This window comes from Parashewanella hymeniacidonis, from assembly GCF_016900895.1.
In the GTDB taxonomy this organism is placed as follows: Bacteria; Pseudomonadota; Gammaproteobacteria; order Enterobacterales; family Shewanellaceae; genus Parashewanella; species Parashewanella hymeniacidonis.
In genome coordinates, this window is the sequence record NZ_JAFEUN010000018.1 from 1 (window position 1) to 49,050 (window position 49,050).

The following is a 49,050-nucleotide window of genomic DNA, read 5'->3' on the forward strand; positions in this document are numbered from 1 at the left end:
ATCAATCGTTTGCATGGCATCTAAGGCATAAGCTGTGTTGGCTTCAATATCTACGATACTAATGAGAGAAAGTTCAAGCCCGTTTTCTGCTTTTCCTATGGCACCATGAAAAAATTTGCCCAGTCCTTCGGTGTGTTTACCACTTTTTCGCATAAAGCTGGCATCCATTGCGGCAATGCATTTTGACTTTTGTGGCAGTTGCTGAAAAATCAATATTTCGTTAAAGCTTAGGAAATCAAACGCCTTGTGATACCAGCGACTAAACCGTTTTTCGCTCGAGTTACAATATCGACTCATATTTCTAAAATTAGCCTTACCTTGAACAATAATGAGCATTGAAAGTAGTAAGGCGATAAACGATTTTTGTGGTTTTTTAAGGCTGGACATTTGGCTTAAAACCGAATTTACTAGAGTAATCATGAGCGGTGGTTTCAGGGTCTTTTTTACAAACTATATTCTCGCAAACCCTGCTCATGATTTCGAATAATTAAGCTCAGTTCATAAAACTGTCCGAACTATTGTAACCTAAAGCTTGAATTTATCACCGGTTTGGATAATTTGCAGACTGTTGAAAGTGATGTAAATATTTAAAGTAACAATGAATTATCAGATATTCTTAGTTTAAATAATCTGCATAGTATTTCAGGTAACCTCAACATTAAAAACAATCAAATGTTGATGTATTTAGAGGCATTCCAACATTTAACGGAAATAAAAAAGAGTTTGAGCGTTACAGGTGATAGCAGTTTAAGAACCTTAGAAGGCTTAGATTCACTCACTCAGGTCGCTGATTCATTATCGATAGAAAACGATAATGAGCTGAGAGCCACTGATGCGTTGAAACATATTTCATATTTATCAGGTGATTTAGTGGTTAAGTCGAATGAAAACCTGTTCGATTTAGACGGTTTTATTGGTTTGAAACAGATCGGAGCTAATTTAGACATCGAAAATAATCGATATCTAAAAAACTATAACGGACTTAAAAATATCACTCATGTTGGCGGTAAAACGATTGAAAAAGACAACGGGTTTGAGTTTTAATCAGAACGGTTCGTTTACTTTGTCACTCAAAATTCATTAATTTCATATTCTTAATCGATACCCTCTGCACCTGAGGGTATTGATATTTGCTCTCTATCGTCATTGTATTAAAAGATAGTATCTTCAAATAACGGTATACGCCGTCGATGTTTTCATCCGCCATTTTTTGCCCTGGCTTATTGCTATTTATAGAAGGTGCAAATTTATTGTCTATTTTATTTACAATACAGACTATTTGAATAGCTTTATATTGCAAAGCATAGAGCTTGAGGTGACATTCTGCTTATAGGCATACTTTGACTAATATCAATTACATATAGATTGATTATTTATCTGGTGCGCTCTGTGAACGATATTAAGAGAGGAAGCTATAGAAGTTAAAAGTTGCCATGTTTACTTCGTTTATCTATGTATTACGGTATGTTTTATGGCACAAAAAAAGCTCGAAATCTTAAGTGATATCGAGCCTTTTAATGCAAAGTTGATAAAATGATTAATGCTTAAACATCGCAGAGATTGACTCTTCATTGCTAACGCGGCGAATAGCTTCAGCAAGTACAGCAGACATGGTTAGCTGAGAAACCTTACCTACTTTTTGCATTTCAGGGCTTAGAGGTACTGTATCAGTCACGATAACTTCATCAATCACTGATTCTTCAATATTCTTAGGTGCGTTACCTGAGAATACTGGGTGAGTCGCATAAGCAAATACACGTTTAGCACCGTGCTCTTTAAGTGCTTCAGCAGCTTTACATAAAGTACCGCCAGTATCGATCATGTCATCAACGATAATACAGTCACGACCTTCAACGTCACCAATGATGTGCATAACTTGAGAAACGTTTGCTTTAGGGCGACGCTTATCAATAATCGCTAAATCAGAGTCATTAAGCAGTTTTGCTACTGCACGAGCTCGTACAACGCCACCAATGTCTGGAGAAACTACGACTGGGTTATCAAGTTCTTTTGCAATCATGTCTTCAAGTAGAACTGGGCTACCGAAAACGTTGTCTACTGGTACGTCGAAGAAACCTTGAATTTGCTCAGCGTGCAAGTCACAGGTTAATACGCGGTCGACACCAACGCTTGATAAGAAATCAGCAACAACTTTAGCCGTAATCGGTACACGTGCAGAACGTACACGGCGATCTTGACGAGCGTAACCAAAATAAGGAATAACGGCAGTAATACGGCCTGCTGATGCGCGACGAAGAGCATCAACCATTACAATCAATTCCATTAAGTTATCATTGGTTGGTGCGCAAGTTGATTGGATAATGAATACGTCAGCTCCACGAACATTTTCGTTGATTTGAACACTGATTTCACCATCACTGAATCTGCCTACTTCGGCACTTCCTAATGAACAGAATAAACGGTCGGCAATCTTTTTAGCGAGACTAGGAGTGGCATTCCCAGCAAAAAGCTTGATGTCGGGCACGGTATAAACCTCAGGCGTTGGCTTGTTATATCAGTAGGCTTGAACGTGATTCTCAAACCTACCCAAAATTAGTTTATTTCAGCTAAGCAATCTAGTACGGGTGAACGATTTAAGCCTTTAGCAACAAATCCGTTTAGATCTGTTGGTAACTTAGCGTACACCGCTTGAGCTTGCTGTTCGTTATCGAATTCGGCAAACACGCATGCGCCTGTTCCTGTCATTCGAGACGGCGCATATTCTATCAGCCAGTCTAATGCCTTGGCAACTTGAGGGTATTTGTTTGCGACCAAAGGTTGGCAATCATTCTTCCACTCAATAGTGAATAAATCATCGGCATTTACCCGAGGTGTACATCGATGTAGCTCTGGTGCCGTAAACACTTCTACAGTGGAAACATGCACATCCGGTGTAAGCACGAGATACCATTTTTCAGGCAACGATATCGGATTTAAAACTTCACCTATACCTTCAGCGAAAGCAGAGAAACCCCTAATAAAAACAGGTATATCCGCGCCAAGCTTAATTCCAATGCTGGCTAAATCATCAGTTGAAAGGTTAGCCTGCCAGAGCTTATTTAATGCTAATAAGGTTGTTGCTGCATCAGATGAACCGCCGCCAATTCCACCGCCCATAGGTAGATTTTTTTCTAATGAAATGTCTGCACCATATGCAGTTTTTGTTTGTTGTTGTAATAATTTTGCAGCTTTTAGAATTAAGTTATCGCTGGACGCAACAACTTGATTTAATTCGGAGTGGAGATTTAATTGGTCGTCGCCTCTTGTTGTAAATTCTAAGTAATCGGATTTATCAAGAAACTGAAAAACAGTTTGTAGCTCGTGATAGCCGTCAGCTCGTCGACCATTAATGTGCAAACATAAGTTAAGTTTTGCTGGAGCTGGAAGTTTTAGTGTGTGTAATGTCATGTTTTATCACTGTGTTACGGCGAGTGCTTGCCACTTGTTAATTTGAACTTTTAAATCAAGTTCAGGTTGTTTGACTTGAAGCAATCTAGGAACATTCGCACCACTTTGTTGTTGCCAACTTTTATAAGTGAGCGACCAATGCGTGCCATCTAAAGAGATTAATACTGATCTTGGATTACCATATGAGTCAAGATTGGTAATGAGCTGCTGTTGATGGATTTGACCCGTAATCCAATAAGGAAACTGATTTACTGGTATAGACCAACCTGTCAACCTTTGTAAAAGTCGCTGTGCATCATTGCCTGTGTGAGTCTTACCATCAGCAGTCAATGTGACGCTATCTGGTCTAGCATCAAGAGATAGTACTGTTGTACCTAACATTGTGGTCAGTGTGAGTTGATCTCTATTGGGTTCATGGAGCCAAAAAAGATGAGTACTGAATTTATCTTGTGGGGTTTTAACGAGAAGCTTACCTTTGAGTTCCCAAGCTTTGGCTTGTTGCACGGAAGAAACTTGAGTCGGTAACAATGTCGTTTGTGGTAATGAAGTACACGCACCGAGCAGCATAACAGTAAATGCGAGTACAAAATTTCTAATATTCAGAGGCAGCAATTTCAAGGTGTTAGTTCGAAAGTGAGTTTAACTGCAATCATAACTGCTTCGGGCGATAGATCAAAGCAACTTACTTTCGATTACACCAACTACATCATGTATGGTACTTCTTTATAATACGCCGCTTGTTCAAAAATGGGGTTGATTGAAATCATTCCCATTTTTTCATCGTCAGACGTTTTTGATAAAAACCCCACCGCTTTAATCAAATCAAAATACTGCTTAGATTTAACGATATCAAAGTTTCGCTTTTGATCTTGATTGGTGACCTTAACAACGCCAATTTCACTTTTCATTTTTTTTAGATCAGCAAACGCAATGTCAAATTCGTTTGGATGGTTTGGTACAGCAAGTAAGGCATAAATTTTATTATTGTAATCAGAGTTAGGATAAGGTTTCTGGTTAAGGGTCAGCTTATAAGTGGCCAATGTTCCTTGAGTGGGAGCTTCAGTAGAAAACACATAGCGGCTTAAACTTAACTCTTGTAAGCCTTGTGAAGATGAGTGGCTTGCATTGAATGTCAGTGTAACGGTATTGCTATTTTCATCTAACTGGCTAATTACCGGTAGAGATGTGTTTAATTGGTCTTTTTTATAGTTGAAATCAGGCTTGGCATTATTCTGATAAATATTTTTAATGTAATAAGATTGCCCACGGTAAGGCATAACAATGACAGATTGGTCTTCTCCATTTTTAAAGAATACTGTTTGCCCAGAATAAGTAATATTGTGAGTCGTACTTTCTGCCATTAATGGGCGACCATGAGTAAGGTCATCATTATTCACAACGATAAGATCGTGTTGTTGTTTGATCAATGAATGCTGATGATCGGGCAGCTCGCTGACATAATACACATCATTATAGTGCTGAACGATATGTAGAGCTTTCAGCTGAGGATCAAATTGATAGACATAGAGGCTATCACCGACATTCACCGTTGAGCTTTGGTTAACGGCAAGAATTGAAGGCGTATCGTTATCAGTATTTTCAATGAAATTCCCTCCTTGGCTAAACGTCATGAGATCTGAGTTAGAGACTTTGATCTTATTATGAGTTTCAGTATCAAAGAGGTAAGAAGGACATTTAGCACCTTGCTCACCGTAATTTCCAATAAAAAGATATTTACCTGAATCACTTGTCGCAATATTTTGCGTGGCGCAACCTACTTTTTGGGAACCATTCAGCATTGAGTGAGTTTGAGCCAGACAGGGAAGAGCAATAACAGAGAAGCACAGATACAGAAATGTGGCCTTAATCATAATATATAACCAGTGTGGAAGTTTGTAATTAAGGTACATTCAATGAGGTAACAATTCGCTGAATAAAGTGTAAGTTATCAGCTTGCGATATATTTCTTTATAAAACTTACTCTTTTTATTTATTGAAGATATTAGCTTTTTACTTTTTTATAAAAAAAAATTCAAATATATTTTAGTTTGCTTTTTCCATGCCGTCTTTTTGTTGGTGAGACAAGAAAACAAATTCATTACATGGAGGAAGACACTATGTTGTCTGTTCACACTAATTACGCATCTCTAATTGCACAAAATTCAGTAACTAAAAGCAACGACATGTTGACGACTGCCATGGAGCGTTTATCAACAGGTATGCGCATCAACAGTGCTGCTGACGATGCTGCTGGTCTACAAATCGCAACACGTTTGAATGCTAACGTTGTAGGTATGCAAACTGCTAGCCGTAACGTTTCAGATGCGACTTCTATGCTACAAACTGCGGATGGCGGTTTAGATGAGTTAACTACTATTGCACTTCGTCAAAAAGAACTTGCAACTCAAGCATCTAACGGTGTTAACTCTGCAACTGATTTAACTGCATTGAATGACGAGTTCCAAGAGCTATCTGCTGAAATTACTCGTATCCTAGATAACACTGAATACGCAGGTAACAACCTGTTTGATACACTTTCAGGTACTGTTACATTCCAAATTGGCGCTGACGCAAGTGAGACCCTAGATGTTACCGTTGCAGAACCAGATACAACGGCTCTAGGTACTGCTGACCTAACCACTGGTGCAAACGCAGCGATTAGTGTTATCGATACTTTTATCGATGAGGTTGGTTCAGCCCGCTCTGAGTTAGGTGCAAACATTAACCGTCTAGGTCACACTGCATCTAACCTTTCAAACGTTACTCAAAATACTCAATCAGCTGCAGGTCGTATCATGGATACTGATTTTGCTGTTGAATCTGCAAACATGACACGTAATCAGCTGCTTGTTCAAGCAGGTACTAACATTCTGTCATCAGCTAACCAAAACACTAACTTGGTTATGGGTCTATTGCGTTAATCATCAACCTCAATTGCAATGTTCCTTTTTAGGCGCTATTTAGCGCCTTTTTTTTGTCCCCTAAGAAAAAGATTGCACGAGGAAAAGTCATTTCCTACTTTAAAAACCATGCGGAAATGAAGTGTTTGTATTAATTAAACGATGTTTATTAATCTGTTGAATAATAACGGTTAAATGGTTTGGCATGACTTTTGATTAGTTAAAGAAATTAAAATATTTATTTATGTCAATTCATGGATTCGTAACGAAAAGAATCGAATGGAGATAGGTCATGGTTGCAAGTGCAGGTTTTATTCCTTCGCAAATTTCACGAGACTTTGTGAATGCTGAGCGAGGACAGAAAGATCAATTATTCGCATCGAATTTGCAGAGTTACCAGAAACAGCTTAATGCCTATAATGCGTTAGAGCGAAATTTAGACAGTTTAGCTGACAAGCTATCTGCGATTGGCGGTGATAATTTTGCCGCTAAAAGCAGTTCGGTGATTGGCGACGAGATATCTGCCACTGTTGGTACTGATGCACCTGAAGGCACTTATAACGTTGTGGTTTCGCAATTAGCACAGGCCGAGCAAATAACGAAAACATTTACTGCAGAAGATGAAATCTTGCCGACAACGGGCGTACTAAACATTCAGCTTGGTGCCGACCCTGCTGATGCCATCAGCATTGACTTGTCTGTCGTAAACGCAGCGGGCACTGAAACCGTTGCTGATCTCAAAGATATGATTAATCAACATCCGGATAACCCTGGTGTTCAAGCTTCTTTAGTGAGAACGGGCAGCAGTGTTGAGTTAATGATGACGTCTAAAGACAGCGGCGCCACAAATACGCTAGCGATAACTTTAGATGGAGCAAGTTGGGGGACCACTCAACGCCAAGCTCCGAAAGACGCTTTGTTCACTATCAATGGCGTATCGATTACCAGTGATACTAATTTTGTTGAGAATGTGATTGATGGTATTTCAATCGAACTCGACAGTATTCACGACTCAGGCGAAAGCAGTGTAATAAAAATAGAAGCTGATTCTGAAACAGCACAAATGGCCGTGCAGGAATTTGTTGACGCTTACAACGAACTGCAAGATCAAATTCAATCCTTAACTCGAGGACGAGGGAGTGCTGCAACAGACTCCGAATCTGACACTGTGGGCTCGCTAAACGGTGACGCTAGCATCAGAATGTTGGAAGGTCGATTAAAAAATACTTTGTTTGAATCAGCACCTAGCGGCCAACGCTTATCCGACATTGGTATAGAACTGGATCGTTACGGCAAGTTGACGGTAGACGATGCCGAACTTTCTAATGCACTGCGAGACGATGCAAGTGCCGTTGAAGCATTATTTACAGATGATGATGGCTACATCGACAAATTAGAAGACGTATTAGACCCTTTCATTGAGTTCAATGGCTTTATCGATCAACGCCAAAGCAGTTTGCAAGCTCGAACCGACCGTGTTGAACAAGATATGGAGCGATTTGATGCGCAAATGGAACAACGGTACCAATTGTTACTCGCCCAATTTACCGCTGCAGAATCGGCAATAACCCAGCTGAGTTCTGCAAGCTCACTCTTTACTAATACAGGAGCTTCCAACTAATGCTTAATGAGCAAGATCCGTTTAATGCTTATCAACAAATATCGCTAGATGCCCGTGCGGCATCTGCGAACCCACATGAAATGGTGCGCATGTTGTTAGATGGCTTACTTGAGGAACTCGACCGTACTTCAGGTTATATGGAAAGAAAGAGCTTTGAGGACAAAGGCAAAAGTATCAATAAATGCCTAAATATTGTCCATGGCTTAGATTCTATGTTGGACATGGAAAACGGCGGTGAAATCGCTGTGAGCTTAAACAATTTGTATGACTATTGCAGTCGCCAGCTAGTAACGGCAAGTGTCCAAAACAGCATTGAAGAACTTCAACCCGTTGTGAAGGTAATTACAGATGTCAGAGCCGGTTGGCAAAACCTTAACTAATCAGTTTTTAAAATTAGAGTTAGCCTTTAAAAAGTACAGTGTTCAACAAGACATAACTAAGTTAGATCAGGTAAACGATGTATTAATCGAGATTGTTGAAAAATACGGGAAAGGGCAATCCGAAGCTGAAAAAAAAGCATTTAAACGGCTGGGCGAGGCGCATAAAAAAGCCATTGAAACCTTAGAAGTAACAACACAAGAGCTGTCTTTAAAAATGCAGCAATTAAAAGAACAAAAAGAAGGGCTGAATGCTTATCAACTGACTGAATCAAGTCATCAGTTAAATCGGTAGCAGTGGTAGGGCAGATCAATAATGACAATACTCAATACGCTTCAAGCAGGGTCAACATCCTCCTCTTCTATTTCTGGGAACGGTAAAGCGACTCAGTCTAATGCGAGATTTTCACTGATTGATGAGACAACTCAGTCTGAGTTGTCTCATCAGAGTGAGCTTGGTTCCATTTATAGCTTTCAAGGTGAAGAAGCTCAAGCTCTAACAGCACTTACAGATTCTGTTACCTACAGCCACAATGAAAACACCGAAGAAAGTGCACTGAACACGACTGGAGTCAACGTTACTCAGGCTAAAATACAATCTGACGAAAATGAGATGAGTCGTTTTCAGCAAGCGAATATTTATGATGCTAAATATGCTAAAGAAAGCACGGTAGCACAATCCATTTCAACTGGAATGAACCCAATAATGAATTTGCCTAATCGTGTCGCAAACATTGAAGCCGAACAGCTCAATCAGACACAACAACATCAAGCAAGGTCTTCATTGGATTTATCAAAAAAAGCGTTTTCTCTCCCTGAGTCGAGTGGCATTAAAAGTGATACCTTGCTCTCGCAAATGATGCATCAAGGTGTACTTCGTTCTGCGCCACAACTGGCACAACAAAATCAATTACACATACAAAGCATCGTTTCAGAGCTCAGTAATATTGAGAACGCATCATCTCAAGTTTCAAGCATTCACAGCCAAGCAATGGCTTCTGCAAAGTCCAGTCAGTGGGGACCGATTCCCATCAATACAGCCCAAGCGTTACCTCATCAAAGTCAGCAGTTAATGGGGCCTCTTAGAGAGCAGGTTCGATTTCAAATCGATCAAAACGTTAAACAAGCTGAAATCAGACTCGACCCACCAGAACTTGGCAAGCTCGATATGAGCGTGAAATTGGACGGCGATAGATTACAAATACAGTTAAATGCTGCAACTGCTCAAGTAAGAGATGCGTTGCAAGCAGGAATCGAACGTTTGCGAAGCGACTTGGCGTTAGATCATGGTGGCCAAGTAGATGTGAATATTAGCTATGGTGAACATGAATCAGAGCAACACCAAGCGGAAGACGTTCAAATAATTGCGAGTTTTGATGAGGCTGAAAGTGAAATGCAGCCAACAGTTTCGTCAGAACTTGATGTTAGAGCATAAGGAGAATGGTTTTGAGTAAAGCGGCAAAAGTCTTAGTAACAGTAAGTTTTATCGCAGTATGGTCCGCAGCAATTTTTTATGTTGGGTGGCAGTCACCAAGTTTATTTGGAAAAGTGTTTCATCGAGATACGACAACCATACCCACCGCAAAGTATTACCCCCTAAAGCGAACTGTCGTTACGGTGGCAGGTGAAGACTATCCTCACTATTTATTACTTGAAATGTCGATAAAATCTTCTTCTGAAGAAGTAAAAAGAACATTAGAAGAAGCAGACTCTTTAGTTCGAAATACGTTAATGAAGCTGTTCGCTAAAAAGCAATTTGAAGAGCTAAATAACCCAAATCATGTTGATACTTTGCAACAAGAAGTCCAGCTTGCTTTATCTAAGGTACTGAATGAAAACCACTATGATTTAGAGCTAGAACAAGTGCTATTCACACGCATGGTTATTCAATAAAACAATCATTTCAGCTGTAATGATGGCCCTTGTAAACTCAAGGGCGCACCAAGCTTTGTAGGGTGATATCAACAGTTGAGGCATCGATAAATCAGACTCAAATAAGAGAATAGGGATATGAATTCAGGTCAACTTGCATATCAGCATACCAGCGATGACGCTCCAGTTGCTAAACCCAATGAATCTCAATTACTTCGACAATATTTACCCTTGGTAAAGCGAATCATCTATCAGCTAAAAAGTCATTGCGGTGCCACGCTAAGTCTCGAGGATATGGAGCAAATCGGCATGATGGCGTTGCTTGAGTCATCAAGACGCTACCCTGGTGGGTTAGACAATGGCTTTATTTCGTTCGTTAGCCAACGTATTCGAGGCGCCATTTTGGATGAGCTGAGGCGTCAGGATTGGCGACCAAGACCTGTACGTCAACAGGCTCACGAACTCAATGACACTGTTAGGAAGCTCACTCGTGAATTAGGCCGAGAACCAACAGATAAAGAAGTGGCTTTGGCTCTAGGGGTGAGTCCCGAAGAGTATCGTGAGCGTTTACATGCCTCTCTGTCTGATTCGATGAAAAGTCTCGATGAAATGCTGGGTGCGGGTAATCATTTTGTTGATGAAAAAAGCGTGTTGGGTGAAATTTCAGCAAAAGAGACATTATTTAAAGCAATTTCGAAATTAAATAGAAGAGATCAGGTAATTCTGTCGCTTTATTATCAGCATGAACTGAATTTACGCGAAATTGCTGCGACATTGGGGTTAACTGAAACCCGCATTTGTCAATTACACAAACTCGCTATTAAGCAAATACAGCAAATTTTGCAAAAGTGGAACGAATAAGAACAGGATAACGGCATGAACAAAGTCTTTGGGTTAATTATCATACTTCTTTCTGTTTTTGGTGGTTACCTATGGGCTGGTGGTTATGTCAGCGCATTATGGCAACCTGCAGAAATTCTCATCATTATCGGTGCAGGGATTGGCTCATTGATTATCGCTAATCCTAAAGCTGTACTTAATGATTTAGTCACACAACTTAAAGAGCTGTTAAAATCAGAAAAAGAAGATCCTGAACTATACCCGCAATTATTTGGTTTGATGGGTATGTTGATGAATCAAATCCAGTCTCAAGGCATGAGAGTATTAGACGACCACCTTGAGAACCCTAGAGATAGCTCATTATTTTTGATGTATCCAACGGTTCTCGAACATCAAGATTTACTGCAATTTTTGATTGATAATTTAAAACTACAATCAATCGGTAAAATTTCTCCGCATGATTTAGAACATATCCTCGAAGAAGAAATCCATCGTATTGAAGAAGACAGAATGAGACCTTCTCATGCGCTTCATAAAGTAGCTGAAGCGATGCCAGGTTTTGGTATTCTTGCCGCTGTGATGGGCATCATCATCACCATGTCATATATCGATGGCTCTATCACCCTAATTGGAGTGAAGGTAGCCGCAGCGCTCACTGGAACATTTATTGGTATTTTCTTTTGTTATTGCTTCTTTGACCCACTCTCAAAAGCATTAGAGCATCAAGTTGATCGTCAGACTTCTCGATTGCGCTGTGTAGCTGCGATGTTAACGGCTTTTGCTAAAGGCAAGCCTCCCATGCTGGCGATAGATGCTGGTCGTAAACAAATCCAAACTGAACATCGCCCATCATTTATTGAATTGGAACGTTGGATGATGGAGCAACGCAGCTAATGAAGCGTACAAACGAACCATTGATCATCAGACGAAAAAGCAATCGTAAGCAAAAAAAAGCCGCTTCTAGTGGTGCTTGGAAAGTAGCTTTTGCTGACTTTACTCTGGCAATGATGGCGCTGTTTATGGTGTTGTGGATCATTCAAATGTCGGATAACTCAGAGAAAGAAGAGATAGCGAGTACATTGCGTGGTGATTTATTTGATGTGGGATCAATTAACCCATTTGACTTAAGTTGGGCACCTTCTTTAGTCGATATGCAGGGTGATATTGCCATTCAGCAATCTGTATTGCCCGCTCACGCAACCGGCACGGAAAAGCGCGGCCCTGCATTACATAACTTTATCCCCGCTGGCGAAGACAACCCAAATGCCGGCAAAGGTAAAGATCTCAATGCTATGATCCCTGGTAAATTTGAAACTCAGGCACAGTTAGAGTTACTTGCAAAAGAAATCAATGAAGTAATCGAAGATGCCAATGTTGAGTCACACGTGAAGCTTATCTTAGTTGCACAGGGCATACGTATTCTGATTCATGATGATGATAACAAAGATATGTTCGCGAAAGGCAGCTATAAAATGTCGCCATACTTTGAAGATTTGTTGATGGCCATAGGCCCTTCATTGAGCAAAGTTAAAAATAAGATGAGTATTTCTGGTCATACCGACAAACAAGTCTATGCCAGTAAAAACTTTACCAACTGGGAGCTTTCAAGTTTGCGAGCACTCACAGCAAGAAGAGTGCTGGAATATGCAGGTGTTGAACGTCATCAAGTTATCCAAGTAACAGGTATGGCTGATCAATTACTAATGAATCGACAAAAATCGCTCGCACCTGAAAATAGACGTATCGAGTTATTGATTTTAAGTGATGAAGCTGAAAAACAAATAACAGCGATGAACTATTTACCAGAAAGTGAATATCGTTCAGAGGTATCTGAAGCTTCAAAAGTCGCAAAAAGTAACCAGTATAAGAGCAGGTATCCGGAGCAATGGACGAGCAAGTAACACAAATTGGCGAGTTCATTCCTGCAGAAACTCGAGATGATAAATCAGAATTTAACGGTGAAGAACATAGAACGCATACTCGCATGAGTTTAAAGGAGTCTAAATCAGAAGATTTAGGCATGGCGTGTGATGGAATCACCATTAATTTATTTAAACGAAGCCGGTTTGGTTTCAAACGTAAAGTTGGTCTTGCGAGCGTAAAAGATATGAGTGTTGGTGGGCTCGGCTTTTTATGTAATACACCGCTTGAGCTGGGCGATGAACTGCACATTCGAGTCGTAAATCGTGACTTGAAAATGAAAGTAGTGAGAGCCGTACCCGTGAATTCAAGGTTGAACTTTTATGGGACTAAATGGCTTGAGGAGCCCGAAGATAAAATCGTTGAATTGATGAATCAGGTTCAAATTCAAATGAAAAATAAACATAAGAGTTAATGGAATGGCTCAAAATTATCATCGAAAAGGGCCTGATGGCTTACAGAAATTATTTCTCTATTTAATTTTAATAGATTGGTTTGTGTTGCTCTATTTATCATCGCAAATTACTAACATTTCTTTTAGGCATGGTGCATTTGTATCTATTTTGCTAGGTGCCTTTAACTTATTGTTAGTCGGTTTGTGTTTTAAAAGAGCGCGCCGTGGGGGAGATGGGTATTTACTTTACCCTGTGATCTTTGGCGCACTGCTTTCTTTCATAATGGTGTTCTACTTTTTTTTATTCAAGTATTGAATTAAAAAGCGTAAGCTTCGAACAACAGCTATATACTCATACCTGAAGATGCTCGATTTCAGCGAGAATGCACAGCTTGTTAATCAAGGCGACAGTGTGCGGCAATAGTGAGCTATTGTTAGCACTGGCAACACAGAGTAACACGCTGTGCAACTCGCACTGCGTGGACTTCTCAGCGACAATTCTTCTTTGTTACATTAGCTCGAAAGAATCCCGATATTCCTTCGCTAATGCGCCTCAAAGAATTGGCGCTGAGAAAGTCCTGAAACATGCATCTTCAAGTATCATGGGTATATACAAAAGGGCTTAATTATTATCAGCGTTATCGAAAACAAGATAACTTACATGCGATAAAATTATTCAGTTCTGCTATTGAGCTTAAGCCGAGCTTCGCACTTGCTCATGCCGCTTTAGCTGACGCATACAGCCAAGGTGTCTTTCAGTTTAATGGTAAGGAGGTCTGGAAGAAAAAAGCCTTAGAACATGCTTACCATGCGATTTCATTGGATCCAGAGTTGGCTCAAGGTTATAAGTCGCTGGGGTTGGCTTATTTTAATCTCGGCTGGTATCTGAAAGCAGCAAAAGCGACTAGAGAGGCACTCGCTAAGCGTCCTAACTATCCCGAAGCCAGTTCCAATCTTGGTTACATATACAGAGAAATGGGACAGCTTGCTGACAGCATTATTATTATAAAAAAGCGCTCAAGCTGCAGCCAAATAACAGTGTGAGTCTCGTCCACTTGTCTTTGAGTTATATGGCCATCGGTGACTTAGAACAAGCCGACGAGTTACTGACTAAAGCACTGTTACTTCAACCTGGTTCGCTATTAGCTTCTGATGCACATGGGCAACTGCTGTTGGCGAAAGGAAAGTTAGCTGCTGCTCGACAGCACTATCAGCAACAAGTTAGGGTTTTGCCAACAAATGTAAGATATCAACAAGGATTACTGCAAAGCTTGTTTATGTTGAACAACACAGAACAACTCGAGAACGCCGCCTTGAATTTAATCCATCAGCAAAATGTTGTTCTGCAGGATTTGGGTCACTTCTATTTAGCGTTACTCTCAAGCAGCCATGCTAACCAAGATGATCTTGCTCTGAAGTTGTCACAACAGTTGGAAGGTGGTTCAGAATCCGCTGTTTTAAGCTGGAAGGTCGCATTACTGAATGCAAAACTCGGTCAAAAAGAACGTGCGAAGCGATATTTATCCCAAGCGATTCACTATGGTTTTAGCGATAAGCACAAACTGGCTTATTTCGACACAATAAACCCAAAAGTACGTTCGAGTGAGTGGCAAGTTTTTACAAAAGAGATTCAAGCCAAAAAAGCAGTGCAAAGAAAGAGGCTTGATTTGTAATAGCCTTAATTATTTACTAGGGGCTGTTTATCTTTCAGGATTAAATTTTGTGCTATTTGAGCATTTGTCTGTTCAAGGCGTTAGCAGTGGAGCTTAGCCATCTAAGTAAACTGGTCACAACACAGAACAGTGGATGCTCAAAAGCATCGAAGACAGCGTAAATTGGTCGTTTCTTCATCGTTATCGCTTGCTTATTTGGAGAAACCAAACCGCACAAGCTCTGCCTTGAATAAAACAACCAATTTATCGCTGCAAAAACAATCACGAAAGATAAACAGCCCCTAATGTTTCGTTTCATTCTTAAAGTGATACAATCCTCGCAACTATTATAAGAACCAACAGTTATTGGAGTAGCAGACATGCTACTGATGATAGACAATTACGACTCATTTACGTTTAATCTAGTGCAATATTTTCAGCAGCTTGGTCAGCATGTTGAAGTGAGGCGTAATGATGAAATCACCATTGCAGAAATTGAAGCTTTGCAGCCTCAATATTTGGTTATTTCACCGGGACCCTGCACGCCTAATGAGGCTGGTGTTTCTCTTGAAGCTATTGAGTATTTTCAGGGGAAACTTCCCATACTCGGTGTGTGTTTGGGGCATCAAGCTATAGCGCAAGTATTTGGTAAACAAGTGATAAGAGCTGCACGAGTGATGCACGGTAAAACCAGTGATATTACTCATGCAAATAACAGACTATTTGATGCGTTGCCAAATCCATTAACCGTGACGCGTTATCACTCGTTATTAGTCAATGAGTTGCCCGATGAGTTCGAACTGGATGCATGGTTTGACTCTAATGAGTACGGGCAGGAAATCATGGCGATGAGCCATAAAACAAAACAAATATATGGTGTGCAATTTCACCCTGAGTCTATTTTGACTGAAAAGGGGTTGGAGTTGCTCGAAAATTTTTTAAAACAATAAAGGAAGCCGTATGAAACTGCTAAGCCGAAATCTCGCTTTAGGTACTTTGAGTTTGGCGATTCTCTCTGCGTGTGCAACGACTGCACCTAAAGCGCCAGAGACGAGTGTTATTGCAAATCAAACTGCACAAATTGATTTGGTTGCTCCGCCTAAAGTCGGACAGAAGCTCACCTTAAAACAAATTATGGCTAACCCAGATTGGATGGGGATTTTAGCAAAAAGAGCTTATTGGGCTGACGATGGTCATTCGATCTTTTTCTCACGTCAAGCGCATTCAGCTCCAACGTCAGATTTCTACGAGCAAGCATTAACGGGACCAGCAAAGAAATTAAGCCTATCTCAACTGCATTTAGCTGATCAACACGGTGGTGTGTTTAATGCTGAGAAAACAAAGAAAGCTTACATTTACCAAGGTAATGTCTTTGTTAAAGATTTGACCACTGGCCGCGTGATTCAAGTTACTCGTCAAAATAAACGTATCAGTGGTGTTCGTTACCTAACAAACGGTGATCTTGCATACTGGCAAGGCGGGCAGGTTTTTCGCATTCATGGTTTAACGGGGTTAATTGAGCAAATTGCTGATCTACAAATGGCCAATAAACCAAAAGGTGTCACTGAGCCAGAAGGGTATATTGCTCAGCAGCAACATCGTTTAATCAAATACGTAGCCAAGGTTCAACGAGACGCCCAAACTCGTGAAAAGTATAACCAAGATCTTGCTAAAGCTGACTCAACAATTGCTCCTAGAGCTTGGTTCTTAGGTAAAAATAACCGTATTGCTACGCAAAGCCTCTCTGCCGATGGTCGATATATGTTTGTCGCTTTAGTCGATAAAAATTATAAGTGGCGCAGTGAGCATGACATCATGCCGAATTATCTAGGCCAAGATGGATATATTGATGCGGTACCTGCTCGTGCACGTGTTGCTGAAGATAAATATCCTGGACAAGATTTTGTCGTTCTCGATTTAAAGACGCACACTAAGCATCCTGTGACGATCGAAGGTTTAACAGGTTATAACGAAGACGTTCTAGCAAAAGTTAAAGCAGAAAATGCAAAAGCTGAAGGCAAAACGTATGAGTCAAAGAAAGCGCCTCGTAAGATACGTTTAATGCAAGATTGGGGCTGGAGCCAAAGCCCAATCCAGTGGCATAGCACTGAAAATAAAGTGCTTGTCATGGTTGAGGCTGTTGATAATAAAGATCGCTGGATTGCCAGTGTTGATCTGAATAATGGCAAGTTTAAAACTGAAGACCGTTTGCATGATGATGCTTGGATAAACTACACGCACAACCAATTTGGTTGGATAGGTAATACTGAGCAGTATTATTTCTTATCTGAAAAATCAGGTTACTCACAACTTTACTTAAAGTCGGAAAGCAAAAAAGCTAAGCCTCTGACTCAAGGTAAGTACGTGGTGAGTGAAGTCACCATTGGTCCTAAGAATCAGTATTTGTATTACAAAGCCAATAAGACACAACCAGGTATCTACAACGTGTACCGTGTTGATATCAAAACGGGTAAAGATGAAAAGCTGACGGATTGGAAAGGTACTCTAGATTATAGCCTAAGCCCAGAAGGTGATGCTTTATTACTGACAGCATCAACTCGTACTCAGCCAAATGAACTGTACGTTCAGAAAATTGGTGGTGACTTAAAGCAATTAACTCACTATACCAGCAAAGCATTCTCTCACTACAAATGGCAAGCACCAGAAATCGTTAAAGTGAAATCTAGTCATGGTGCTGGTGATGTTTATGCACGTGTTTATGTCCCTGAAGGATATGATCGTAATAGCAACAAAAAATATCCAGCGGTGATCTTTAACCATGGTGCAGGTTACTTACAAAATGCCCATTATGGTTTCTCTGGCTACTTCCGTGAATACATGTTCCATAACTTGCTAGCGCAGCAGGGCTATGTGGTAATGGATATGGACTATCGAGGCTCTAAAGGTTACGGACGTGACTGGCGTACGGCGATTTATCGTAATATGGGACACCCAGAGGTTGAAGATTTAGCTGATGGCGTAAAATGGATGGCAAGAAACGCTCACGTTGATGCTAATCGTGTCGGTACTTATGGTGGTTCTTACGGTGGATTCCTAACCTTTATGGCACTGTTCAACGAGCCAGACTTATTCCAAGCGGGTGCAGCGCTTCGTCCTGTAACCGATTGGGCACATTACAATGCGCCTTATACGTCTAACATTTTGAATACGCCGGATGTTGATCCAATTGCCTATGAGCGAAGCTCTCCGATTGAACATGCTGAAGGCCTTAAAAAGCCATTATTGATCATGAGTGGTGTATTAGACGATAACGTGTTCTTCCAAGACAGTGTTCGCCTTGTTCAACGTTTAATTGAACTTGAAAAGCCAATGTTTGAGACGGCAATTTATCCGGTAGAACCTCATGGTTTTATACAACCATCAAGCTGGCTAGATGAATATCGTCGCATTTATAAGTTATTTGAGCAAAATCTTAAATAATCATTGCTGACTGATTTTAAGGCTTCCAACGGGAAGCCTTTTTACTTTCAAGCTTCTAGCAACTAGAATCTCGTAAAGGATGAGGATAAGTCCGAATATGAATCAATCGGGAGTAGTCAGTGGTTTTTAAAGTGGCGGGCGGAATGAAGCCTGGTGCCATCATCGAAATAGAAAAGCGCTTTTATCAATTATTGATTGTTGGCAAACATAAATCTTCGTGGGCTGGTGATGAGCTCGGCGAAGACTTGCTTGATGCGGCCAGTAAGCTTGAAGTCGAACAGCAAGCATTACGTGAGCGCATTGAAAAACAACAACAACAGAAATCAGTATTTGAGGCTGTTTCAAACCAGCTGCTTACGACGATCATTAGTGAAATGGAGCATCAGCTGGATTCGACTGACAGTTTGATTGCTGAAAGTCCGGTGTCGAATACCCAATGGTTACTGCTTGAGCTACTTCATTCCAAAAAATTGGATATGAAGCGATTATTATTGGTGGTGAAAAACACCTCATGGTTAAATCAAGATTTAGTCAATCTTGTGAACAGCCCTGCATTTCGACAAAGTCGCCCTCAAAGCACAGACGTTCAATTGTCAGATTTAAAGCTTGTACTTAACTACATTGGCATGGAACAACTCAAGTTTCTTATCCCTTACTTCTGTATGCGTCATTGGTTACCAAATAATCACGCAACGATTTTGTGGATCACAAGGAAGTATTGGCGTTTCGCTAATATGGCAGCCATTGCAGCGAGAGCTTTAGCGCAATTACATGAAGAAAAAGAAGAGGACGAAAGTCTGATCTTCACGCTCACATTAGTGAACCTAATGGGCAGTTCATTAGTGCTTCGCAAATGTGCTCAGGTTTACGAAGGCACCAGAGGTAAGTGGCTTAGAGAGGCAAGTGAGAGTCGCGATAAAAACGTTTACGATGCTGTACTTGCAACAGAGTTTCCGACCCAGCAAGTTTGTGATCATGTACTTCAAATGGGCAGCATGGCTAACTGGCAAGTTCTACAATTACACGGTTTTGGCAACAGCAAATTGCAAAAACACATTAAGGAAATGGATCAAACTTTGAATTTTTCTGACTTGACTAAGCAAAGTGCAATTGCTCTTAAAGCGACAATATATGCCAAAGTACTTTTACTGGAAGAACAGAATCAAATTGATCCTAGAGAAAAAAAGATGCTCTTCGATTACTACGAATTTAGCGAACAAGAAATTATCAGGCTAAAAGGTAAGAACTTCCGTAAGCAAGATATTTTGTAATTGATTATTTAGCGATATCAAAGAATATCGCTGTAATTAACTCGAAGCGACTCTCGCTCGCTTCAATCAAAACGTCAGTCCCTGCGGGTAAAACAAAGGCATCATTGCTACTCAGCTGGTACGGTTTCATATCTTGGTTATTCGTTAACACTATGTCGCCACTTCTGATAAAGACAAATGCAGTTGCTGACGGTTTGAATGTCATAGCACATTCGCTGGCAGCAGACTTAAGAGTTTGTATTTCGACCAAGCCGCTTGTGGCTTTACCTATCCCTGTATGTTGCAGCAGCATAGTTGAGTCTGCTTGTGCGAGCCACTGCGTTTGTGATTCGATATGATGCACAAATTGAGTGCCAGAAAAGCACCGACTTGGATTAAAACTGTTATTCGGTAACGTCATATTATGGTCAAAACAGGTGAGATGACTGGCAGGAAGACTCAGTTCTAAGACTTCGAGCTCATCACCAGACTCTAATACTCGATGACGAATTTCTGGTGGTTGAATCACACAATCTCCAGCACTAAAAATGAATGGTTCACCTTGGTCTTCATAAACCACTTTTACCCAGCCTTTGAGGCAGTAAATGAGCTGAAATTCAACTTTATGATAATGTACTGAATCAGGTACTGGGCCTCCCTTAGGGATCCGAATGTGTGATGCGATGATCCTTCCACGCAGGCGTTCAGTAATTAAATCACGATAGAGCATCCCAGCTCGGCCAGTTATCCAATTATCATTATCTTTAGCTTGATTAACACAGAAGGCTATCGGAGTGTTTTTTGCTTCAATTTTGCTTGGCTTACGAAAGGTAATTTGTGTGCCATTAGGTGCAACTAGCGAATCAGAGTCCAATCTACTCATCACTTCCTCGGTTACATCTATTACGATAGCGGAGGAAGGGGCATCACATTGAGTATCAATTTCAAGTTTAATGCCAAAACCGGATAGAACCGCTACTCTAGGGTTATCAGCTGGATAGATACTCTCTAATTTAAAATTGAGATGTTGAATAAAGAAAGCAATGTTACCATTTAAGTCCTTACTGGGAAGTAAAATATCGGCATACATAATTGGAGTTGAATCTTCAGTGTTAAGCAATTTCAGCCACTACATTGATAAACGATGTTTAAATATTGAACTCCAGATGAATGTTTTGCAATCCTTGTTCAGCCAAGTTTAATGGTATGGTATTTTAAACTTATGCATTAACAGATTGAAATCGGTGATTCTTTATGTCCAGTTGGCAAGCCAATATTCTCAACTTAATACTCTCCTATGTAGCGAAGCCGTCGATCAGCCGTGGTAAATCAAAAGTGCCAATATCAGAGGTACGGAAACGTATGTTGAACTTGGATCAACGCTGGAAAAGTTGGCCTAAAGATTTAACCAGCGACGGACTCGAGTTATCGAACTGCCGTATGCTTATTTACAAACGCAAAGGTGCAACGAATCCGCCTAAGGCAGCATTATTTTATGTTCGAGGAGGAGGCTTTTGCTTTAAAACACCTAATTCTCATGCTCATTTTATTACTGATGTTATGCATAAGTGTGATTTAGATGCCTTTATTCCTGATTATCGGTTAGCACCAGAGCATCCATTCCCTGCCTCTATTGATGATGTGCTTGAAGCCTATAAAAAATTGACCCAATTGCACCCTGAGCTACCGATTATCGTGATGGGAGATTCTGCAGGCGGTAATCTAAGTGCCTCATTGTTACTCGATATCAAGCGATTAGGTTTAACTCAGCCTAAAGCTTGTGTGTTGATCTCTCCAGCATTAGATCTTGCATTACTCGGGGATGCGGAAGAAACGCTAGCTTCAGAAGACCCGTTTTTTACCGTTGAATCTTTGTTTCGTTTAAGAAGTGCTTACCTCGATGGACAAAACCCGATGAATGAGAGGGCATCACCAATTGTGGGTGACTTTAATGGAACGCCTCCCATCATGGTATTTGCAGGTACAAAAGAATTACTGTTGCAAGATTCTGTTCGCCTTGTTAATAAGATTGAGCATGAAGGCGGCCAAATAATAGGGCACTTCTACCCAGATATGCCACATGTCTTTCCATTGTTTGAAGTTTTGCCTGAAGCAGCAAGAGCAAGAAAGCAAATCTATCGATTTATTAAAGAAAGCCTCCCTGTTTAAGTGACTAAGATATCACTCTTTGTGCGTTTAAAATCATTGTTGTTCAAGTGTTTGCATTATGAAAAATAATTGTGATTAATTATGCATAAAAATACACCTATATGCGATTCATAAATTCATATATGCAGTTTTTTATGCATCAACCGTTTAAAAAGTGAATAATTCATGTTTTAAAACTGGTATTTAGATCACACTTTGAATCATAATGAGAGCAATTTAAACAAGCGAATCGCCACTAGAGTAATCTAACTATCAGAAAAATAGGTGATTCTTCGCAATGGTGAACATTGCAAATAATAACAAAGGATAGATTGTATGAGCGGTAACAAGAATCTTACTAGAGCCCAATTCGACGAAGTAATGGTGCCTAACTATGCACCTTCAGCAGTAATTCCTGTTAAAGGTGAAGGCAGTCGCGTTTGGGATCAAGAAGGTAAAGAGTTCATCGATTTTGCTGGTGGTATTGCAGTAAACTGTTTAGGTCATTGTCACCCTGCACTTACTGGTGCATTGCAAGAGCAAGGCAACAAGCTTTGGCATCTAGCTAACGTTATGACTAACGAGCCTGCATTAGAGCTTGCAACTCGCCTTACAAGTTCTACTTTTGCTGAAAAAGTTTACTTTGCTAACTCTGGTGCTGAAGCGAATGAAGCTGCACTTAAATTAGCTCGTCGTTATGCACTTGACAAATTTGGTGCTGAAAAAGATCAAATCATTGCTTTTGATAAAGCGTTCCATGGCCGTACTTTCTTTACTGTAAGTGTTGGCGGTCAAGCGGCATACTCTGATGGTTTTGGCCCTAAGCCACAATCAATTACTCACTTGCCTTTCAATGACGTTGCAGCACTAGAAGCCGCAATTTCAGATAATACTTGTGCAATTATGCTTGAGCCTCTTCAAGGTGAAGGCGGTATCATCGATGCTGATCCTGAATTCCTAAAAGCGGTTCGTAGCCTTGCTGATAAGCACAACGCATTAGTTATTTTTGACGAAGTACAAACTGGTGTTGGCCGTACAGGTGAATTATTTGCCTACATGAGCACTGATGTTGTGCCTGATATTTTAACTTCTGCTAAAGCACTTGGTGGTGGTTTCCCTATCGCTGCAATGCTTACAACTACTGAAATCGCTAAGCACCTTAAAATTGGTACTCACGGTTCTACATACGGCGGCAACCCGTTAGCATGTGCGGTAGGTAATGCGGTTCTTGAAGTAGTAAATAACGAACAAACACTCGCTGGCGTTAAGCAACGTGAGCAAATGTTCCGTGAAGGACTAACTAAGATCAATGATAAGTACGACGTATTCTCTGAAGTACGTGGTAAAGGCCTATTAATCGGTGCAGTTCTGAACAGCAAGTTTGAAGGTCGTGCACGTGATTTTCTCGTTGCTTCTGTTGGTGAAGGTCTAATGAGCCTTATTGCTGGCGCAAATGTGGTTCGTTTCACTCCATCATTGGTTATCCCTGAAGCGGATATCAAAGAAGGTTTAGAGCGCTTTGAGCGTGCTGTAGCAAAAGTTGTTGCAGGTTAAGTTGAAAAACTAGGCACCCAACAAGTTGTGCCTTTTTGTTGTGTCCACTTAATTAACCACGTTTGGAGGACTTAAGATGTTAATCATTCGTCCAATTCGACATTCAGATTTAGCGGCATTATTGCGGATAGCTGAAGAGTCGGGTCACGGATTTACGTCTTTACCTGTCAATGAAGACTTGCTTCGCAATAAAATTGCGAGAGCAGAAGCATCCTTTATAAAAGACATTGATAAGCCTCACGATGAAGGCTACTTAATGGTGCTTGAAGACACTGATACTGGCGAAGTTGTTGGTACTTGTGGACTTGAAGCAGCTGTTGGCCTAATTGATGCGTTTTATCACTATCGTGTTGGTACCGAGGTTTATCACTCAGAGCAAATCGATGTTCATAATAGTGTTCAAACCTTAACACTTTGTCACGATTACACTGGCGCTGCCGAACTTTGTACTTTGTTCTTGAGAGATTCATACCGTAAAGATAACAATGGTCGTATGCTTTCTCGAAGCCGTTTCTTATTCTTAGCACAACATGCGCACCGCTTTGGCGACAAAGTCATTGCAGAAATGCGTGGTGTATCAGATGAAGCAGGTAATTCACCATTTTATGGTTGGTTACAAGAGAATTTCTTAGGCATTGATTTTGTCAAAGCGGACTATTTATCTGGTTTAGGGCAAAAGGCCTTTATGGCTGAAATGATGCCACGTAACCCAGTTTACACATGCTTGTTGCCAAAAGAAGCGCAAGAAGTGATTGGTGTGGTTCATGATAAAACTCGCCCAGCATTAAAATTGCTTGAAGCGGAAGGTCTGCAATATCGTGGCTACGTGGACATTTTTGATGGTGGCCCAACGGTTGAGTGTGAACTTGAAAACATTCGCTCTGTTAAAGAAAGCCGTCTATTAACTATTCGTGTTGGCCATACGCCAGCATCAGAATCAAAATTCATTATTTCAAATACCAAGTTAGCCGATTATCGAGCAACATCAGCTTATCTGTCTGTTTCAGAAGAAAGTGATGATGTTGTGATAAGTCCTCAATTAGCTGACGGTTTAATGGTAAATGAAGGCGAGCAAATTCGCATACTTGCAATGTAAGTTGCGATTTAAGCTTGTGAGTAAGGTATTAAAAAATGACACAGTTTATTAATGGTCAGTGGGTTGCTGGCGAAGGCCATGAAATGGCTTCAACCAACCCTGCAAATAAAGAAACGGTATGGAGCGGTGTAAGTGCGACTCCTTCACAAGTTGACACAGCTGTTGAAGCGGCACGTGCTGCACAGTTTGATTGGTTCATGCTTGGTCTTGAAGGCCGTTTAGCGATTGTTAAAGCTTATCGTGATGCGCTTGAAGCGAATAAAGCTGAAATCGCAGAAACGATTGCACAAGAAACGGGTAAACCTCAGTGGGAAACCGCAACTGAAGCTGGCGCAATGATCGGCAAAATCGGCCTTTCAGTAGCAGCATATAACAAGCGTACTGGTCATTCTGAAAGTGATATACCAGCTGGCCGTGCCGTTTTACGTCATAAGCCTCATGGTGTGGTTGCTGTGTTTGGCCCTTATAACTTCCCTGGCCATTTGCCGAATGGCCACATTGTTCCTGCATTACTTGCGGGTAACACTGTTGTGTTCAAACCATCTGAGCTTACGCCTAAAGTTGCTGAATTGATGTTGAAAACTTGGGAACAAGCAGGTTTGCCAAAAGGTGTGATTAACTTAGTGCAAGGCGAAGTTGAAACGGGTAAGGCATTGGCTTCTCACCCGCAACTCGACGGTTTGTTCTTTACTGGTAGTTCTCGTACTGGTCATATTCTGCATGAACAATACGCAGGCCATCCAGGTAAAATTTTAGCGTTAGAAATGGGCGGTAATAACCCATTGATCGTTAAGGGCGTAGAAGACACGAAAGCAGCTGTTCATGAAATCTTACAGTCAGCTTACATCTCAACGGGTCAACGTTGTACTTGTGCTCGTCGTTTATACGTTGAGCAAGGTGAAGCGGGTGATAAGCTAGTCGCTGAGTTAACGAATGCAGTTAAGCAAATTCAAGTTGGCCCTTGGAACATGCTACCTCAACCATTTATGGGGTCAATGATCTCTGAAGGTGCAGCCAAAGGTATGGTTGCAGCTCAAGGAAACTTAGTCGCAATGGGCGGTAAGTCTTTAGTTGAGCTTAAACATCTTGAAGAAGGTACAGGTTTAGTTTCTCCTGGTCTAATTGAAGTAACTGATGTTGCTGAATTACCAGATGAAGAATACTTTGGCCCATTGCTGCAAGTGGTTCGTTACACAGAGTTTGATGACGCAATCAATATGGCGAACAATACCAAATATGGTCTGTCTGCTGGTATCTTGGCAGACAGTCGTGAAGATTACGACTACTTCTTAGCTCGTATTCGTGCAGGTATCGTTAATTGGAACAAGCAAATTACTGGTGCCTCTGGTGCTGCGCCATTTGGTGGCGTTGGTGCTTCAGGTAACCACCGTGCGTCAGCATTCTATGCAGCAGACTACTGTGCTTACCCTGTAGCTTCCGTTGAAGCCGATAGCGTAAATCTGCCTGCTTCATTAAGCCCAGGTTTATCGCTGTAACGACAATATTCCTCTACAAATAAGGCAAGCGTTAGCTTGCCTTTGTAACATTTAAGAAAGGGAAACCTTATTTTTAAAAGTTACAAAGCATCTGATTTAAAGGAGTTAAAGATGCACTCTGATGTAAATTCATTGTTTGAAGCACTGTGGCAAGATTATGTTGAAATGACACCCTCTGCTGCTAAAGTTCAGAAACTTTTAGGCAAAGGCGAAGCGATCATGAATGATCATGTTGCTTTCCGTACCTTCAACATCGCTAAGGTTAACCTTGATGTTTTAGCTGAACATTTACTTGTTCTAGGTTACAAACCTTGCGGCGATTACAAATTTGAAGCGAAAAAACTAAAAGCTAAGCACTTTGAACATCCTGATTCAACGCAGCCAAAGGTATTTATCTCTGAGTTGCTAGTTGAAGAGTTCAGTGAAGAAGTACAAACCATCATCAAAGGTCTTGTTGAGCCTATAGAAGTTGAAGCTACAAAGGCTGAAAACTTCTTATACTCTGGTCGTCACTGGAGTGTCGATTTTTCAACTTACGAGCGCCTACTTGAAGAAAGTGAGTATGCGGCTTGGGTTGCTGCATTTGGTTACCGTGCAAATCACTTCACTGTTTCAATTAACCATTTACCTGGTTATGACACTATTGTTGAAGTTAACCAAGCACTGAAAGACGGCGACTTTGTTTTAAATAGTGCAGGCGGCGAAATCAAAGGTTCGAAAGACGTTCTACTTGAACAATCTTCAACGATGGCTGACAAAATCAACCTTAAGTTTGCTGATAAAGAAGTGGAAATTCCAAGCTGCTTCTATGAGTTTGCACTTCGTTATCCAAAAGCAGATGGTGAGATTTATACAGGTTTTGTTGCTGCGTCAGCAGATAAAATCTTTGAAAGCACTAATGCTAAGTAATTGCTTGTTTCATAGGGCTTGACGCAAAGTTAAGCCTCTATGTTAAATTTAAATACATATCGACCATTCGCCTTTACCTAAATCTTTTTAACTCCAGCTGAGTGAACCATTTTATGAATACTGGTTATAAGCTCATTCTTCTTTTATAGCTTAAACCGCACTTGAACTTTATCACAATTTAGACTCTATGATTGTAACCAGAAGAAAGGGTTAACGCATTTTGTAAAGCAATATTGCTACCTTCGGAGGGGAAGTTATTTTAACGGTGCAGCCAACATTTTGATCGAATTTTACTTTCTAAAAATTAATGAACATTAATTTTTTAGTTCTTTTTATTAGTTGTAAGATGCCAAGTATATTTAAAGATTTGCGTGGGGACATACTTATGGCGGCAGTAAATAATAGAGATGTAAGAAATATAGAATACGACCATTTAGGTTCACCGTTGGAGCATACTGCCGTAAAACCAGAATACAAACACTATCAACAAGAACCATCAAGAACACAATCTACATTTCTTCAACAAGGTGAACGTCCATATCTCATTCTTGAACACAATAATATCTCTAATGAAATGTATCAAAAGCTGGGTGTTAGTCGGGAGAATAAAATACACTTCGAACAACTTATAAAGACTTTAGATAGTAAGATGTCAAGTGACGATGAGTTGTACATGTCTGTAGTTTGTTTGCCCGACTATTTACCAGAGGCAAGAGATAGGTTGAGATTTGAAAAGAGTAATCCTCAAAATAAAGTCGCAAGTAATCGATATGCCTTAGTTTATCGAACTAAGACAGGGGAGGACGTTGTTTTAGCAGGGCTTTCTGTAGGAAATGCGGGTAACTTTTTTTATACGTGTGAAAATGTTGTAAAGCTATCCGAAGATAAAATTAATCAATATCAAGTTAATACGCAAGATAATCAATCATCAAAAATAGCACCCAAAAAAAGTGATTCCACAAAGACTTTTCATCAGAAACAATCAGGTGAAAATAAAGATGCAAGTGCTGTGCAAACGTCTAAAGCTAGCCTAGCAAGAAAAAATGAATTTAAACCTATGAGATGGTTTAGGGACACACTCTTTAATTCTAAAAAAGAATACCAAGCATTTGAACAATCGGAAGTTCCCTCGCAGACTCATGGAGCTACTTACGTCAACCCAGATACAGCACTAAAAAGTGACAATATACCGAGGTCTCGTTTACTACCTGAAGATAACGGTTTTGTTACAGTTGAGGCTAGTGATCTTGTTTTTGTGTCTCAGAAACGAAAATCATCCTCAGTAAAACCGACAGAAAAGGCGCCTGATTTTCATGCTACATCATTAAATAACTTAGTAGCTTGTGAAAGGCACTACGGTATCCCCTCTGGGGCTTTACTCACCTACCCCGAAGGTATCTACCCGAAAGGCATCAAAGGTTGGTCTGAAGAAAAACGACTTGTAGTGAACCAAATTAGATTGGAAACTGCTAGAAGAGAGCTGAAAAAACTGCATCTTCCTTGCCATTTAATGGAGTCACATATATCTGATTCTTTAGGGGTGTTGCTCGGTGATTACCCTGCATCAGTTAAAAATCTTATGATTGGAAGGTTAAGCCAAATCGGAAGGTTTTGTGGTCTCGAAGTGACACTTGAAAAATTGGATATTGAAAACGAAAATGGATCAACATTGATATTAGCATTAAAAATAAACAATAAAGTTTTCATGGTGCCAGTCATTGAAATGGCTAATACACAAGAAAACATTGTTAAAGGTATTGATGAAGTAGCAAATTGGGGAGGTACTCTAGATAAATACATGCCTAAGAGGCAAGGGAAACAAGACATGTCTATAGTCAATTACAAAGGCCTTAGACCTGAAGCTAAGGGTAATGACAAATATTATGAACAACAGTTTCAAGTCGCAACTGTTGAGAGTGTTATCCATGATCTTATTTTAATGAGTTCACCCTCTTGTTCATGGGTGAAACAATTTAGCGCCTATATGAGCCTATATTATTTTTGTAAATCTTTTAAAATTGATATTAAATTCGACAACTCACGGTTTGAAGCTACTGGTCATATTCATGTGCTGGGGGCAGGCGTTGACTTAGAGTTAAGCAGAGAACTCTCAATGCATGTTTTCGGTGTAAAAAGGTTACAAAATTTTGAGGATATGCCTAGTAAATGGGTTCTTCAACCGCAGCAAAGTCGTTTGCTCGAGTCATTGAAAACGGAGAGTATGCGTATTTTGGATGACATAGATATGTCGTGTATTTCTAAAGAGTTGTTATTGAAAATGGAACAAGAATTACCATTTGGCATGAATTGGGCAGATGGTCTCAAAAATGTTAAAATAATAAGAACTGAATTTTTAAAAGCTTTTGAAGCTTTGTTAGGTAGCGCTGATGCCAAAGAAAAACATATGGCTGCAATTGGTGTGAAGGTATATGGGGAGGAAGTCGCAAAAATACTCGCAATACACAGTATTGCAAGAAAGTTAAAACAGTCAGAAAAAGAATATGTAAGAGAAGTGCAAGGCGATCATGGGAAAACTCAAGGTGGAAAAGTGGTCTCGTCTAAATTGCGACAAGCGGCATTAGATGAATTGAAAGTTCAGTTAAAAAGTATTAGTGAGCTTTTTTACATAAAAGGGGAGCTGAGTGAGTCCGACAATGGTGACATGTTAAATGTAACCTACAGAATAAAAGTTGGTGACTATACAACTGTCATTAAATGGCCTGTTTCTAAATGTGTTGATGAATTTGGTTGGTCGTTTACTAAAGGGATGGGTAAGGGCAGCCCAATTTTCAGAGAGCAATTACTTCGGGAGTTATTTCCAGACGGGTTTAATGAAAATGAATTAAAACTTTAACTTTTGATTACTCTATAGTACTCGCTTTTGTAATAATTTTAATAGTATAAATCTTAACTTTACTAGTAATTTGTATGAAGAAGGGCTACTTACTTTCTTATAAGTTTGTTCTATCATTGACGATAACCAATTTGAATGTTTACTTAAATTAATTAACAGCATCAAGGCGTCGTTGCCATAATACGTTTGCTTTTTAAATTCAGCTAACATACCTTTGTTTAAATCAAAGCCTTGTTGTCGATAGTAGTCGAGTTGCTTCTCACTTAAGCTGCGAGCATCAATCAGCGTTAATTCAATGCCTTTCTTTTCAATAATTCTCTTTAAAGCAAAATGCTTACAGAAGGGACATTCACCATCATAAATTACTTTAATTTGATCAATTGTTTTCATTTTCTATTCAACTCGAACTGTTTGATTGATTATAGGCTTGGGTTAAAAAGCATTAAACCTAGAAACATCAGTTGAACGCTTTGTAGACCGATAATACCAATTTCTGTAATGGGTATAACTCTCTAGAAAATAGAATGTTACTTAACTAACTGACTTCACCTTTAGTGTGAAACGCTTCATGCTCACAAGTTCGCTAAAATTGCCGCTAGCTGTCTTGGAACATTTGCAAATAGAGTAACTTCTTGCTGCACGTTTTGCCTTGCTATCAACAATTTTTTCTGTGCTCGAGTACGTGCCAATTGATGTTTCTAGGCTAAAGAGTCGATTTTGAGTAAGAAGTTTTTTCATCACGTTGAAATTAAACTTTCCAAAACATCAGTAAGTAAAGCGTTAAAAGTTAATTGTATAAAGAATAAGCATTCAGGCTGTTATATTACATTTTTATATAAATAATAATTAACTGTTCGTTTTGAGGTTTCTGTGTAATTTTGAGCATCATTAAACTTTCATGAAGAAAAAAATGGCATTACCTCAAGCTTCTTCCAAGCCTATTTACCAGTTTGAAATGCAGCCGTTGAAGGAGAGTAGGAAAGAGCAATCCCGAAATTCACAAACGGTTACGCTTTCAGGTAAACCGTTTTTTGCAGACAAACCTGACGATGACATATTAGAGATATGCTTATCTTTTCATAGTAGGCATCCTTCTAAGGCACTTGTAAAAGAAAAACAGGTTGAACTCCAGGAAGTCAGACGAAAAGTTAGAGTTCCTTATTCAGTTATAAAGCTGGCTGAAAACTTGTTACTCATCAGAAGTACATTGAGTGAACATGTTTATAGTACCCGAAGTAAAATGTTAGCCCATGATACGAATAAGGCTGCCCCGGGAGAGAAACCGTTAACCCATTTTGAGTATCAACAATATCTAGGAAGAATCGAAACTAAATTAAGAACAGCTGAAATGGCGTGTCATTCACAGTTAAAACGAGAGGGTAAAAAAATCGAAATAAATGCAAAAACTTTACTGACATATACGGAAAGAAAACGAGATGAAGCTGTAAAGAAAGTAATGAAAAATGAAGTTAAGCCTCACGATCGTGGTTAACAAAAGTAATAAATTTAGAAAGTGGAATTCTTACATAACCAATCTTGAACGAAATAGCAGTATTCGTGTAACAGCTATGCTAGAATCGCTAGTCATTTTTTAAATAACTGATGAGTAAAATAGTCTTATGTCAGATAAATACACCACTGTTGAGCAGCAAGCAAGCTATGGTATTGGTTTACAAATGGGTCAGCAACTTGCTGCACAACCATTTGAAGGTTTGGAAATTTCTGCAGTACAAGCTGGTTTAGCAGCTGCATTTTCTGGTGAAGCAAGTGAAGTTTCTCATCAAGACTTAGAAGCGGCGTTCAACGAAATTAACTCAAGAATGCAAAAAGAAGCTGAAGAAAAAGCAGAAGTTGCTGCAGCTGAAGGCATTAAATTTTTAGAAGAAAATGCTAAGCGTGAAGAAGTTATTGTTACTGATTCAGGCCTTCAATATGAAGTTCTTAAGCAAGGTGAAGGTGAGAAGCCTACTGTTGATTCAACAGTTCGTACTCATTACCACGGTACATTCATCAATGGTGAAGTATTCGATAGTTCTGTAGTTCGTGATCAACCAGCTGAATTCCCTGTATCAGGTGTAATTGCTGGTTGGACTGAAGCATTACAACTAATGCCAGTTGGAACTAAACTTAAGTTATTCGTTCCTTCAGAATTAGCATACGGTGAGCGTGGCGCAGGTGGTTCTATCCCTCCACATTCAGCTCTAGTTTTCGAAGTTGAACTATTAGACATTCTTTAATATTTCTGTGCTTTTAAGCACAGATCAGTTACTGTAAACGCCAATATTTTATTGGCGTTTTTTTTCGTTTGAAGAAAGGTAAATAACATGAGTAGCAAAGTTCGTATCGCATTAGTTGGCACTACTGGACGAATGGGCCGCGTATTAGTAGAGGCAGCTAAACACGATGAACACATTCAATTAGGTGCGGCGATCGAACGGCAAGGTTCAACGTTAATTGGTGCAGATGCTGGGGAGTTAGCTGGCGTTGGTACTTTACATGTTGCTGTCAATGATTCCTTAGACGCCGTTCGTGATGACTTTGATGTACTTATAGATTTTACTTCTCCTGAATCAACGATGAAGCATATACAGTGGTGCCAACAAAATCATAAGAGTATCGTTATCGGTACTACAGGATTTTCCGATGAGCAAAAGCACATGATTGCTGCATCGGCTAAAAATACTCGCATTGTACTCGCGCCGAACATGTCTGTTGGCGTAAACTTGATGTGGAAGTTACTCGAGACTGCGGCGCAAGTTATCGGTGAACAATCAGATATCGAAATCATTGAAACTCATCATCGCCATAAAAAAGATGCTCCCTCAGGTACAGCCCTTAAAATGGGCGAGGTGATAGCAGAAACATTAAATCGCAATCTCGATGACTGTGCTGTTTATGGTCGTGAAGGAATAACAGGCGAACGTGATCGAGAAACCATTGGTTTTTCAACCGTGCGAGCGGGTGATGTTATCGGTGATCACACAGCTTTGTTTGCAACGTTAGGCGAGCGTTTAGAAATTACTCATAAATCTTCAAGCCGAATGACTTATGCAACAGGTGCAATGCGTGCAGCACTTTGGTTGGTGAATCAACCCGAAGGCCTTTATGATATGCAGCAAGTATTAGGCTTAAAATAAATAAGCAAGTCAGATAGTTCGTTTCCATACTTTTGACAATGTCAGCAAAAGTATGGAAACGAGATATGCACCAGAATAATCTCCCTGCCATTAATATTTTCGACGCTTTACAACAATAAAAAGATACCACTGGTACTGGCCTACTCAGAGCTCACCTTGTGGATTATGCTGTAACTACTTTCGAAATGTCGCCAAACCGTCCCGCAACAACCCACTATCATAACTTTGGAGATTTTGATTTTTTTGTGATCATCAAAGGAAGTGGGCAATTGGTAAGCATTCACCAGAGGGGTATTGACAATCTCAAACTCCCGTTTATTGGCATTTATAACTACAAGCTTGCCATTGTTTTGTGACACAAGTACCACCCCGCAAGTAAGTTTCACTGTTTATTTGAAAAGTCAATACGGGGCTGGTGAATGGTTACGGCAATTGCATCTCGCTCAAGTCGAAGACGATAAAATCGTGCCGGGTTCCGAAGAAGTAAAACCGCTTCAAGTAGGAGACTTTTGTGCCGTGAATCCTTATAACGAATCAAGTGTTCTAGAAATAGTACTCTCTTTTCTGAAAATCAGGTTTTTACAGTGTAAATGGGATGGTTGCATTTAAGTTGTTAATTACATTTACTTTATTGTTTTTAGTACAGACGATAACAAATACCAAAATCAGAGTGGTTTTTTGCAACATATTGATATTTTTGAATTTATTTAAGTGCTTTTTTGTCGAGAATTATGGCGGTAACGAATTGTCAAATCTGTGGATCAAGTCACACTTTTAATGTAAAATCTGCGCAATTTGCCAAAATTTCAATATTTTTTGAAATTTGGTAATGAAAACAGAATTAAAAATAATTATATTTCAGTAACTTGGCTCTTTCGGAGGTCGTGTTGACACAGTCTGCCTTACTCGTACTCGAAGATGGAACCGTTTTTTCTGGCACATCAATCGGTGCTAACGGTTATTCCGTCGGAGAAGTCGTTTTTAACACTTCCATGACAGGATATCAAGAAATTCTAACGGATCCTTCATACTCTCGCCAAATCGTCACTCTTACTTACCCTCACATTGGAAATACCGGAACTAACTCAGAAGATGTTGAATCAGAGCATATTCATGCTTGCGGTTTTATCATTAGAGACTTGCCATTGATGGCAAGTAACTTCCGAAATGAACAATCATTGAGTGACTACCTTAAAGCAAATAATGTTGTGGGTATTGCAGATATTGATACTCGTAAACTTACTCGTATCCTTAGGGAAAAAGGGGCTCAATCAGGTTGCATCTTTGTTGGTAAGCCAACACAAGAGAATATTGATAAAGCACTGGATCAAGCGAAAAGCTTCCCAGGTTTAAAAGGCATGGATTTAGCCAAAGAAGTGACTACTGAGCAGTCTTATCCTTGGCGCAATGGTAGCTGGCGTTTAGTTGGCGGTCACCCATCAGATACACCAGAATCAGAACTTAAATATAAAGTTGTAGCTTATGATTATGGTGTGAAACGCAACATATTAAGAATGTTAGTTGACCGTGGTTGTGACGTGACTGTTGTACCCGCTAAAACCCCTGCAAGCGAAGTCTTGGCGATGAATCCAGATGGTATCTTCTTATCCAATGGTCCAGGCGATCCTGAGCCATGTGATTATGCTATCGAAGCCATTCAAGATATTTTAAAAACTGATATTCCAGTATTCGGTATTTGCTTAGGACATCAGTTGCTTGCTCTGGCCAGCGGTGCACAAACGCTGAAGATGAAATTCGGTCACCACGGTGCTAATCATCCTGTTAGTGATATTGAGAAAGGTACAGTGATGATCACCAGCCAAAACCACGGTTTTGCCGCTGATGAAGCAACACTACCTGAAAACATCAAAGTAACGCATAAGTCACTGTTTGATGGTTCATTGCAAGGTATTCACTTAACGGACAAACCTGCGTTTAGTTTCCAGGGGCACCCTGAGGCAAGTCCAGGGCCACATGATTGTGCACCGTTGTTCAATCATTTCATCGAATTGATTGAACAAGCTCGTTTGAACAATAAGTAGTATCGAGGATAAGAGACAATGCCAAAACGTACAGATATCAAAAGTATCTTAATCCTAGGTGCTGGTCCGATCGTTATCGGCCAAGCCTGTGAGTTTGATTACTCTGGTGCTCAAGCATGTAAAGCACTGCGTGAAGAGGGTTATCGAGTTATCTTGGTTAACTCTAACCCTGCAACCATTATGACTGATCCAGAAATGGCCGATGCTACTTACATCGAGCCAATTCAATGGGAAGTTGTGCGTAACATCATCGCTAAAGAGCGTCCTGATGCCGTATTACCAACTATGGGTGGTCAAACCGCTTTGAACTGTGCACTCGAGCTTGAAGCTAAAGGCGTATTAGAAGAATTTAACGTTGAAATGATTGGCGCCACTGCCGATGCGATTGATAAGGCAGAAGATCGCAGACGTTTTGACGAGGCAATGAAGAAGATTGGTCTTGAATGTCCTCGTGCTGACGTGGCACATAATATGGAAGAAGCTTACGCTGTTGCAGAACAAGTGGGCTTCCCATGTATCATCCGTCCTTCGTTTACCATGGGCGGTAGCGGCGGTGGTATCGCATACAACAAAGAAGAGTTCGAAGAGATTTGTTCGAAAGGTCTTGAGCTTTCTCCAACGAATGAGTTGCTGATTGATGAGTCATTAATTGGTTGGAAAGAGTACGAGATGGAAGTGGTTCGTGATAAAAACGATAACTGCATCATTGTTTGTGCGATTGAAAACTTCGACCCAATGGGTGTTCATACTGGTGATTCAATCACAGTTGCACCAGCACAAACGCTTACTGATAAAGAATACCAAATCATGCGTAACGCCTCGATGGCGGTATTGCGTGAGATTGGTGTTGAAACCGGTGGCTCGAACGTACAGTTTGGTATCAATCCGAATGATGGTCGTATGGTTATCATCGAGATGAACCCACGTGTTTCTCGTTCTTCTGCTCTGGCTTCAAAGGCAACGGGATTCCCGATTGCAAAAGTTGCCGCTAAGCTAGCTGTTGGTTATAGCCTAGATGAACTGATGAATGATATTACCGGTGGGTTAACACCTGCATCGTTCGAACCATCGATTGATTATGTCGTCACAAAAATCCCACGCTTTAACTTTGAAAAGTTTGCTGGTGCTAATGATCGTCTGACTACACAGATGAAATCTGTGGGTGAAGTGATGGCGATTGGCCGTACTTTCCAAGAATCATTACAAAAAGCACTTCGTGGCCTTGAAGTTGGAAAATCTGGCTTTGATCCAGTTGTTAATATTGACGATCAAGACGCAATTTCAAAAATTCGTTATGAACTGCAAGACCCTGGTTCTGAGCGTATTTGGTACATTGCCGATGCATTCCGTGTAGGTTTGTCAGTCGATGCGATCTTCAAACTGACACAAATTGACCCTTGGTTTTTAGTGCAAATTGAAGATTTGATTAAGCTTGAATCAGAACTTCAAGACCTGTCGATTGTTGAACTTAATGAGGGGCTGCTTCGCAAACTGAAACGCAAAGGTTTTGCTGATTCCCGAATCGCTGAACTATTGCGTGTAACAGAACAAGACATTCGTAAGTTGCGTAATAGCTTAGAGGTACTACCTGTTTATAAACGTGTAGATACCTGTGCCGCTGAGTTCTCAACAGATACTGCTTATATGTACTCGACTTATGAAGACGAGTGTGAAGCGATGCCATCTGACAAAGATAAGATCATGGTGTTAGGCGGTGGCCCTAACCGTATTGGCCAAGGTATTGAGTTCGATTATTGCTGTGTACATGCAGCGTTAGCTATGCGTGAAGATGGTTACGAAACCATTATGGTTAACTGTAACCCTGAGACCGTATCAACGGATTATGATACTTCAGATCGTTTGTATTTCGAACCTGTTACGCTAGAAGACGTACTTGAAATCGTTCGTATCGAAAAGCCAAAAGGTGTGATCGTTCAGTACGGTGGTCAAACACCACTTAAATTAGCGAAAGCCCTTGAGAAAGAAGGTGTACCCGTAATTGGTACAAGCCCTGATGCAATTGACCGTGCAGAAGATCGCGAACGTTTCCAAGTTGCTGTTGAAGCGTTAGGCCTTAAGCAGCCAGAAAACGATACCGTTACTACAGTAGATGGTGCAGTTAAAGCCGCTGAACGTATTGGTTATCCATTAGTTGTTCGTCCATCTTATGTATTGGGTGGTCGTGCGATGGAAATCGTTTACGATGAAACGGATTTACTGCGTTACTTCAAGGAAGCGGTGAAAGTCTCTAATGACTCGCCTGTATTGTTGGATCACTTCTTAGATAATGCGATTGAAGTTGATATTGATGCGGTTTCTGACGGCAAAGATGTGGTTGTTGGTGCAATCATGGAGCACATTGAGCAAGCGGGGGTTCACTCTGGTGACTCTGGTTGTTCTTTACCGCCGTATAGCTTAAGTGAAGATGTCCAAAACCGCATGCGTGAATATGTGCGTAAACTTGCGTTGGAACTTGGCGTTGTTGGCTTGATGAACGTACAGTTTGCGGTTAAAGAAAACGATATCTATATGATTGAAGTGAACCCTCGTGCCGCAAGAACGGTGCCGTTTGTATCAAAAGCGACAGGCGTACCACTAGCGAAAATTGCTGCACGTGTTATGGCTGGCCAAAGTCTTGCTGAGCAAGGTTTCACGAAAGAAGTGATTCCTGAGATGTTCTCAGTAAAAGAAGTGGTTCTACCATTTAATAAGTTCCCAGGTGTTGATCCCTTGTTAGGCCCTGAAATGCGCTCAACCGGTGAAGTAATGGGAACAGGTGTCACTTTCCCTGAAGCTTATGCTAAAGCGCGTTTAGGTGCGACGTCTGAAGTACCTAAGTCAGGTCGAGCATTGCTTTCTGTTCGCAATAGCGACAAAGAACGTGTTGTTAAGCTGGCTAAAATGATGATTGAGCTTGGATATGAGCTTGATGCGACACATGGTACTGCTGTAGTGCTTGGTGAAGCAGGTATTAACCCTCGTCTGGTGAACAAGGTGCATGAAGGCCGTCCACACATTCTTGATCGGATCAAGAATGGTGAGTACACCTATATGGTGAACACGACAGAAGGTCGTCAAGCGATCGAAGATTCTCGTCAATTACGTCGTGGAGCACTGCGTCATAAAGTGAATTACACAACGACATTGAACGCTGCATTTGCCGCCTGTATGGCGCATAGTGCAGATGATCGGAATACCGTTCGTTCAGTACAAGAGCTACATGCTCTTATCGGCTAACTGAATCACTCGATTTCAGAATCTATTAAAAAAGCTGCTTAATTGCAGCTTTTTTGTTTCTTTTCTAAGCAAAAAATCAATTTTAGGATCATACTAATCACAAGTATTAAACCTTACTCTAACCTTATGACAATAAGGCAAATTTATTCGTATTGAATTGCATTAAAGGCTTGCAACTCAATGATTCTTGCCTAATTATTGTTCGGTTTAGAATGTTGTACCTAGGAGTTAGTTGCATGCCGAAGTGGGATAGTAATTCTAGTGTGAAGTCTGTAAAGGTCTTGAAAACAGTTGCTTTTTGCTTACTTTCTTTTTTTTGTTTCTCTTTATCGAGTCATGCTGATGATAAAAAGCAGTCACAGCCTGTAGCCGTCACTGTCGAGCATGTGAAACAAGCATATTTCTATGACGTCGTTCAAGAGGTGGGTAAAGTTAAATCTATCGATTCGGCGGATTTATCGTTTAATGCGGATAATAAAATCACCAAAATCTTTTTTCATAATGGCGACAAAGTCAGAAAAGGCGATCTGATTGCTCAACTCGATGATTCAGATGCAAAAGCGGATTTCGATAAATCAAAAAGTTCTCTGGCGCTCGCAAAAACCAAACTAGCCAGAATCAACGAACTTCTCCAACGTGAACCCTATGCGCTTTCTAAAGAAACTGTTGATGAAACAAAGGAAGAAGTAGATTTAGCAAAAGCGGATTATCAGCAGAAATCATCTGTAATGAACAACTATCAAATCATTGCTCCTTTTGATGGTCAGCTCACCACTTTTCAGCAATCCGTTGGCAGTCATATAGCCGCAGGAACAGCTTTGGTTCGTTTATACAGTTTAAACCCTGTTGAAGTCAGTTATGCGATAAGCCAAATAGATTTTGGTAAGGCGCAGAAAGATCAAAAGGTTAGCGTCACAGTTGATGCTTATAAAGATAGAGTCTTCTATGGCAAGGTGAACTATGTTGCTCCTGCTATTGATGAGCAATCAGGTCGTGTAGCGGTTAGATCTGAGCTTGATAATCCTGATTTCGCCCTTGCTCCTGGCATGTTTGCCAATATCAAACACTACTTCGGACACCGCATCAGTGAATTACTTATTCCACAAAATTCTGTTGTAGCAGAGAATGATAAGCGCTTTGTTTGGGTCGTAAATAAAAATCGAGTTGAAAAGCGGCCGATCACACTAGGTAAAAATACGAACAGTGGCTTTGTGGTAGTAACGAAAGGTGTGAAAGAAGGAGAGCCGATTGTTAAGACGGGGATTCAAAACTTAAAGGAAGATTCGACGATTCGTATTTTACCTAACATACAACCTGCAAATGACGCAAATGCAAAGAAAGCAGCAGAGGCCAATGATTCAACTAAGAGTAATGGAGAAAATAAGTAATGCAGCTACCTGAAGTCTGTATTCGACATCCAATCTTTGCTTCGATTCTTAGCATTATGGCAGTGTTGCTAGGCCTCATAGCTTTTCAAAAGTTAGAAATTCAATACTTTCCTGATCATAGTATTCATACCGCTGCAGTCAGTGCTTCTGTTCCTGGTGCCAGTGCAGATTTTATGTCTTCTAATGTTGGCGATAAGCTGATTGCAGCTGTTGGTGGCTTAGATAAAGTTGAAACAATGACAACCAATTGTAATATTGGTAGATGCTCTTTAAGCATCAAATTTACGTCAGATACTACAGACATTGAATACACCAATTTGATGAATAAGCTTCGCTCGAGTATCGAAGCGATTAATGACTTTCCGAGCAGTATGATCGATAAACCCGTCGTTACAGATGACATTTCAGCTAAAGGTGGCAGCAGTAGTAACGTCATTACTTTTGTAAACGATGGTAGCATGACTCCGCAGAAAATGTACGATTATGTCGCTCAACAGTTGGTACCACAATTCAAACATGTACCTGGAGTTGGAGCCGTTTGGGGACCTTATGGTGGGTCTCACCGAGCGGTTCGAGTTTGGCTTAACCCTGAACAAATGAAAGAGCTCAACATTGGTGCTCAAGAAGTTGTTGACACGTTAACAGCTTACAATACTGGTTTTACTTCTGGTGCCATTATCGGCAAATCTAGAAATTTTTCTTTGAATCCAGTGACTCAAGTTCAAACCATTGATGATGTAAAAGGGCTCGTCGTACGACAAGACAAAGATCGCATTATTCGTGTGTCCGATGTGGCCAATGTTGTTTATGGCGAAAACAGTCTGAATCCATCAGCTTTAAAAGTTGACGGAGTGCCTGGTTTATCTCTTCAAATCCGGCCCTTAAGAAATGCAAATCCGGTAGATGTATCTACAGCGATTGCTGATGCCATGCAAGTAATGCAAAAGCAATTGCCAAAGGGATTAAAAATGGACTTGGTGTATAACCAAGCGGACTTTATCAAAGCATCCATTCATGAAGGGTTTTCAGCGCTCATTGAAGCTATCATATTAGTATCAATTGTGGTGCTTGTTTTTCTTGGTAGTATTCGTGCTGCATCGGTGCCAATTATCACGATACCCGTCTGTGTGATTGGTGTTTTTGCAGTGATGTCTTACTTGGGCTTTTCAATTAATGTACTGACTATTTTGGCCATTATTTTAGCCATTGGCTTAGTGGTTGACGATGCGATTGTGGTTGTTGAAAACTGCTATCGGCATATTGAAGCGGGCGATAAACCTTTCGACGCTGCTGTTAAAGGTTGTAAAGAAATCATCTTCCCTGTGATTTCGATGACTTTAACTCTTGCTGCCGTATACTTTCCCATTGGCTTAATGTCAGGTCTGACAGTCGATTTATTTAAACAGTTTTCGTTCACATTAGCATCTGCTGTGATTATCTCAGGAATGGTGGCGTTAACGCTTTCTCCAATGATGAGCGCCTATTTGCTTAAGCCTGCAACAGATTATTCGAGTTGGTTCAAATTTGTTAATGATTGGCTCCATAAGCTTACCGATGGCTATGTAGTTATTCTTGAAAAGTGGATTAACCGTAAAAAGCGCATGCTAGGCATTGGTGTTTGCTTGGTAATTGTTGCAGGCGTTGCATATTGGGCTTTGCCTAAAATTCTTCTTCCAAAAGAAGATTCAGGTTTCATTATGGTGTCCGCTATTGGCCCCACAGGCGTTGGACGAAATTATCATGTGGAACACTTAGGGCAAATTAATGATCTGACCAAAAATGAACCATCTGTACGTACTAACTTATCATTCATTGAAAGTAACCCGCTCAATTTTATCTTATTAAAATCATGGAAAGAGAGAGAGCAAACGATTGATGAAGTGATTAAAGACTTAATCAATAAAGCGAAAAGTACTGTTTCAGCTTATAACTTATCCTTTAAGATTTATAACGCTGATAACTTGAATATTGCTGATAATGTAGTGCTTGAACTTACATCGTTAAGAAGAGACCGACAGGCATTGAGTGATTCCGCTCAAAAAGTACAAAAATTGTTAGAAACCTATCCTGGTGTCACGAACGTTAATAACTCATTAAAGCGAGATCAGCTCAGGTACGATCTTAGTATCGACCCAAATGCTATCGCTCTCTCTGGGGTGAAGTACTCCGATGTAACAAACGCACTATCTGTATTTTTAGGTTCATTTAAAGCGGCGGACTTACATGCAAAAGATGATCAGACCTATGCAATTTTGGTTCAAGTAGACGAAAAATCATTAGGTGATTTTAACGTACTTAATAAGCTTTATGTTACTTCTGAATCAGGAGCATCTTTACCGTTAAGCCAGTTTGTTTCAATAAAAGAAGCAACAGCAGAATCGAGTATTAAAACCTATAGAGGACTCGATAGTGCCGAAGTTACGGCAAATATTGTTCCTGGCTATTCCACTAGTGATATTAAGAGTTTCATCGATGAAAATGTGCCAACTCAGCTTAATAAATCACAATCATTTTTCTATAATGGTGTGATTAAAGATCTCGTTGACTCACAAAACGGTACTCAGTCTCTCTTCTTGCTTGCTTTGGTATTTATTTACTTAATTCTAGCGGCTCAATTTGAAAGTTTCACTGATCCACTGATCATCTTATTGACTGTTCCTCTTTGCCTTGTAGGAGCTTTGTTTACTCTGTTCATTACGGGACAAAGTTTGAATATTTACTCGCAGATTGGCCTCTTAACTTTAGTAGGATTAGTGACCAAACACGGGATTTTATTAGTTGAATTTGCTAATAAACAGCAGATAAAGGGTTACTCGGCTATAGAGGCGGCTATCTTAAGTGCTCGATCTCGATTACGTCCTATCTTGATGACATCGTTAACTATGATTTTAAGCGCTATTCCTCTCGCTCTCGCAGAAGGACCTGGATCGCTAGGTTTAGTAAACATCGGTCTAGTATTAGTGGGCGGATTACTCGCAGGAACGTTTTTCTCCTTATTTGTGGTACCGATTGCTTATGTTGCCATGTCTCAGTTAAGGGCTGAAGATGTTTTAGCTAGCTTACGAAGGCATGAGTAATATTTCTCGTACCTACACTCAAAAGTGAATTTGCTGGTACAAAGTTGCATTTTTGGGTTAAGCTTATGTCATATTAAATTCAAAATTACTTAAACCCTGTGTCATCGTTTTGTATGGCACGGGTTTTTATTGCTTAATGGAGTATCCGTTATTATGAATAAGGTTCCAATGACTGTTGTTGGCGCAGAGGCTTTGCGCAAGGAGCTTGATGAATTAAAGTTCGAACGCCGTCCAAAAATCTCTGAAGCGATCGCGGAAGCAAGAGAGCTTGGTGACCTTAAAGAAAATGCGGAGTACCATGCTGCACGTGAAGAGCAAGGAATTTGTGAAGCCCGTGTCCGTGACATCGAAGGTAAGCTTTCTCACTCTCAAATTATCGATGTGACGCAAATGGAAAACACAGGTAAAGTAATTTTTGGCGTTACTGTAACCATTCTCAATCTCGATACGGATGAAGAAGTAACATACCGAATCGTGGGTGACGATGAAGCCAACATCAAAGAGAACCTTATTTCGGTTAATTCTCCAATTGCTCGTGGGTTGGTTGGCAAGATGGAAGGTGATGAAGTCGGTATTCAAACTCCTGGTGGTGTTACAGAGTTTGAAATTATGACCGTAGAATATATATAAATTGAATGAAGGTGAACCCACAGATTGTTCACCTTTTTTCATTGATAGAGTTGAGTTTAAGATGCAAGTTCTTCTTGCCTCTTGGTTAATAACTTACTATGTTCGTCATCAAACATGTCTCGCATATTTTGGATAACCTTTTCAGAGGTATTCTGTTTAACACTACTTATCAATGCTTTCTGGTACTCTATCCCTAGCTCACCGATTGAAGCGATGTATTGCTTCCTCTCCTCTTTAGATTTAGGGCGTAAGATAGCATTAATTGTTTTGGTGATCTTTCTTGTCGTTTGTCCCCTTGTTTCCTCACTCTCTGAACTTTCAATCCTGTGAAATGCCTTAATTGCTAAAGGTTGAACATCAGGATGTGTAGCAGCTGAAACTATGAAAGGAACTAAATGATCAGGGTTTGTTTCTATTAATTTCGTTGCGACCGACTTGAAAAGGTGGACAGTAAGAGCTGAGTGTTTTTCATTCTTGGATAAATAAGTAAACAATGAGAAACTGTGCTTGACCATATAAGTCATTATCACTTCACTATCTATTAAGTGTTGCTGTAACGCAGTGATTAATGCATCGAAAGTGCCATCAGAAGGTTCTGCTTTATTCAGTAGAGTTGCTATATCAACCGAAGATTTTGCAGCCTCTTTGTGTGATGGTGGACATTTAGGATGTTGAAGGTATTCAACAACGCTTGGTATAGGTCGGTTGGAACAAAGTGATAAAAAGGAAGTTGCATCTATTTTCTTCAGGATAGAATAGATCCGCTCAAGCTTAATGTCTTCTATTGTTTCTCCAGAGCTTTCAGCTACTGGAGTCGTATTCTTCTCTTTTATACGTTGCTCGATTTTTGTTCTCAGCTCTAAGATTTTTTCTAGGCCATTGTCAGTCAAGTAAGCGATTGGGTTAGTAAAAAGAAACTGTGAGAGTTTCGGGCAAATTTCTTCATCACTGTTTAGCAACTCAATTAAATGATTCGGTTCAAGCTTGACAAGTGCATACTTGTAGTCAGGGTTGTCATCCAAAAATGTCTCAAGAACTACATTTAAGGCTGTAACTTTTAGCATCGCAGAAAGGCATGGTGCTAAGTGTTCTTCTGGAATGCTCTTTAATGCTAATTTAAATTCGCTTGGTGTTTGCGATGCCTCAACTACAAATTGTTCTCCATTAGGACACCGAAGAAAACCGGAAGCATCTTGCTGAGACACTTTAGACAAAGCCACCACAACTTTATCTAATGGTATTATAAAGAAAATGTGACTAGCTTGTGCTTTTTGAAAAACAAGTCTTTGATGTTCAGACTTACCTAGAGACCAATCGTCTCTAAGCTTTCGATGAATATCAGCAGTCGGTTCTAATAAAGCGGCGACAATACAGGTAACACGTTCTTCATCAGAAATAATGCTCTTCATAATATTTTGTGGGCAATTTGGTGCAAGTAATACTTCAGCCATTTGCTCATCTGAAAAATCTTTAAAAACCTCTGAAATAAGGTGACTTGGCATTTCAGAAAATAGCATAAAGATGGTATCACCTTTTGTACGTAATAAATACGTATCGCTATGGGGTAAGATTTGTTTGGATAAGTCTCGGTCTGCACTCACGTGTGCACTAATTTTTGCCGGGCAATTTTTCGCTAACGCAATTTTAAGAAGATTTTTTGGCTCTGCTGTTGCAATTATATTATCCAAATGATGGGTAGCAAATAGTGTAAGTATTTCTCCACAATCTACAGGGGCTAAGTTGACCATTGATTTGCAGAAGTCTAGAGTCAAGATAGCCTGCCGTTGTTCTGGTGTTAACTGTTTTAATAGCTCGATTAAGTCATTATTTTTACTAGACTTGCCATCTGGTAATGCCAAGTTACCCATAGCGTCTCCAAGCAATACACCTTCAGCCAAGTCCATAAACAATTTTCTACTGTCATCAGACTTCATAGTGAATATTGTGCGAATGAGTCGAAGCTGTTTTTCATGGGAAAGAGCATTAAATAAAACGTGTCTGAGATGTTTTACTGATGTTGCTCTGCTGTTTTTGGGATAGTTAGGGTGTTTGCGCGGTAAGTCCTGCTCCCAAACCGGTGACTTAAGTACTTCAAGGGCATTTTCATCGCTTAAATCATTCATAACTGCTTTGGCATCATCTAGATCGTAAAATGACAATGCTGCAACCCAACCAGCAGTGCAATCGATTTTTTTCTGCCATCCACTTCTGTCGTTCGCTTTTTTAGGGAGTCCGATTTGTTGCTGACTACAAGCTGCTTTAATGGCGGTTTTAACTTTAAAGTTAAAGCCAGTCATGGCTATGCTAAGAGCAATTATACATTCAGGTGCCTGTGCAGATGATACGAAGTTTTTCTCATCACCCTGAGATGAAAAAGTGATGAATTTAGTTAAAAGAGCGCGATTAGTCATTTTAAAATTTAAAAAAAACTGAGCATTTTCAGGTGAAAACTGCCAAATATTGTTCATAATTGTAAATGCGACTTTTGATTTTTCCTCTTCGCTTAATAACTCAAAAAACTCTTGTCCACGTTGGTAATCACCCATCATTATTTTATATATGTGGTGTCCAGTGTTGCTTTCTGTATCGTTAATTTTTGCAGGTAAATACGTCTGTGAATTCTCAACCAATCCTCTTAAATCTGCAGTGGTCATGGGGTGTAATTTACAGGCGGCTAAGTAAAAGCCTTCAAGCTCATGATCTTGTAAATCAAGATAAGCAAAGATGAAACTCGGTACTGTTTGTGGTGCATTTTTAATAGCCATCGCCATCATATCTTGCATTGCACTTCCTGAAATGCCCCGTTCGAGAGAGCTACCATCCAGCGAAAAGAACTCCATCAAGCGATATACTCTTTGCATAGAATCTGTGTCATTTGTTAACAAGTGGGGTAACATCTTCGGGATAATCATCAATCTCAAAAAATAACTTTTCGGAAAATGGCAAGCAGTTAGAGTTGCGACTAAATCAGGTGCGATGCTTAATCTTCCTCCCATCAATGGAGCAAATGTATCAATGTGTTCAGCATCCCATAATTTAATGTTTGCAATGTCTAAAATAGACGTTATGTGAGTGATGGGGCACAAAATATCTTTAATCATTTCTGAAGCGACAGCTATGAGCAGTTCGTTACTTCCATCATTTGCGTTAATGACCGTCAGCATGTTCGAAGCTAAATCAAGATTTTCATCTGCTACCTTAAATTTAATGAACTTAGCTACATCAGCAATATTATCGTTAATGGCTGATACTATTTGGCATGGAAGGGGAAAGCTTGCACTTGGCGATTTACTGCACGAGATTTTTTCTTTAATCTCTTGATTACTAAGAAGCTCCAAGATTAAAGGAAGCTGTATGGGGGCAGTGCCTGGTAGTTGCTCAATGTGATTCAGTAGCTCTAGAGGCTTTGTTTTCGCCATACTCAAAAGTGGAGCGTTGAGTGCTGGACAAGCATTGATTTGTGACCACATTTCAGCTTGTTCAGAATGGGTTTTACCTCCACCTGCCGTTAGAAAGTGAGAAATATTAGGAGGCGTTTTTTGTGTTTGATATTGTTCAGGAAGTGCTAAAAAAGCGTTTATTCCAGAGTCTGGGGACGATAGTAATTCATCCATTTTAGCGTGTGTGATGAGTACCTCACACAATTTCTGGTATTTTGGTATTTCAATATTGGTTTTTAAAGCGGTCAAAAAAGGTTCGACACCTACAATATTAATGATTTCTTTCCAATCTTCCTCAATGTCGCTTAGTTGAAGAAGGTAATCGTATGTGAGTGCACTTACGTTTGTCTTTAAGCATGATTTAATACTATCGTTTTGTAGCAGTTGTGCCTTAATGCCACTTGGAATACGAGGCAATAGGCTCGATATTTTACTACCCCCTGTAATTTGTTTTTGTAGTGTGGCTTGGAATGATTCAAAAATGAGGTGTTGATATTGCTCTTCGCTCAAATAACTAAGGGGCAAAGAAATGGCTTTGATTGTTGATGGAGCTAGCTCCATCGCACTATGTGTATATGCTCTGTGCTTTATTACATATTCACAAATAGTTTCGCACAGTTCAGGTGAAGTGACTTTGCTATTTAGGTCAGCAACAATGCACCTTTTTCCAAAGGTATCGAGAAACCTTATCCAATCATTTTTCTCTGTTGATAGTTTTAACAGAGAATCAATTGGAGATTTTAAAATGGCTGTTTTAATGCCTTCATCTTCTAAAAGCTTTTTCTGATGCTCTGAAGGCAGTTGAGTGAAAAAGCAACCATAGGTTTCAGGTTGCCTTAATTGCCTGAGCATCGCATCGATCAATAGCGCATTTTTTCCTTCTGATTCAAACTCACTGGTCAATGCATCCATAATCGCAATAGCGTTTTCTGGATTATTCATCGCAATTTTAACTAAAAGGTTTTGTTCAAAAGGAAGTTCTTCAGCGTTCAATGAGAAAGGTGATGTGTTTGATGCTGACCTTGTTCTTAGAGCAACAAACCCGCTTTGTTCTTCCGCAACATCAGTAGCTAATCGTTTTTTTATGATGGCTGTTAGGATTTTTATACAGTCATCTTTAGATGCTAATGATAATACGCCAATCAATATATCATCTGATTCATCAGTGGCATTAGCAACCACATCTTCAGGAAGGTGCCCGCTACTGAGAAGTTCCACTTTAAAGCGCTTAAGTTGTTCTGTTTGTTTTGAGGTGCTTTGTTTAGCCTCTTTTAAATTGATGGGAGGTATATGAAGTGTACTGTCTTTAATTTCTACCTTATATTTCAGGTTGCCAATTTGAAATTCACTATTGGAGTCTTTGGAGAATTTTTCTAGTTCTGTAGGAAATTGAAAATGTGGTCTAATTGCTGGTCTTGCGCTCGCTGTATATTGAGTCATATTAACACTCTTTAAGTGAGATCGGGGGTTGTATCTATATGAATGCATCCGAAGGTGTAATGTATAAATTAATTTTATATAAATACACGCTTGTTTCAATGTTCGTTAACCTAACTTAATGTATTAGAAATGTTTTAAGATTTGTGGAGGCGGTGCGAAGAGCTTATAAAATTATGAGTTATGGTTGAAAATCAATGGTCAAGGTGAAACATTATTTTGATTAAATATCTTTAAGATGAGGATGGCCAAGTTTTATTAGCTAAGTGCTATAAAATTTTCAATGGAATGTTGAGCTATTCTAGCTAAGCTGTTTTCAGTTATTGGCAAACCTGGAACATTCTTGTTCATTGGCTTGAGCTTAACTGTATCTTTGGCGCAACGAAGCTTTCTTCTAGCTCTTGGGGGGATATTACTAATTGGTGCATCCAGCGTATCTAGAATTATTTTACATTATTCAGAATTTCACATAAATATTGAGTTAGCTGAACACCAGACGTAGGAGATGGTTGCGGGGCTGAATGAAACCCTCATAATGCGCCTCAAAGAATTGGCGCTGAAAAAGTCCTGAAACATGCATCTTCAAGTATCATGGGTATAGGGAACAGGGAGCCGTTTGTGATGTAGCTGGTCTAGAAACGAGTACTGCTAATTCAGTTATCTTACTGCTTTATGTTTGAAGCGTTTTTAGCTAGATTTAATTTTGGCTCATATTGGATTTCAAACTGCTAGGTAACCAACAGCTGAATGAGTGGTTCTAGCAGTCCTTTACCTCGTAAACCAACGTTATGTACAAACTCAAAAAATCCAAGATAAAGAGGAAGTTTCTCTTGTGATATCCCTCGATGCGGCCTTAACCATGGTCTCAGTAGCGACCAAAAACCTTCCATTGTATTAACGTGCACTTCATAAAAGCCATCACCGTCTTCA

39 protein-coding genes and 1 pseudogene are annotated in these 49,050 nt (G+C 40.0%); 31 read left to right on the forward strand and 9 right to left on the reverse strand.

Annotation, left to right across the window (positions count from 1 at the left end):
* On the reverse strand, positions 1-387 hold a 387-nt coding region (locus JQC92_RS05585), incomplete at its 3' end, for a hypothetical protein (RefSeq protein WP_204998722.1).
* 285 nt (positions 388-672) lie between these two features.
* On the opposite strand from JQC92_RS05585, the gene JQC92_RS05590 reads away from it, so the two are divergent.
* The gene (locus JQC92_RS05590; RefSeq protein WP_204998723.1) at positions 673-1,044 is read left to right on the forward strand and encodes a hypothetical protein; all 372 of its coding nucleotides are present in this window, start codon (positions 673-675) and stop codon (positions 1,042-1,044) included.
* Positions 1,045-1,537: 493 nt separating this feature from the next.
* Here the strand turns inward: JQC92_RS05590 and JQC92_RS05595 are convergent, their stop codons facing one another.
* The 4 genes from JQC92_RS05595 to JQC92_RS05610 form a co-directional block, all read right to left on the reverse strand.
* On the reverse strand, positions 1,538-2,485 hold the full coding sequence (locus tag JQC92_RS05595; protein WP_129948367.1) for a ribose-phosphate pyrophosphokinase: 948 nt from the start codon (positions 2,483-2,485) through the stop codon (positions 1,538-1,540).
* Between the two features lie 68 nt (positions 2,486-2,553).
* A complete protein-coding gene (ispE, locus tag JQC92_RS05600) occupies positions 2,554-3,408 on the reverse strand; it encodes a 4-(cytidine 5'-diphospho)-2-C-methyl-D-erythritol kinase (protein WP_204998724.1) in 855 nt (284 codons plus the stop codon).
* A gap of 6 nt (positions 3,409-3,414) precedes the next feature.
* Positions 3,415-4,026 (reverse strand): lipoprotein insertase outer membrane protein LolB, encoded by a 612-nt coding sequence (lolB, locus tag JQC92_RS05605; RefSeq protein ID WP_338049492.1) that lies wholly within the window; start codon positions 4,024-4,026, stop codon positions 3,415-3,417.
* An 83-nt stretch (positions 4,027-4,109) separates the two neighbouring features.
* Positions 4,110-5,279 carry a hypothetical protein gene (locus JQC92_RS05610; RefSeq protein WP_204998726.1) on the reverse strand — a complete coding sequence of 390 codons (1,170 nt, stop codon included), beginning with the start codon at positions 5,277-5,279 and terminating at the stop codon, positions 4,110-4,112.
* A 246-nt stretch (positions 5,280-5,525) separates the two neighbouring features.
* Between JQC92_RS05610 and JQC92_RS05615 the strand changes: the two genes are divergently transcribed.
* From JQC92_RS05615 to JQC92_RS05690, 16 genes are all read left to right on the forward strand, one after another.
* Complete coding sequence (locus JQC92_RS05615) at positions 5,526-6,329, forward strand: flagellin N-terminal helical domain-containing protein (protein ID WP_204998727.1); 804 nt, start codon at positions 5,526-5,528, stop codon at positions 6,327-6,329.
* Positions 6,330-6,600: 271 nt separating this feature from the next.
* Positions 6,601-7,929 carry a flagellar filament capping protein FliD gene (gene fliD / locus JQC92_RS05620; protein ID WP_204998728.1) on the forward strand — a complete coding sequence of 443 codons (1,329 nt, stop codon included), beginning with the start codon at positions 6,601-6,603 and terminating at the stop codon, positions 7,927-7,929.
* Complete coding sequence (gene fliS, locus JQC92_RS05625) at positions 7,929-8,309, forward strand: flagellar export chaperone FliS (RefSeq protein WP_129948362.1); 381 nt, start codon at positions 7,929-7,931, stop codon at positions 8,307-8,309. Before fliD ends, fliS begins: the two co-directional genes overlap by 1 nt.
* Entirely contained in the window at positions 8,278-8,601 is a 324-nt protein-coding gene (locus tag JQC92_RS05630) for a hypothetical protein (protein ID WP_204998729.1), read from the forward strand. The genes fliS and JQC92_RS05630 overlap by 32 nt, the downstream gene beginning before the upstream one ends.
* Before the next feature lie 21 nt (positions 8,602-8,622).
* Positions 8,623-9,741 carry a flagellar hook-length control protein FliK gene (locus tag JQC92_RS05635; RefSeq protein WP_204998730.1) on the forward strand — a complete coding sequence of 373 codons (1,119 nt, stop codon included), beginning with the start codon at positions 8,623-8,625 and terminating at the stop codon, positions 9,739-9,741.
* A gap of 11 nt (positions 9,742-9,752) precedes the next feature.
* Complete coding sequence (locus JQC92_RS05640; RefSeq protein WP_239480403.1) at positions 9,753-10,199, forward strand: flagellar basal body-associated FliL family protein; 447 nt, start codon at positions 9,753-9,755, stop codon at positions 10,197-10,199.
* Positions 10,200-10,316: 117 nt separating this feature from the next.
* The gene (locus JQC92_RS05645) at positions 10,317-11,039 is read left to right on the forward strand and encodes an RNA polymerase sigma factor FliA (protein ID WP_204998732.1); all 723 of its coding nucleotides are present in this window, start codon (positions 10,317-10,319) and stop codon (positions 11,037-11,039) included.
* 15 nt (positions 11,040-11,054) lie between these two features.
* On the forward strand, positions 11,055-11,912 hold the full coding sequence (gene motA / locus JQC92_RS05650; RefSeq protein WP_204998733.1) for a flagellar motor stator protein MotA: 858 nt from the start codon (positions 11,055-11,057) through the stop codon (positions 11,910-11,912).
* Positions 11,912-12,919, forward strand: coding sequence for a flagellar motor protein MotB (locus JQC92_RS05655; protein ID WP_204998734.1), 1,008 nt, complete (start codon positions 11,912-11,914; stop codon positions 12,917-12,919). The genes motA and JQC92_RS05655 overlap by 1 nt, the downstream gene beginning before the upstream one ends.
* Positions 12,904-13,353 (forward strand): PilZ domain-containing protein, encoded by a 450-nt coding sequence (locus JQC92_RS05660; protein ID WP_204998735.1) that lies wholly within the window; start codon positions 12,904-12,906, stop codon positions 13,351-13,353. Before JQC92_RS05655 ends, JQC92_RS05660 begins: the two co-directional genes overlap by 16 nt.
* Positions 13,354-13,357: 4 nt before the next feature.
* Complete coding sequence (locus JQC92_RS05665; protein ID WP_204998736.1) at positions 13,358-13,648, forward strand: hypothetical protein; 291 nt, start codon at positions 13,358-13,360, stop codon at positions 13,646-13,648.
* A 269-nt stretch (positions 13,649-13,917) separates the two neighbouring features.
* Positions 13,918-14,376: a tetratricopeptide repeat protein gene (locus JQC92_RS05670; protein ID WP_204998737.1), complete on the forward strand. Its 459-nt coding sequence runs from the start codon at positions 13,918-13,920 to the stop codon at positions 14,374-14,376.
* On the forward strand, positions 14,373-15,005 hold the full coding sequence (locus JQC92_RS05675; protein WP_338049493.1) for a hypothetical protein: 633 nt from the start codon (positions 14,373-14,375) through the stop codon (positions 15,003-15,005). The genes JQC92_RS05670 and JQC92_RS05675 overlap by 4 nt, the downstream gene beginning before the upstream one ends.
* 359 nt (positions 15,006-15,364) lie before the next feature.
* Positions 15,365-15,934: an anthranilate synthase component II gene (locus JQC92_RS05680; RefSeq protein ID WP_204998739.1), complete on the forward strand. Its 570-nt coding sequence runs from the start codon at positions 15,365-15,367 to the stop codon at positions 15,932-15,934.
* Between the two features lie 10 nt (positions 15,935-15,944).
* Complete coding sequence (locus JQC92_RS05685; protein ID WP_204998740.1) at positions 15,945-18,425, forward strand: prolyl oligopeptidase family serine peptidase; 2,481 nt, start codon at positions 15,945-15,947, stop codon at positions 18,423-18,425.
* 119 nt (positions 18,426-18,544) lie between these two features.
* The gene (locus JQC92_RS05690; RefSeq protein ID WP_204998741.1) at positions 18,545-19,696 is read left to right on the forward strand and encodes an HDOD domain-containing protein; all 1,152 of its coding nucleotides are present in this window, start codon (positions 18,545-18,547) and stop codon (positions 19,694-19,696) included.
* 4 nt (positions 19,697-19,700) lie between these two features.
* Here JQC92_RS05690 and JQC92_RS05695 read toward each other — a convergent pair whose 3' ends face one another.
* The gene (locus JQC92_RS05695; RefSeq protein WP_204998742.1) at positions 19,701-20,795 is read right to left on the reverse strand and encodes a cupin domain-containing protein; all 1,095 of its coding nucleotides are present in this window, start codon (positions 20,793-20,795) and stop codon (positions 19,701-19,703) included.
* A 134-nt stretch (positions 20,796-20,929) separates the two neighbouring features.
* Between JQC92_RS05695 and JQC92_RS05700 the strand changes: the two genes are divergently transcribed.
* From JQC92_RS05700 to JQC92_RS05725, 6 genes are all read left to right on the forward strand, one after another.
* On the forward strand, positions 20,930-21,844 hold the full coding sequence (locus JQC92_RS05700; RefSeq protein ID WP_204998743.1) for an alpha/beta hydrolase: 915 nt from the start codon (positions 20,930-20,932) through the stop codon (positions 21,842-21,844).
* Between the two features lie 315 nt (positions 21,845-22,159).
* The gene (locus JQC92_RS05705) at positions 22,160-23,377 is read left to right on the forward strand and encodes an aspartate aminotransferase family protein (RefSeq protein ID WP_204998744.1); all 1,218 of its coding nucleotides are present in this window, start codon (positions 22,160-22,162) and stop codon (positions 23,375-23,377) included.
* Between the two features lie 76 nt (positions 23,378-23,453).
* Positions 23,454-24,473, forward strand: coding sequence for an arginine N-succinyltransferase (astA, locus tag JQC92_RS05710; protein WP_204998745.1), 1,020 nt, complete (start codon positions 23,454-23,456; stop codon positions 24,471-24,473).
* Positions 24,474-24,508: 35 nt separating this feature from the next.
* Positions 24,509-25,969 carry a succinylglutamate-semialdehyde dehydrogenase gene (astD, locus tag JQC92_RS05715; protein ID WP_204998746.1) on the forward strand — a complete coding sequence of 487 codons (1,461 nt, stop codon included), beginning with the start codon at positions 24,509-24,511 and terminating at the stop codon, positions 25,967-25,969.
* Between the two features lie 111 nt (positions 25,970-26,080).
* Positions 26,081-26,878 (forward strand): DUF1338 domain-containing protein, encoded by a 798-nt coding sequence (locus tag JQC92_RS05720; protein WP_204998747.1) that lies wholly within the window; start codon positions 26,081-26,083, stop codon positions 26,876-26,878.
* A 307-nt stretch (positions 26,879-27,185) separates the two neighbouring features.
* Entirely contained in the window at positions 27,186-29,732 is a 2,547-nt protein-coding gene (locus JQC92_RS05725) for a hypothetical protein (RefSeq protein WP_204998748.1), read from the forward strand.
* A gap of 12 nt (positions 29,733-29,744) precedes the next feature.
* On the opposite strand, the gene JQC92_RS05730 is transcribed toward JQC92_RS05725, so the two are convergent.
* A complete protein-coding gene (locus tag JQC92_RS05730; RefSeq protein ID WP_204998749.1) occupies positions 29,745-30,122 on the reverse strand; it encodes a DCC1-like thiol-disulfide oxidoreductase family protein in 378 nt (125 codons plus the stop codon).
* Positions 30,123-30,642: 520 nt separating this feature from the next.
* Here JQC92_RS05730 and JQC92_RS05735 point away from each other — a divergent pair.
* The 8 genes from JQC92_RS05735 (at position 30,643) to greA (ending at position 43,243) form a co-directional block, all read left to right on the forward strand.
* Positions 30,643-31,224, forward strand: a complete 582-nt coding sequence (locus JQC92_RS05735; RefSeq protein WP_204998750.1) for a hypothetical protein — start codon at positions 30,643-30,645, stop codon at positions 31,222-31,224.
* Positions 31,225-31,351: 127 nt separating this feature from the next.
* The gene (locus JQC92_RS05740; RefSeq protein ID WP_204998751.1) at positions 31,352-31,969 is read left to right on the forward strand and encodes a BamJ family beta-barrel-assembly machinery protein; all 618 of its coding nucleotides are present in this window, start codon (positions 31,352-31,354) and stop codon (positions 31,967-31,969) included.
* An 87-nt stretch (positions 31,970-32,056) separates the two neighbouring features.
* The gene (dapB, locus tag JQC92_RS05745) at positions 32,057-32,869 is read left to right on the forward strand and encodes a 4-hydroxy-tetrahydrodipicolinate reductase (protein WP_204998752.1); all 813 of its coding nucleotides are present in this window, start codon (positions 32,057-32,059) and stop codon (positions 32,867-32,869) included.
* An 887-nt stretch (positions 32,870-33,756) separates the two neighbouring features.
* Positions 33,757-34,911: a glutamine-hydrolyzing carbamoyl-phosphate synthase small subunit gene (gene carA / locus JQC92_RS05750; protein WP_204998753.1), complete on the forward strand. Its 1,155-nt coding sequence runs from the start codon at positions 33,757-33,759 to the stop codon at positions 34,909-34,911.
* 18 nt (positions 34,912-34,929) lie between these two features.
* Complete coding sequence (gene carB / locus JQC92_RS05755) at positions 34,930-38,148, forward strand: carbamoyl-phosphate synthase large subunit (protein ID WP_204998754.1); 3,219 nt, start codon at positions 34,930-34,932, stop codon at positions 38,146-38,148.
* Between the two features lie 236 nt (positions 38,149-38,384).
* A complete protein-coding gene (locus tag JQC92_RS05760) occupies positions 38,385-39,536 on the forward strand; it encodes an efflux RND transporter periplasmic adaptor subunit (protein ID WP_239480410.1) in 1,152 nt (383 codons plus the stop codon).
* Positions 39,536-42,613, forward strand: coding sequence for an efflux RND transporter permease subunit (locus JQC92_RS05765; protein ID WP_204998756.1), 3,078 nt, complete (start codon positions 39,536-39,538; stop codon positions 42,611-42,613). The genes JQC92_RS05760 and JQC92_RS05765 overlap by 1 nt, the downstream gene beginning before the upstream one ends.
* A 153-nt stretch (positions 42,614-42,766) precedes the next feature.
* Positions 42,767-43,243, forward strand: a complete 477-nt coding sequence (greA, locus tag JQC92_RS05770) for a transcription elongation factor GreA (RefSeq protein ID WP_204998757.1) — start codon at positions 42,767-42,769, stop codon at positions 43,241-43,243.
* A gap of 56 nt (positions 43,244-43,299) precedes the next feature.
* Here the strand turns inward: greA and JQC92_RS05775 are convergent, their stop codons facing one another.
* Positions 43,300-48,123 (reverse strand): hypothetical protein, encoded by a 4,824-nt coding sequence (locus JQC92_RS05775; RefSeq protein WP_204998758.1) that lies wholly within the window; start codon positions 48,121-48,123, stop codon positions 43,300-43,302.
* Positions 48,124-48,848: 725 nt separating this feature from the next.
* Positions 48,849-49,050, reverse strand: a pseudogene (locus JQC92_RS05780) (IS1595 family transposase); the annotation flags it as partial.

What these genes read in the sequence shown, in the direction of transcription:
- greA (WP_204998757.1), top strand. Translation starts at nt 42,767, where the DNA reads ATGAATAAGGTTCCAATGACTGTTGTTGGCGCAGAGGCTTTGCGCAAG.
- astD (WP_204998746.1), top strand. Translation starts at nt 24,509, where the DNA reads ATGACACAGTTTATTAATGGTCAGTGGGTTGCTGGCGAAGGCCATGAA.
- JQC92_RS05735 (WP_204998750.1), top strand. Translation starts at nt 30,643, where the DNA reads ATGGCATTACCTCAAGCTTCTTCCAAGCCTATTTACCAGTTTGAAATG.
- JQC92_RS05775 (WP_204998758.1), bottom strand. Translation starts at nt 48,123, where the DNA reads ATGACTCAATATACAGCGAGCGCAAGACCAGCAATTAGACCACATTTT.
- JQC92_RS05765 (WP_204998756.1), top strand. Translation starts at nt 39,536, where the DNA reads ATGCAGCTACCTGAAGTCTGTATTCGACATCCAATCTTTGCTTCGATT.
- JQC92_RS05705 (WP_204998744.1), top strand. Translation starts at nt 22,160, where the DNA reads ATGAGCGGTAACAAGAATCTTACTAGAGCCCAATTCGACGAAGTAATG.
- JQC92_RS05680 (WP_204998739.1), top strand. Translation starts at nt 15,365, where the DNA reads ATGCTACTGATGATAGACAATTACGACTCATTTACGTTTAATCTAGTG.
- JQC92_RS05660 (WP_204998735.1), top strand. Translation starts at nt 12,904, where the DNA reads ATGGACGAGCAAGTAACACAAATTGGCGAGTTCATTCCTGCAGAAACT.
- JQC92_RS05700 (WP_204998743.1), top strand. Translation starts at nt 20,930, where the DNA reads ATGTCCAGTTGGCAAGCCAATATTCTCAACTTAATACTCTCCTATGTA.
- JQC92_RS05655 (WP_204998734.1), top strand. Translation starts at nt 11,912, where the DNA reads ATGAAGCGTACAAACGAACCATTGATCATCAGACGAAAAAGCAATCGT.
- motA (WP_204998733.1), top strand. Translation starts at nt 11,055, where the DNA reads ATGAACAAAGTCTTTGGGTTAATTATCATACTTCTTTCTGTTTTTGGT.
- astA (WP_204998745.1), top strand. Translation starts at nt 23,454, where the DNA reads ATGTTAATCATTCGTCCAATTCGACATTCAGATTTAGCGGCATTATTG.
- JQC92_RS05615 (WP_204998727.1), top strand. Translation starts at nt 5,526, where the DNA reads ATGTTGTCTGTTCACACTAATTACGCATCTCTAATTGCACAAAATTCA.
- JQC92_RS05670 (WP_204998737.1), top strand. Translation starts at nt 13,918, where the DNA reads ATGCATCTTCAAGTATCATGGGTATATACAAAAGGGCTTAATTATTAT.
- JQC92_RS05630 (WP_204998729.1), top strand. Translation starts at nt 8,278, where the DNA reads ATGTCAGAGCCGGTTGGCAAAACCTTAACTAATCAGTTTTTAAAATTA.
- carB (WP_204998754.1), top strand. Translation starts at nt 34,930, where the DNA reads ATGCCAAAACGTACAGATATCAAAAGTATCTTAATCCTAGGTGCTGGT.
- JQC92_RS05725 (WP_204998748.1), top strand. Translation starts at nt 27,186, where the DNA reads ATGAACATTAATTTTTTAGTTCTTTTTATTAGTTGTAAGATGCCAAGT.
- dapB (WP_204998752.1), top strand. Translation starts at nt 32,057, where the DNA reads ATGAGTAGCAAAGTTCGTATCGCATTAGTTGGCACTACTGGACGAATG.
- JQC92_RS05645 (WP_204998732.1), top strand. Translation starts at nt 10,317, where the DNA reads ATGAATTCAGGTCAACTTGCATATCAGCATACCAGCGATGACGCTCCA.
- JQC92_RS05730 (WP_204998749.1), bottom strand. Translation starts at nt 30,122, where the DNA reads ATGAAAACAATTGATCAAATTAAAGTAATTTATGATGGTGAATGTCCC.
- JQC92_RS05760 (WP_239480410.1), top strand. Translation starts at nt 38,385, where the DNA reads ATGCCGAAGTGGGATAGTAATTCTAGTGTGAAGTCTGTAAAGGTCTTG.
- JQC92_RS05720 (WP_204998747.1), top strand. Translation starts at nt 26,081, where the DNA reads ATGCACTCTGATGTAAATTCATTGTTTGAAGCACTGTGGCAAGATTAT.
- JQC92_RS05740 (WP_204998751.1), top strand. Translation starts at nt 31,352, where the DNA reads ATGTCAGATAAATACACCACTGTTGAGCAGCAAGCAAGCTATGGTATT.
- fliD (WP_204998728.1), top strand. Translation starts at nt 6,601, where the DNA reads ATGGTTGCAAGTGCAGGTTTTATTCCTTCGCAAATTTCACGAGACTTT.
- JQC92_RS05635 (WP_204998730.1), top strand. Translation starts at nt 8,623, where the DNA reads ATGACAATACTCAATACGCTTCAAGCAGGGTCAACATCCTCCTCTTCT.
- JQC92_RS05665 (WP_204998736.1), top strand. Translation starts at nt 13,358, where the DNA reads ATGGCTCAAAATTATCATCGAAAAGGGCCTGATGGCTTACAGAAATTA.
- JQC92_RS05685 (WP_204998740.1), top strand. Translation starts at nt 15,945, where the DNA reads ATGAAACTGCTAAGCCGAAATCTCGCTTTAGGTACTTTGAGTTTGGCG.
- JQC92_RS05610 (WP_204998726.1), bottom strand. Translation starts at nt 5,279, where the DNA reads ATGATTAAGGCCACATTTCTGTATCTGTGCTTCTCTGTTATTGCTCTT.
- JQC92_RS05590 (WP_204998723.1), top strand. Translation starts at nt 673, where the DNA reads ATGTTGATGTATTTAGAGGCATTCCAACATTTAACGGAAATAAAAAAG.
- fliS (WP_129948362.1), top strand. Translation starts at nt 7,929, where the DNA reads ATGCTTAATGAGCAAGATCCGTTTAATGCTTATCAACAAATATCGCTA.
- ispE (WP_204998724.1), bottom strand. Translation starts at nt 3,408, where the DNA reads ATGACATTACACACACTAAAACTTCCAGCTCCAGCAAAACTTAACTTA.